At 62.2% G+C, this 57,083-nt stretch carries 51 protein-coding genes and 1 pseudogene (2 of these 52 cut by a window edge); 22 read left to right on the top strand and 30 right to left on the bottom strand.

Features of this window, described 5'->3' with window-relative positions:
• Window positions 1–300, top strand: partial view of a hypothetical protein gene (locus tag FIU66_RS16335; RefSeq protein ID WP_240544831.1) — the 3' portion only. Its footprint begins 96 nt before the window's first position; only the last 300 of its 396 coding nucleotides appear in the window; the start codon falls outside the window, past its left edge; it ends in the stop codon at window positions 298–300.
• A gap of 194 nt (window positions 301–494) precedes the next feature.
• Here FIU66_RS16335 and FIU66_RS16330 read toward each other — a convergent pair.
• The 7 genes and pseudogenes from FIU66_RS16330 to FIU66_RS16300 all read right to left on the bottom strand — a co-directional run.
• Window positions 495–1,283 (bottom strand): annotated as a pseudogene (locus FIU66_RS16330) (IS110 family transposase); the annotation flags it as partial.
• Window positions 1,284–1,772: 489 nt separating this feature from the next.
• On the bottom strand, window positions 1,773–2,756 hold the full coding sequence (locus FIU66_RS16325; protein ID WP_167623959.1) for an MDR family oxidoreductase: 984 nt from the start codon (window positions 2,754–2,756) through the stop codon (window positions 1,773–1,775).
• A gap of 14 nt (window positions 2,757–2,770) precedes the next feature.
• Window positions 2,771–3,865, bottom strand: a complete 1,095-nt coding sequence (locus tag FIU66_RS16320) for a CaiB/BaiF CoA-transferase family protein (protein WP_240544830.1) — start codon at window positions 3,863–3,865, stop codon at window positions 2,771–2,773.
• A 38-nt stretch (window positions 3,866–3,903) separates the two neighbouring features.
• Window positions 3,904–4,647, bottom strand: a complete 744-nt coding sequence (locus FIU66_RS16315) for an enoyl-CoA hydratase/isomerase family protein (protein ID WP_167623957.1) — start codon at window positions 4,645–4,647, stop codon at window positions 3,904–3,906.
• Between the two features lie 28 nt (window positions 4,648–4,675).
• Window positions 4,676–5,524 (bottom strand): amidohydrolase family protein, encoded by an 849-nt coding sequence (locus FIU66_RS16310; protein ID WP_167623956.1) that lies wholly within the window; start codon window positions 5,522–5,524, stop codon window positions 4,676–4,678.
• 36 nt (window positions 5,525–5,560) lie between these two features.
• Window positions 5,561–6,748, bottom strand: coding sequence for an acyl-CoA dehydrogenase family protein (locus tag FIU66_RS16305; protein WP_167623955.1), 1,188 nt, complete (start codon window positions 6,746–6,748; stop codon window positions 5,561–5,563).
• A gap of 23 nt (window positions 6,749–6,771) precedes the next feature.
• Window positions 6,772–7,503 carry an SDR family NAD(P)-dependent oxidoreductase gene (locus FIU66_RS16300; RefSeq protein ID WP_167623954.1) on the bottom strand — a complete coding sequence of 244 codons (732 nt, stop codon included), beginning with the start codon at window positions 7,501–7,503 and terminating at the stop codon, window positions 6,772–6,774.
• Window positions 7,504–7,812: 309 nt separating this feature from the next.
• Between FIU66_RS16300 and FIU66_RS16295 the strand changes: the two genes are divergently transcribed.
• Entirely contained in the window at window positions 7,813–9,081 is a 1,269-nt protein-coding gene (locus FIU66_RS16295; RefSeq protein ID WP_167623953.1) for an IS256 family transposase, read from the top strand.
• Between the two features lie 190 nt (window positions 9,082–9,271).
• On the opposite strand, the gene FIU66_RS16290 is transcribed toward FIU66_RS16295, so the two are convergent.
• The 10 genes from FIU66_RS16290 to treZ all read right to left on the bottom strand — a co-directional run bounded on the left by FIU66_RS16290 (window position 9,272) and on the right by treZ (window position 19,157).
• A complete protein-coding gene (locus FIU66_RS16290; RefSeq protein ID WP_167622666.1) occupies window positions 9,272–10,522 on the bottom strand; it encodes an IS256 family transposase in 1,251 nt (416 codons plus the stop codon).
• 197 nt (window positions 10,523–10,719) lie between these two features.
• Complete coding sequence (locus FIU66_RS18230) at window positions 10,720–11,007, bottom strand: hypothetical protein (RefSeq protein ID WP_240544829.1); 288 nt, start codon at window positions 11,005–11,007, stop codon at window positions 10,720–10,722.
• Window positions 11,008–11,113: 106 nt separating this feature from the next.
• On the bottom strand, window positions 11,114–11,671 hold the full coding sequence (locus FIU66_RS18225; RefSeq protein WP_240544828.1) for an alpha/beta fold hydrolase: 558 nt from the start codon (window positions 11,669–11,671) through the stop codon (window positions 11,114–11,116).
• 100 nt (window positions 11,672–11,771) lie between these two features.
• Window positions 11,772–12,956, bottom strand: coding sequence for an alpha/beta fold hydrolase (locus FIU66_RS16280; RefSeq protein ID WP_240544827.1), 1,185 nt, complete (start codon window positions 12,954–12,956; stop codon window positions 11,772–11,774).
• 555 nt (window positions 12,957–13,511) lie between these two features.
• Window positions 13,512–13,820 carry a response regulator gene (locus FIU66_RS16275; RefSeq protein WP_167623952.1) on the bottom strand — a complete coding sequence of 103 codons (309 nt, stop codon included), beginning with the start codon at window positions 13,818–13,820 and terminating at the stop codon, window positions 13,512–13,514.
• A 9-nt stretch (window positions 13,821–13,829) separates the two neighbouring features.
• Entirely contained in the window at window positions 13,830–14,483 is a 654-nt protein-coding gene (locus FIU66_RS16270) for an SAM-dependent methyltransferase (protein WP_167623951.1), read from the bottom strand.
• A complete protein-coding gene (locus FIU66_RS16265; protein WP_167623950.1) occupies window positions 14,401–15,027 on the bottom strand; it encodes a PIG-L deacetylase family protein in 627 nt (208 codons plus the stop codon). Before FIU66_RS16265 ends, FIU66_RS16270 begins: the two co-directional genes overlap by 83 nt.
• 29 nt (window positions 15,028–15,056) lie before the next feature.
• Window positions 15,057–15,986 carry an acyl-CoA dehydrogenase family protein gene (locus FIU66_RS16260; protein WP_167623949.1) on the bottom strand — a complete coding sequence of 310 codons (930 nt, stop codon included), beginning with the start codon at window positions 15,984–15,986 and terminating at the stop codon, window positions 15,057–15,059.
• Window positions 15,987–16,060: 74 nt separating this feature from the next.
• Window positions 16,061–17,068: a glycosyltransferase family 2 protein gene (locus FIU66_RS16255; RefSeq protein WP_167623948.1), complete on the bottom strand. Its 1,008-nt coding sequence runs from the start codon at window positions 17,066–17,068 to the stop codon at window positions 16,061–16,063.
• A gap of 211 nt (window positions 17,069–17,279) precedes the next feature.
• A complete protein-coding gene (gene treZ, locus FIU66_RS16250) occupies window positions 17,280–19,157 on the bottom strand; it encodes a malto-oligosyltrehalose trehalohydrolase (protein WP_167623947.1) in 1,878 nt (625 codons plus the stop codon).
• Between the two features lie 62 nt (window positions 19,158–19,219).
• On the opposite strand from treZ, the gene FIU66_RS16245 reads away from it, so the two are divergent.
• Window positions 19,220–20,869: an alpha-glucosidase gene (locus tag FIU66_RS16245; RefSeq protein ID WP_167623946.1), complete on the top strand. Its 1,650-nt coding sequence runs from the start codon at window positions 19,220–19,222 to the stop codon at window positions 20,867–20,869.
• A 19-nt stretch (window positions 20,870–20,888) separates the two neighbouring features.
• Window positions 20,889–21,374: a hypothetical protein gene (locus tag FIU66_RS16240; protein ID WP_167623945.1), complete on the top strand. Its 486-nt coding sequence runs from the start codon at window positions 20,889–20,891 to the stop codon at window positions 21,372–21,374.
• Window positions 21,375–21,410: 36 nt separating this feature from the next.
• Here FIU66_RS16240 and FIU66_RS16235 read toward each other — a convergent pair whose 3' ends face one another.
• A complete protein-coding gene (locus FIU66_RS16235; RefSeq protein ID WP_201281145.1) occupies window positions 21,411–23,504 on the bottom strand; it encodes a catalase in 2,094 nt (697 codons plus the stop codon).
• Between the two features lie 640 nt (window positions 23,505–24,144).
• On the opposite strand from FIU66_RS16235, the gene FIU66_RS16230 reads away from it, so the two are divergent.
• From FIU66_RS16230 to FIU66_RS16215, 4 genes are all read left to right on the top strand, one after another.
• Window positions 24,145–25,944 carry a YbhB/YbcL family Raf kinase inhibitor-like protein gene (locus FIU66_RS16230; protein WP_167623943.1) on the top strand — a complete coding sequence of 600 codons (1,800 nt, stop codon included), beginning with the start codon at window positions 24,145–24,147 and terminating at the stop codon, window positions 25,942–25,944.
• Between the two features lie 262 nt (window positions 25,945–26,206).
• Complete coding sequence (locus tag FIU66_RS16225; protein ID WP_167623942.1) at window positions 26,207–27,469, top strand: Gfo/Idh/MocA family protein; 1,263 nt, start codon at window positions 26,207–26,209, stop codon at window positions 27,467–27,469.
• 487 nt (window positions 27,470–27,956) lie between these two features.
• Window positions 27,957–28,124, top strand: coding sequence for a hypothetical protein (locus FIU66_RS16220; protein ID WP_167623941.1), 168 nt, complete (start codon window positions 27,957–27,959; stop codon window positions 28,122–28,124).
• 214 nt (window positions 28,125–28,338) lie between these two features.
• Window positions 28,339–30,627: an arginine/lysine/ornithine decarboxylase gene (locus tag FIU66_RS16215; RefSeq protein ID WP_167623940.1), complete on the top strand. Its 2,289-nt coding sequence runs from the start codon at window positions 28,339–28,341 to the stop codon at window positions 30,625–30,627.
• Window positions 30,628–30,739: 112 nt separating this feature from the next.
• On the opposite strand, the gene FIU66_RS16210 is transcribed toward FIU66_RS16215, so the two are convergent.
• From FIU66_RS16210 to FIU66_RS16175, 8 genes are all read right to left on the bottom strand, one after another.
• Window positions 30,740–32,728, bottom strand: coding sequence for a 3'-5' exonuclease (locus tag FIU66_RS16210; RefSeq protein ID WP_167623939.1), 1,989 nt, complete (start codon window positions 32,726–32,728; stop codon window positions 30,740–30,742).
• The gene (locus FIU66_RS16205) at window positions 32,722–33,093 is read right to left on the bottom strand and encodes a response regulator transcription factor (protein ID WP_103174593.1); all 372 of its coding nucleotides are present in this window, start codon (window positions 33,091–33,093) and stop codon (window positions 32,722–32,724) included. The genes FIU66_RS16210 and FIU66_RS16205 overlap by 7 nt, the downstream gene beginning before the upstream one ends.
• A complete protein-coding gene (locus FIU66_RS16200) occupies window positions 33,093–33,287 on the bottom strand; it encodes a hypothetical protein (RefSeq protein WP_146038710.1) in 195 nt (64 codons plus the stop codon). The genes FIU66_RS16205 and FIU66_RS16200 overlap by 1 nt, the downstream gene beginning before the upstream one ends.
• A 7-nt stretch (window positions 33,288–33,294) precedes the next feature.
• Window positions 33,295–35,106 carry a DUF294 nucleotidyltransferase-like domain-containing protein gene (locus FIU66_RS16195; RefSeq protein ID WP_167623938.1) on the bottom strand — a complete coding sequence of 604 codons (1,812 nt, stop codon included), beginning with the start codon at window positions 35,104–35,106 and terminating at the stop codon, window positions 33,295–33,297.
• A 61-nt stretch (window positions 35,107–35,167) separates the two neighbouring features.
• The gene (locus FIU66_RS16190; RefSeq protein ID WP_167623937.1) at window positions 35,168–36,883 is read right to left on the bottom strand and encodes a cation acetate symporter; all 1,716 of its coding nucleotides are present in this window, start codon (window positions 36,881–36,883) and stop codon (window positions 35,168–35,170) included.
• Between the two features lies 1 nt (window position 36,884).
• Window positions 36,885–37,187, bottom strand: a complete 303-nt coding sequence (locus tag FIU66_RS16185) for a DUF485 domain-containing protein (RefSeq protein ID WP_103174596.1) — start codon at window positions 37,185–37,187, stop codon at window positions 36,885–36,887.
• Between the two features lie 182 nt (window positions 37,188–37,369).
• A complete protein-coding gene (gene acs, locus FIU66_RS16180) occupies window positions 37,370–39,325 on the bottom strand; it encodes an acetate--CoA ligase (RefSeq protein ID WP_167623936.1) in 1,956 nt (651 codons plus the stop codon).
• 934 nt (window positions 39,326–40,259) lie between these two features.
• On the bottom strand, window positions 40,260–40,676 hold the full coding sequence (locus FIU66_RS16175) for an Rrf2 family transcriptional regulator (protein ID WP_167623935.1): 417 nt from the start codon (window positions 40,674–40,676) through the stop codon (window positions 40,260–40,262).
• 78 nt (window positions 40,677–40,754) lie between these two features.
• Between FIU66_RS16175 and hmpA the strand changes: the two genes are divergently transcribed.
• Together hmpA and FIU66_RS16165 are read left to right on the top strand one after the other, a co-directional pair.
• A complete protein-coding gene (hmpA, locus tag FIU66_RS16170) occupies window positions 40,755–41,945 on the top strand; it encodes an NO-inducible flavohemoprotein (RefSeq protein WP_167623934.1) in 1,191 nt (396 codons plus the stop codon).
• Window positions 41,946–41,980: 35 nt separating this feature from the next.
• The gene (locus FIU66_RS16165) at window positions 41,981–42,235 is read left to right on the top strand and encodes a DUF6522 family protein (RefSeq protein WP_167623933.1); all 255 of its coding nucleotides are present in this window, start codon (window positions 41,981–41,983) and stop codon (window positions 42,233–42,235) included.
• Window positions 42,236–42,643: 408 nt separating this feature from the next.
• On the opposite strand, the gene FIU66_RS16160 is transcribed toward FIU66_RS16165, so the two are convergent.
• Complete coding sequence (locus FIU66_RS16160) at window positions 42,644–42,889, bottom strand: hypothetical protein (RefSeq protein WP_167623932.1); 246 nt, start codon at window positions 42,887–42,889, stop codon at window positions 42,644–42,646.
• Between the two features lie 834 nt (window positions 42,890–43,723).
• On the opposite strand from FIU66_RS16160, the gene FIU66_RS16155 reads away from it, so the two are divergent.
• Complete coding sequence (locus FIU66_RS16155; protein WP_229849437.1) at window positions 43,724–44,008, top strand: HU family DNA-binding protein; 285 nt, start codon at window positions 43,724–43,726, stop codon at window positions 44,006–44,008.
• A 465-nt stretch (window positions 44,009–44,473) separates the two neighbouring features.
• Here FIU66_RS16155 and FIU66_RS16150 read toward each other — a convergent pair whose 3' ends face one another.
• The 3 genes from FIU66_RS16150 to FIU66_RS16140 form a co-directional block, all read right to left on the bottom strand.
• Window positions 44,474–44,986: a hypothetical protein gene (locus tag FIU66_RS16150; protein WP_167623931.1), complete on the bottom strand. Its 513-nt coding sequence runs from the start codon at window positions 44,984–44,986 to the stop codon at window positions 44,474–44,476.
• A gap of 129 nt (window positions 44,987–45,115) precedes the next feature.
• Complete coding sequence (locus FIU66_RS16145) at window positions 45,116–46,444, bottom strand: ATP-binding protein (protein WP_167623930.1); 1,329 nt, start codon at window positions 46,442–46,444, stop codon at window positions 45,116–45,118.
• On the bottom strand, window positions 46,441–47,100 hold the full coding sequence (locus FIU66_RS16140; protein ID WP_167623929.1) for a response regulator transcription factor: 660 nt from the start codon (window positions 47,098–47,100) through the stop codon (window positions 46,441–46,443). Before FIU66_RS16140 ends, FIU66_RS16145 begins: the two co-directional genes overlap by 4 nt.
• A 146-nt stretch (window positions 47,101–47,246) precedes the next feature.
• Between FIU66_RS16140 and FIU66_RS16135 the strand changes: the two genes are divergently transcribed.
• The 11 genes from FIU66_RS16135 to FIU66_RS16085 form a co-directional block, all read left to right on the top strand.
• Complete coding sequence (locus FIU66_RS16135; protein WP_167623928.1) at window positions 47,247–47,561, top strand: PepSY domain-containing protein; 315 nt, start codon at window positions 47,247–47,249, stop codon at window positions 47,559–47,561.
• Window positions 47,562–47,702: 141 nt separating this feature from the next.
• Window positions 47,703–48,056, top strand: a complete 354-nt coding sequence (locus FIU66_RS16130; RefSeq protein ID WP_167623927.1) for a hypothetical protein — start codon at window positions 47,703–47,705, stop codon at window positions 48,054–48,056.
• A gap of 64 nt (window positions 48,057–48,120) precedes the next feature.
• A complete protein-coding gene (locus FIU66_RS16125; RefSeq protein WP_167623926.1) occupies window positions 48,121–48,588 on the top strand; it encodes a DUF2271 domain-containing protein in 468 nt (155 codons plus the stop codon).
• 12 nt (window positions 48,589–48,600) lie between these two features.
• On the top strand, window positions 48,601–50,808 hold the full coding sequence (locus FIU66_RS16120) for a PepSY domain-containing protein (protein ID WP_167623925.1): 2,208 nt from the start codon (window positions 48,601–48,603) through the stop codon (window positions 50,806–50,808).
• A complete protein-coding gene (locus FIU66_RS16115; protein WP_167623924.1) occupies window positions 50,789–51,772 on the top strand; it encodes an FAD:protein FMN transferase in 984 nt (327 codons plus the stop codon). Before FIU66_RS16120 ends, FIU66_RS16115 begins: the two co-directional genes overlap by 20 nt.
• A 9-nt stretch (window positions 51,773–51,781) precedes the next feature.
• Window positions 51,782–53,671, top strand: a complete 1,890-nt coding sequence (locus FIU66_RS16110) for a heavy metal translocating P-type ATPase (RefSeq protein ID WP_167623923.1) — start codon at window positions 51,782–51,784, stop codon at window positions 53,669–53,671.
• Window positions 53,668–54,369: a VIT family protein gene (locus FIU66_RS16105; RefSeq protein ID WP_167623922.1), complete on the top strand. Its 702-nt coding sequence runs from the start codon at window positions 53,668–53,670 to the stop codon at window positions 54,367–54,369. Before FIU66_RS16110 ends, FIU66_RS16105 begins: the two co-directional genes overlap by 4 nt.
• Before the next feature lie 100 nt (window positions 54,370–54,469).
• The gene (locus FIU66_RS16100; protein ID WP_167623921.1) at window positions 54,470–54,745 is read left to right on the top strand and encodes a lipid-A-disaccharide synthase N-terminal domain-containing protein; all 276 of its coding nucleotides are present in this window, start codon (window positions 54,470–54,472) and stop codon (window positions 54,743–54,745) included.
• Complete coding sequence (locus tag FIU66_RS16095; RefSeq protein ID WP_167623920.1) at window positions 54,742–56,292, top strand: glycosyltransferase family 39 protein; 1,551 nt, start codon at window positions 54,742–54,744, stop codon at window positions 56,290–56,292. The genes FIU66_RS16100 and FIU66_RS16095 overlap by 4 nt, the downstream gene beginning before the upstream one ends.
• On the top strand, window positions 56,289–57,038 hold the full coding sequence (locus tag FIU66_RS16090; protein WP_167623919.1) for a glycosyltransferase family 2 protein: 750 nt from the start codon (window positions 56,289–56,291) through the stop codon (window positions 57,036–57,038). The genes FIU66_RS16095 and FIU66_RS16090 overlap by 4 nt, the downstream gene beginning before the upstream one ends.
• Window positions 57,035–57,083: the beginning of an NAD-dependent epimerase/dehydratase family protein gene (locus FIU66_RS16085; protein ID WP_167623918.1), read on the top strand. It continues 995 nt past the right edge of the window; 49 of the gene's 1,044 nt are visible here — the first part of the coding sequence; it begins with the start codon at window positions 57,035–57,037; its stop codon lies off the right edge, out of view. Before FIU66_RS16090 ends, FIU66_RS16085 begins: the two co-directional genes overlap by 4 nt.

The following is a 57,083-nucleotide window of genomic DNA, read 5'->3' as shown; positions in this document are numbered from 1 at the left end:
GAGACCGGGTTGTTGACGGCCAAGCGGCAAGGCAATGGCGGCGGATACGGGAAGCTGGCAGGCGTAACCGATTGGCTCAAGGCACGTGTCACCAAAAAGGGCGAGATCACGCTCAACGAATTGGTGGTCGAACTGGACAAAACCCACGGCATCGCCGTGCACCGTGCCACCGTTTGGCGCGTTCTGCGGGGGCTCGGACTGAGCCATAAAAAACGTATGGTCCGCCCCGTTTGCAAGAGGGTTGAAGCTGGCTCGTTCGGGTCTTACACAAACGTATCCGGCATAGCGGTCAACCAATGAATGGCGCCGTCGCCAAGATGGAGATCCGCACGCTCCGGTCCTCATAAAACTGCCGGCATCCCGAGCCTGAGGGCTGTTCGTGCCGTTTTTTGAACCAGGCTTCCGAAGCGCGGGGTCGACCCTTCAGCCATCTTCCTCCTTCCGCAAACCTCTTTCGCCGCGGCGCTTGAACAGTAGCGCCGGGAGCGATCCGTCTATGCGGTCACTGTCCTATGCCCAGGCTCGAAGCGCGCGCCACGGCGCAACGTTGCCCAGGCAATTCGGGCCAGCTTGGCGGCCAAGGCGACAACCGCAACATTGCGGTGCGCTCGGGCCAGCAGACCGCGCAGCCAGGCGCCGAGCGGCGTCTCGGTCTTCGCCAGCCCTGGCAGTGCCGCGCGAGCCCCATGGATGAACAGCATGCGCAAGTATTTGTTTCCCCGCTTGGTGATCCCCAGCAGCTTCGGTCGGCCGCCGGTTGTCATTTGCCGCGGAACAAGGCCGAGCCATGCGGCAAGATCGCGCGCTCGTCGGAAGGCGTCGCCTGAGCCCACTGCCGCCACCATGGCGGTGGCGCCCAGAACGCCGACACCGGGGATCGTCACCAGACGCCCGGCTTGGGGGTCTGCCCGGACAAGCTCGGCAAACTCCGCATTCAAGGCAGCGATACGGCCGTCGAGTTCGCGCCACTCGGCACGCATGTCGGCGACCAGCTCGTAGATGCGGGGGCTCAGCCCCTCGGGCCGCTGCGCGATCAAGGCATCGACCTCGCGTTCGAGCACGCGTCTTCCTTGCGGGAAGGTGATCCCGCGCTCCAGCAAGATCGCGCGCAGCTGGTTGAGCAATGTCTGCCTGACCCCAACCACCCGCGAGCGGGCCCGGTGCAGGGTCTGTAGATCGAGTTGATCCTGGCTCTTCAATTCAACGAACCGCATTGTCGGACGCGTGGCAGCCTCGGCGATGGCCTCCGCGTCCCGGTCGTCGTTCTTCTGCGCCTTCACGTAAGGCCGCATCTGTTACAGAGGAAATGATCTGGCGCATGCAATGTCATTATTTCTTTCCTTGTTGATAGCCGAGGAAGCAGCAATTTTTGACATGAACATTCTGCGCACAACACGACCCCTGCGCGTGTTGACATATTCCGATACTGCGACCTCGGCCGGGATCAGCCGCCAGGTTATCATCGCGCTCGAGCGGGATCTGAGCGCGACGGTGACGGCGCTGGTTACTGTTCTGCGCTGCGGGCGGCGCAAACTGGAACACAAATGGAAAAGGTCCCGGAACCGCAGATCGCTGGATCCGAGACCTTTATTATGTCAAAGGCCGCCTTCTTCCAATGCGCATCACAGAAGAGGCTGGCCTTACCCCTCGTCGGGATATAGCGCAACTTACGATGTCGCAGGGCACCGGCGTATTCCCGCGACCGGGCTTTAGTACGACGGGGCAAATCTATGCTCTGCCAGTTCATCGGCAAGCGCATAGATTGCAATCATTCAGTCGATTTTGACGACAACGCGACCACGAACCTTACCTTCGACAATCTGCTGGCCAACGTCGATTGCTTGCGACAGCGGAACGACCGTCGTCATCTCTGCCAGCAGATTACGCTCGAGTTTCTGGTCCAGCAGCGCCCAGGCGCGCAGTCGCAGATCGCGTGCCGCCATGACCGAGTCGATGCCAACCAGTTTGACGCCGCGCAGAATGAACGGCGCAACCGAGGCGGGCAAATCCATGCCGCCGGCAAGGCCACAGCAGGTCACCGTGCCGCCATAACGGGTCATCGACAGGACATTCGCCAAAGTCGTTGAGCCGACGGAATCCACCGCACCCGCCCAGCGTTCCTTGCCGAGGGCGCGCGGCTTGCCGGAAAGTTCGTCACGCGCGATGATTTCGGCGGCGCCAAGCTTTTTCAGATAGTCGCCCTCTTCCGGGCGACCGGTCGAAGCGATGACGTGATAGCCAAGCGAACCCAGCAGAGCGATGGCAACCGAGCCGACACCGCCAGCCGCGCCCGTCACCAGAACCGGACCCGACTCGGGCGTGACGCCCCCGTCCTGCAGGCCCAGAACGCAAAGCGCGGCGGTGTAGCCAGCCGTACCGATTGCCGCAGCCTGTTCCGCCGAGAGATCCTTGGGCAGCGGCACCAGCCATTCACCGGGAACACGCGACTTTTCGGCCCAGGCGCCCAGATGCGTCTCACCCGTGCCCCAGCCGTTCAGAATGACCGCATCGCCCACGGAAACGCCCGGCGCAGTGGTTTCTTCGACCACGCCCACCATGTCGATACCCGGCACCATCGGGAAACGGCGCACAACCGGCGCCCGGTTGGTCACGGCCAGACCGTCTTTGTAGTTCACCGAGGAGTGGCTGACGCAGACAACCGTATCGCCCTCCATCAGATCGGCCGTGTTCAACTCTCCGGGCTCAACCGAATAGACATCGTCTTGCTTGTTGATGATGACTGCTTTGAAGGTCATGTCTGCTCCTCGCTTTACTGGGTCATATGTCGTGCCCATCCGTCTGCCACAATGGCAGCGTCGGCGTTGGTAAAAGGTCGTCGTGCAGGCGGCGGCGTACCGTCCAGCCACGCAGGAAGCAGCGCATCCGGGGTTCCATCATGACCACGGGTCAAAACGGCGCGCGCCGCAATCTGTTCGTTCGCTTCCAGCTCTGTCAGCTCAAGAGCTGCGTGAAAGCAGGTGTCTGTTTGGTCCAGCATCGCGGTCCAGTCGGCACGGCTGCGCGTCGCGATCAGTTTTGCAACATCGGCGATCAGGCCCGACTGTGGCCGTGGCTCGTCCTGCCGTTCGATCCAGTCGGGTTGGCCGATGATATTGCAGAAATTTTCCCAGAACCGGGGTTCAAGCGCGCCAAGTGTGATGTATCTACCGCAAGCGCAACGATACTGATTATAGCAGGCCCAGCCGCCGGCATAGGGCCCCCGCCCCCGGCGCCGGTCAAACTCGGGCCGGGCAAGAGCCGCGACCTCGGGACCCATCAGCGCCAGCGCCGCGTCGGCCATGCCGATATCGATATAGGCTCCCTGCCCCGTCCGTTCGCGCCGGAAGAGGGCGGCTGAGACAAGCGCATAGGCATTCATCGCTCCTGCGTAATCCGCGATCGGCGGGTTGCCGGCGACCGGCTGCGTCATCGTGCCCGAGATATCCAGCACCCCGACAGAGGCCTGATAGTTGTTATCATGCCCCACGCGAAGGCGATTAGGGCCAGTTTGGCCCCAGCCTGACAGCGCACAATGAATCAGAGTGGGATTGAGCTGGGCCAATCGTTCAGAGTCAAAACCCAGCCGTGCGAGCACACCGGGCCGATAGGATTCGATAAGCACATCCGCCACGGCTAAAAGCCGGGAAAAAATCTCCCGACCTTCATCTTCCTTCAGGTTCAGGCGAACAATCCGCTTGTTGCGGTTTATGATCCTGTACCATAGCGAAACGCCATCGCCGTCCAGCGGCCCATCGATCGACTGCGGATCGCCGCGAGGAGGCTCGACCTTAACGACATCGGCGCCAAGGTCTGACAGAAGCATGCTGCAGTAGGGGCCCGGAATGAACTGGCTTAAATCCAGCACCCGAACTCCTTGCAACATGGGATCTGCCGCAGCGACCATTACTTGGATTGATCGGCGTTCAGGAAGTAAGGCGAGCGCGAAAGCGCCACATCACCCAGATAGGCCAGTGTGGCGCCGAGGCGGGGAGGAGCCCCGGCGCCGCTAACAAGCATCGCCTTCAGAAGCATCACCGCCTCACGGTGCGTCTGGCTTGCCAGAAGCTCGGCGCGCGCGCGGGCTTCTTCGCGGACATTGCCCGTCACAACCTTGCTGATCAAACCGATGGTCTGCGCTTCTTTCGCATCAACCGGCTCACCGAAAAGCATCATTTCACGTGCGCGGGCAAGACCGATGGCGCGGGGAGCGCGGATGGTACCGCCGCCCGTCGGCAGAACACCGACAGTGATTTCGGGAAACCCGAAACGGGCGCCCCGATCCGCAATGCGGCTGTCGCAGGCCAGCGCGATTTCGAGACCGCCGCCAAGGCAGGCGCCTTCGATGGCTGCAATGGTCGCGCAGGGCAACTCGTCGATGGTCTCTGTCAGAAGCTGGAAGAGGTGCGTGTGATGCGTCACCTCTTCTTCGTTATAACCGTTCAGCGCTTTCAGGTCAGACCCCGCGCAAAAGGAACGGTCACCGTCCGCCGTGATAACAAGAGCCACCACTTGCGACCGGCGCACCTTGTTCAAGGCTGCCAGAAAGGCGTCAATCGCATCGTTATCCAGCGAGTTGCGGCGTTCGTTGCGATCAATGGTAAGAACCGCAACTTTATCTTCCATTTCAAGACGGATAGGCGATTTCATGCGATGGATCCTTTCTGGCAGTGCTGCCTTACTTATACTTGAAGACCTTCTCGGCGTTCTTCCACAGCAACTTTTCGACGACCTGCGGCTTGAGGTTCAGCTCGGCGATTTGATCGAACGCTTCCTGGTGCTTCACCAGCGGGAAATCAGAGCCCCACAGAACCTTGTCCTGACCCCACGAGTTCAGGAACTTCACCATCTCGGGCTTCCAGTATTTCGGCGCATAGGCCGAGGTGCCGAGGTAGACGTTCGGGTGCTTCGAGGCCAGGGCGATGGCTTCTTCGACCCACGGCCAGCCGGTGTGCGTGCACACGATGGTCAGTTCGGGGAAATACAGCGCGATCTTGTCCAGACGGGCCGGACGGCCGTTTTCGATCGGCATGAAGTCCAGCGTGTGGCCCATCGAGAAGACGGCCGGAACGCCCAGTTCGACGCATTTCGCGTAATAAGGGAAGTAATAGGCGTGGTCGGGCCCCAGATCGAAACCGTGCGGGTGCACGTGGATGCCGACGAAGCCGTATTCCTTGACCGATTTCTCGAAGTGCTTGACGCCTTTGAGCGCATCGAACGGGTTAACGCCATACAGGCCGTAGGCGATACCCGGCAGTTGCTTGGTGACTTCGTAGACCTCTTCCGGCGTCACATGCAGGTAGGGGCGCTGGAAGCGGTAGCTCCAGCCATAGAAGGACGCGATATTGGTGCGACCAAGGCCAACTTCTTCGACGTATTTCTTGAAGTCTGCGACCGACATGCCCTTCAGCGTCTTGGCACGACCAAGGCTTTCAAAGACGGCCAGTTCCTCTTCGTCACCCAGAAAGTGCTTCTCGATCGATTCCGGGGTGAACAGATGCCCCAGGATGTCTACAGGCTTACCCATGTTTTCAGTCCTCTTGTTGAGATCGTGATCCGCCGGTCAGGCCAGCAGATCGTCCATTTCCAACAGATCCAGCCCATTGCGGGCCAGTTCGCGCGAGATGATCCATTTCTGGATTTCATTCGTACCCTCAAAGATCTGCAGCGCCTTGCAGTCGCGCATCAACCGTGCGGTGGGATAGCTGCGGGTCAGGCCGTATCCGCCCAGAACCTGCGTTGCGGTGACAGCAGCCTCCATCGCGAAATCGGACGCAACCTTTTTGGCCATCGCAGCGTAGACGCCCGGAAGGCGGCCTTTGCCCTCGGCCATTGCCTGCACAGCGTTGCCGACGATGGCCCGGGCGGTCGCAAGCCCTGTCACCAGATCCGCAACCTCGAAACCCAGACCCTGATGGTCGATGATCGGGACCCCGAACTGCTTGCGCTCACGCGAATATTCCACGGCCGTCTCGACTGCGGTTGCCGCTGCACCAAGAGCACAACAGGCGATATTCACCCGAGCCTCGTCCATGGTGATCATGGCCAGCCGGAAGCCGGTGCCCTCTTCGCCCAGCCGATTGCCCACCGGGACGCGGACATTGGTAAAAGAGACCTCTGCAGTCGGGCTGGAATGCAACCCAAGCAGCCTTTCGGGCGCGCCGACGCTTAGCCCTTCGGCATCGCGCGGCACCACGAAAGCAGTGATCCCCTTGTGTCCCGCAGCCGGATCGGTCTTGGCGAAGACCACGAACACCCCGGCAACCGGCGCGCTCGTGATCCACATCTTGCGACCGTTCAGGATATAGTCGTCACCGTCGCGCACGGCGGTGCTGGTCATGGCAGCGACGTCCGATCCGCCTGCCGGTTCCGACAGACAGAATGCCGGGACCATCTCGCCAGACAGAATCTGCGGAAGGTAAAGCGCCTTCACCTCTTCGCTGCCATTGGCAACGATGGGTGCAATGCAGTCTCCGCAATTCGAGACCGAGATCGCGAAAGCCACATTGTGACGCGCAAGGCGCTCCGAGATTTTCAGAGGCGCGATCAGATCCAGACCGACACCCCCGTCCTCTTCGGGAACCCAAAGCCCAAAGATCCCCAGATCCGCGAACTGATGGTAGAGCTCCATGGGAAACACGCCGTCGTCGTCGATCTGCTGAGCGCGCGGACCAAGCTGCTCGCGGCAGAAGCGGTCAACGCTCTCCATGATCGCCTTGCGGACGTCGGGGTCGATACCGGTATGTGACATCTTTTTCTTCACATATCCGTGGGTTATTGCATCGTCAGACCGCCGCTGATGCTCAGCACCTGACCGGTGATATAGTTGGCATCATCGGACACGAAGAAGGCGATAGCCGAGGCCTGCTCTTCCGGTTTCGCCATGCGGCGGAACGGGATGACCTTCATGCGGCGGGCAACCAATTCCGGATCCTGATCTGCTTCCAGCGGGGTGTCGGTCGGCCCGGGCGCGGTGCAGTTCACGTTGATGTTGTAGCGGGCCCATTCGCGTGCGACGCTTTTCGCGAATGCAATCACGCCGCCTTTCAGGCCTGCATAGACCGCCTCGCCCGAAGTCCCGACCTTGCCGGCATCCGACGTGACAAACAGCATCTTGCCGCCGCCCTGCTCGATCATGATCGGCGCGATGGCGTGGCTCATGTAGACCACCGGCATGAAGTTGATCGCGACCAGTTTCTGCCAGTAGCCGCTCTGCTCTTCGACAAAGCGCGAGCTGGCAGTCCAACCGATCATGTTGACGAATACATCGATCCGCCCAAAATCTTTCTTCACCTGCGCCACGATACCGCGGCAACGCTCTTCCGAGGTGGCGTCAAACTGATAGGCGACGGCATCAAGACCCTCGTCGCTGATCATTTTCTGAAGCTCTTCGGTGTTCAGATCAAGCGCCGCAACGCGGAAGCCATCAGCGACCAGACGGCGAACAGTCGGCATGCCCATGCCACCGCCCGCACCAGTAACCAGCGCAACCTTCTTCTCAGCCATCAAAAATTCCTTTCGCGATACTTGCGTCCCGAGTTGCAGCAACGCTATGGGCGCGCTTCGCGGTTGGCACATGATTATTCTTATCGTCGCCATTAGTTGGGCCGGATGCTTTGACGGACTTTGGCTGCCGCTGCCAAGTCCGCCCCCGACGAACAGCGCATCCAGTTGCAGCCGTAGAATCGACCAGCCCTAATGGCGCACCCCAGAACCGAAAGGGCTATGGCTGAAAATGGGTGATGGAGCCTGAGAAGGCGGCGTATCGTGGCGGGTGCTGAAGCCTGCCAGAACCTCCCGAAGGAGCGATACGCCATGAACGACAATACCACGATCAGCCCGCTTCACCAGCCTGGTTCGATCGTTGACCCGCTAACCGAGATTGCCCGTGAGGGCGCACGCCAGATGCTGGCCGCCGCACTGAAGGCCGAGGCGGCCAACTTTGTTGCCCGCTTTGCGGACAAGCGGCTGTCCGATGGCCGTCAGCGCGTTGTTCATCACGGGACCGGGCCGGAGCGGACGATCCAGACGGGGATCGGGCCGCTCGCCGTGAAACGGCACAAGGTCCGCGACCGCGCTGCCGTGGGAGCGGAGAAGAGGATCCGCTTCACCTCCAACATCCTGCCACGGTGGGCGCGGCGCTCCCGCAGTCTCGATGCGCTGCTGCCGGTGCTTTACCTGCGTGGCGTGTCCATGGGCGACTTTCAGGAGGCGCTGACGGCGCTGCTGGGACCGGATGCCCCGAACCTGTCACCTGGTGTGATCTCGCGGCTGACGGCAGGTTGGCAGCAGGATTACGACCGCTGGCAGCGCCGCGACCTTTCGGCACGCCGCTATGTCTACATCTGGGCCGACGGCGTCTACCTTCAGGCCCGTATGGAGCCGCAAGCCGAGTGCATGCTGGTGGTCCTCGGGGCTACACCCGAAGGAAAGAAGGAACTCGTCGGTTTCCAGGTCGGGGTGCGCGAGAGCGCGCAAAGCTGGCGCGAGCTGCTGGTCGATCTCAAGGCCCGCGGCCTTGCCGTGCCGCCGGAACTGGCTGTCGGCGATGGCGCCTTGGGCTTCTGGAAGGCCATGGATGAGGTCTTTCCTGGCACCCGCCATCAACGCTGCTGGTTTCACAAGATGGCGAATGTGCTCAATTGCTTCCCCAAATCCATGCAGCCCGCTGTCACCGCCGATCTGCGCGAGATCTCCCATGCCGCAACCCGCGCCTCGGCATTGGCGGCCATCGAGATCTTCAAGGAAAAATACGCCGCCAAATACCAGCGTGGCGTCTCCTGCCTGACCAAGGACAACGAGGCCTTGCTAGCATTCTACGACTTCCCGGCCGAACACTGGGAGCATCTGCGCACCTCGAACCCCACTGAAAGTGTCTTTGCCACCGTCCGACATCGCACTGTCCGCACCAAGGGCGCACTGTCCCAGAAAACCGCAAAGCTGATGGTCTTCACCCTGGTCCGGGCCGCATCGAAGAAGTGGCGCAAGCTCAACGGCACAAACCAGTTGCCACACGTCATCGAAGGCGTCAGATTTACCGACGGGGTCGTCGCTGACGATGCCAACCAAAGCCGCGCCGCCTGATCAAGTCGCGTCACCCAAATTTATCCATAGCTCACTTACAGCCTCGCGCACCCATCCATGCAAAAACCGTGTGCGCGAGGGGCGAGATTAGCTGCATGAACGCCCTTGACCAACACGGATACTCGACCGCTAATCGAAGTGATGGTTGGCTGTATCGATGGAGATATGGGCAAAAGTTGGTGACGCGTGATCAGGCGGCGGCTTGAAGTTGGCGGAGGCCGTCGCGGAACTCAATCCCCTGAATGATTTCCGGGAGGCGGTTCTGGCCGTCGAGTTTGCGCCATTTCCCCTGCGCCGACATCATCAGCTTGAAGGCCATGGCCAGCCCGGTCCTGCGGCTGAGGCATCCTTTGGTGCGTTTCGTTCGGTGCCGGACGGTCGCGAAGGTGCTTTCAATTGGATTGGATGTCCGGATGTGTTTCCAGTGCTCGGCCGGGTAGTCGTAAAAGGTCAGCAGCGCCTCGCGATCCTTGACCAGCTTGGCAACGGCCTTGTCGTATTTGACCCCGTAGGTTTCGACGAAGAAGTCGAAGGCGGCGCCGGCCTCGGCCTTGGTTTCCGCCTGCCAGATGTCATGCAGATGGCTCTTGGCCTTGTCCTGCAGCGACTTTGGCAGCGCATTCAGCACATTCATTGTCTTATGGACCCAACAGCGTTGTTCACGGGTGGTGGCGAAGACCTCGCGCAGCGCGGTCCAGAACCCGAGCGCGCCATCGCCGATGGCCAGGTTGGGATCCTGCTTCAGGCCCCGGCGCCGGAGATCTAGCAAGAGCTCACGCCAGCTCTCAGCGCTTTCGCGAAAGCCGTCGATCATCGCCAGAAGCTCCTTGCGGCCATATTCATCGGCCCCGACGATCACCAGAACGCATTGCTTCTCCTCAGCCATGCGCGGTTTGAAATACACGCCATCGGCCCAGATGTAGAGAAAGCGCCGATGGCTTAGGTCGCGCTTTTGCCAGGCCTCATAGTCGGTCCACCAGTCTGCCTTCAGCCGCGTGATCGTCTTGGCCGAAAGCCCAGGGGCGTTCTGGCCGAGAAGCGCTGCCAGCGCTTCGCTGAAGTCCCCTGTGCTGACGCCCTTGAGGTAAAGCCAGGGCAGCAGTTCCTCGACCGATTTCGCCTTGCGCAGGTATCGCGGCAGGATGCTGGGTGTGAAGGTGATCTTGTCCTCACCGGGCTTGCGATCGCGCACCCGCGGCACTTTCACCGGCACGGGGCCAATCCCGGTCATCACCTCCCGTTCCGGCAGGTAACCATGGCGCACCAGCCGTGATGTGCCATTCTCCAGCTTCTCGGCGGAAAAGGCGGCCATCAGCGCTGCCAACTCCGCGTGGATTGCCTGTTCGATCAACTTGCGCGCGCCGTCACGGATAATATCGGTGAAGGGATCGGTGCTGAATCCGGATGGATCGGACAGCTGGGTGATGGTAGTCTCTGGCATGTGGCATATCCCTTTCTCGGTTGAGAATTGACGGCGTTCTGAACACCGCCATGATATGCCGCCCCCTCAGGGCATCACCAACTTTCGCTCATTACTCGTATCGATGATCATGGTGTTGAACATGTTGCCGAGCAGATCTGCAAAGTTCTGCCGATCACCCTTTTCACCTACTGCGATCACCTGGATAATCGCGCCGATCAGGCGCGGTTATCCGAGATGAAAGACAGCGCAGAGCGAGAGAGAGCCGCTGCGACTTCAGGGTTCAGATGGAAATGGTGATCCCCCGGCAGTTCCAGAACCGTGTAATCCCTCACCCACTCCTTGCATAGCGCAAGCATTGCCTGACGATGGGCAAGAGTGCGGTCGGTACTGTCTTTCGCCCAGATATCCAGCACAGGGCATTCTAGCGAGCGCAACACTGTCTCTATCTGGGAAAGGGTCAACCGGACGGCTGAGCTTGCGAACAACCTCAGATCGGCGCGCATGCGAAATCCGTCGGGCAGCGGCTCTAGTGCACGGTCGGCCAATGCATCCGCAACCGCAAGCGAGTTCCCTTGCGTCCTACGGCGTTCAAGATAGTCATGCCTTGTGTCAAATACCCGGGCCCGGCCGGGATTTCTGCCGGCGGCTTCCTTCCACGAAGGCGCGAAGCGTTTTGACAAAACTGTCAGGTGCTGCCGGTTCGGGAAGAAGCGAATCCAGCGCGATCAAGCCGCGAACCTTTTCTGGCAGGATTGCTGCGAACAGGGTCGCGATGATCGCGCCGCGCGAATGGCCCAATAACACACAGCTGTCCCAGCCCAGCTGATCCAGAACTTCGGCAATCTGCGGCAGATCGTCCCAGATATTGTATGTCGCATGCCCCGCACGATGTGCGCTCAGTCCATGACCACTCAGATCCAGCGCTACGACATGACATCCCGTGAGCCGGGGGCCAGCTCCTGAAAGCTGCCTGAATGATCCATCCAGCCGTGCAGGGCGAGAACCGGGATTCCATCCTGCGGTCCCCAAGCCAACCCAGAGATGCGAAGTCCGTCGACGTCCCATTGGCAATCTCGCGGAGATGCTGTGACATCTGTTGCAGAGTGCATTCTTTCTCCTTTCGACAGTCAGCCGTGAGCGGGCCAGCCCGCGAAACAGGCAGAACATTCGCATTGCCGTGGATTTTAACGCGGCTCGGGCAGGCCAATCTACTAGCCCGCCCAAGACGATTTTCAAAGTCCCTTGCTGCCGCACAAGCGGCCCTGTGTCAGTTCGGGATGGTTTCCAGGAACTTGTCGAGCGCAGCGTTGAATTGGTCGCTACGTTCCCAGAACATGAGATGCTTGCCCATCACCGCCACCGTCGTGGACGGAGCGTTTTGCTTTACCCAGTTCTGGACGATATCGCGCCACTCGTCGCGGGCGACGATCATGAAGGGCAGCTTACCCTCCAGAGCCTTCACATCTGCCTCATAGTTTGCGTAAGCGCCCGCTTCATTGGTCAGCGCAGCGACCGTATCCGTCGTCTGGTTGGAAATATTCGACACCCATGAGATGTTCTCTTCCGAGGGATCTTCAAGCATCCACTTCGCGAAATCCTCGTTCGCCTTCTGCCGGTCCAGCAGCACTGGCATGGTAAAGAATTCGCGGAACTGGTCGGAATCCGTTCTGTTATACCAGACCCATTCCTTGCTGTTGTCGTCCCCGACCGGACGCGGCGACCCATCGATCAGGATGAACGCGCTAAGATTCTCGGTTCCAGCCAGATGCAGATAAGAGGAAACGTCCAGCGCTCCGTACGACCAGCCTGCAAGAACGACTTTTTTCAAACCAAGCGCATCGAAGAACCCCTTCAAGTCCCTTCCGCGCTGCTCGTAGAAATGCCCGCCCTCGGTATGTGAGCTCAGACCCTGACCACGCGGATCGATCGCGTAAAACGTATACTTGTCAGAGTCGGAAAAATGCGCGAGCTGCTTGGAATAGACCTCGCTCGACATCGTCCAGCCCGGAACGAAGACGATCGGCAGCGGCCCGTGTCCTGACTTTTGATAGTAAATGGACAGGTCGTCCGAGACCTTTGCATATTCGGCATAACCCGGCGCAGCAGAGCTCAAAGCCGCAGCGAACGCCGCCACGGCCACTCCAGAGCGCGCCAAAGCGGATCCTCCGACGGAAAATAATCTGCTGGTAGCGAATTTTATGATGGCAGTGCTTTTTGTGACGCCTGCCGATGCTTTGTTCAGCATCTTTTCCCAAACGTTCATGCGATCCTCCCGTTGAAGCTGCATATCCGGAAAGGCTATGGGCGTGATGATATCCTTGCATGTGATATTTTTTGCCAGAAAGGTTATCTGCGCTAATGCGTCGATGCGATTAGTCGGGACGACAGTTGAAAGCCCTGCTCGCAAAAAAAAATACAGGTCACTGAATAGAATAGGCAATAGATAGCCCATTGCCCGCCCATGGCCGGACATGAATCTGCGATCACGCAAACACATCCTCAGATGAAGAGTTACGGCTCATTCTGGATGCGTGCACAGCGGTTCAGCAAACAACGAAACACCTGCATGATCAGGGCGACGACCGTGCTGGGCGTCAGGTTGGTACTGCGTGCGGCTGCGAACAATATCCGGGCCAATGGTAAAGCTTGCATATGATAAGCACACTTTGTTTGGGGCAGGCGATCAGGCCAGCACGTTGCCTCGCTCAGCCGGACTAATCCTGCATGGGTGGACGGCCACTGCATCACAGTGCGATGGTGCAGTACGCTGGAAAGCGCGATGTCTTTGGCCGTGTTGTTTGAGGGGGGAGTGGGAATGTCTAGTTTGGCGTCTGTACGGCTGAATCCCTGAGAGGAAATTAAAATGAGCATCTGAGCTCAGGTAGATTACGGTCGTTGCCTGTCCAGGAAATCAACGATATTCAGAGACGCCGCAGACCTTCTCGGTAAACACAAGACGGGGATCCGGGTTCCAGGCACCACCGCTTCGGCGCCCTCATCGTGGCGCTTAGTCGGCGCTGTTTGTCAGCGACTCGGGACGGCGGCCTTCGGGAAGAATCTTCAGCAGGTGGTCACGAACCACATTGTCGGTGAAGGGCTTGCTGATGAACTCGGCGCCGTCGGGCAGAGCCCCTGGTCCAGCCGCCACATCCCCTGAGGCCACAATTATGGCGATCTCGGGCCAGTCCTGCGCGCAGAGCCGTGCCAGGTGGAAACCCGTCAGTTCGCCCGGTGGCATGTTCACATCTGTAAAGAGCAGCTGCACGTTCTGGCCGAACTCATCGAGAAGCACAGAGCCTTCACCATGGACCAGCACAAACCCCAGTCAGGGCGCTTGGACACTCTCCTGCTTCGCTGTCGCCAAGACATCGATCCGAAAGCCCTCGAAGTGCTGCACTTGCCGGGTGAGAAGGCCTTGCGCAAGCAAGCCGACGGCCTCAGGTCCTGTCAGCAGCTCATCGGTCGGTCCCGTCCAGTTGACTGCCACAATGGGACCAGCCGCGTTCCTGTTCAGCCAAAGGGCCAGTACCCCGATCTCCGCAGGCGTCATGAAGTAAAGCACCTCTGACAGAAGGACGAGATCGGGTTGTATCCGGGGAAGGTCCTGGGGCGCGCAACCGTCCAGAACCTCCGCTTGGGAAAACCCAGCGAGTCTGCGGCGGGCGCTTTGCGCGGCGGCGGGGATGCACTCCATGGCAGTCAGGCGACGGCAGCGTGGGGCCAGACGGCTCGCCAGTTCACCGTTGCCGCAGCCGATCTCCAAAGCCTCGCGAAACGGACCAGGTCCGATCGCCGAAAGTGTTGCTTCGTATTTGGCAGCCTCATAGGAACTGGAGCGATGGTCCCAGGGATCCTCGCTTGCGCCGTAAAGGCGGGCAAGATGGGCAAGGGTGTCGCTATGGGGCAATAATGATCTCAGGGTGGTCAAGAAAATGCTCTTGCCGCCACGCCTCCATGACAAAGCCGTCCGGATCATCATCGATCAGCCGCGTCATTTGGCTGAAATGGCAGGCCAGAGCCTGCCGCTTGGCAAGCCGCGCCGGTTCTGAAGCCGTAATGGTTCTTGCCGAGGCAGTGCGCTCTGTGAAGCGACCCCAGATCGGGTAAAAGGCAAGCGCCACATCCGGACGGGCCATCCTGCGCCCCAAGCGCGCCACGCTCTGATGATCGACATGCGGATCGCCCTCCCACGTTGCCAGGAGCAAGGAGCCCTTCGGGATCAGATCAGAGATATCCGCGTCTGTCTGCACCTCGCAGTCCCGATGGCCAAGCCAGTGCATGGGCACGCCCAGAACAGCAACAGCCGCTTCAAGTTCGGCGCGTCGTTGGCGTGCCAGCCGATCGGGCGGCCATGTCCGCGACTTCGGGTGCGACCGGCTGCCGTCCGTCACACAGATCACGCTGCAGCAAACGCCGGCAGCAGCGGCATCAAACAGCAATGCCCCGCAGCCCAGCGTCTCGTCATCGGGATGTGGAGCAAGCACCACCAGGGAGCGGCCATCCAGAAGGTCCGCAACGGTCACGGACGGACCAAGGTTGTCAAGAAACCTGCTCATCCGATCCACCGTTCACGCAAGGCAGGCGTATCCAGGATGCGCGCCATGGCTCCCAAGGCCAGGCCATCGGGATTGGCTTGGCGGATATAAAAGCTCAGGTCGCGGCGGATGCGGTCGGCAGGATGAGCTGTCGCAAAGGAAGCTGCACCCAAGGCCTCGTCCATGGCATTCATCAGCGCAACTGCCTCGCGCGCGGTCAGAAGCCGGGCAAGGATCGAGGCTTCGGCATCATCGGCAGTTGCCTCAGGACGCTCGACCGCCTGCGCGGCTTGCCTCAGCCAGAGCCGAGCTGTTTCACAGGCCGTCACCATGCGGTGGAGGCGCATTGCTTGCAAGGGCGCCTTTTCCTGCTGCCGTTGCTGCAACTGCTCGGCGGTGATGGCTGTCAGGGCCTGCATTCCACCCAACTGAACAGCGCCGTAGCGCCACACGCCGCCCTGGAAGTGCGGTTCAATCAGGTAATCGCCGACGCCCCCGATGCAGACCGCGTGATCGGGGGAAAGGCCGTCCAGGTTGCAGCGCCCCGACGCAGTCGCCTGCATTCCCGAGACCTGCCATTCCTCCGGAAACAGTCGCCCCGCGAGTTGCGGGCGGCTGAACAACAGGAGCTGCACCTGGTCTTCGTTCCTTGCGGTCACGACGACATGGTCCAGCACATCCGCACCGCTGGCGAACAGCTTCTGCCCCCGCAGAACAGTGCCTTCTATCCTGACCGGATCGGGGCCGTCGGCGCCCCAGATGCCCAGCAGGCCATCGGGTCTTTGCTCCGGGGCATAAAGGTTCAACAGCTTGACTGCATTCACATGACCTTCGAAGAGACGGCCTGCCGACAGGCTTGCCCTGCCGATCGCGACCAGGGCCTGGAAAAGCTCTTCGAGCGTGAGGGAGGCCTCAAGAAGGCCCCCGTGTCGCAGCGCGGCTGCCAAGGCACTTCCCGAGGGACCATCGGGCCCATCGCATGGCGCCTCGGCCACAAGTCGCGCAGCATGCGCGATATCGGTCATGCCGCCCTCTCCTGTTGCATCAGCAGCTGCGGACGCACCGTCTGCTCGACCAATCTCCCAAGTTCCGGCAGTCCTGCCTCCAGATCCGAAGCGCGCAGCCTGACGCCAACAGGATGGGCACGACTCGGATAAGGCAGGCTACGGCGGGCGATTGCTTGGGACCACAGGTCTGCCAGCACAGGCACCGGTAGCATCGACTGATCAGCCACGGGATCCTCTTCCTGCATACGATAGAGCAGGGTTTCCGCCATGCCGCCTTCCGCGCGACCGTGTAGTCTTCCCGACACAATGGCGAGCATGTCCTCTGCATATCGGACGATCAGGCCCTGTGCCTCGGCGTGATGGACCAAGGCCCGGTCTTCGCTGGATCGAACCTTGGGCAAGCCGCCGATCAGGCGATAGCGATCAGCGCGGATCGCCATGGAGGCCCCAGACTCGATGTAATGTGGTCGAGATGAACCCTGCCGGCCATCCAAGAGGTCCATCGCATGGCGGATCTCGTGCTGCAGCTTGCCATAGGCTGTCTCTGCCTCTGCCACGCGGCGTCCGGAGGGCGTGGCCAGGACATGGCGGCAATCGGCCTCGATCCTGCCACAGATCAGGTCAGCCCCTGCAGTCGCCGCGTGTATCGCCGCCGCGATCCAGTGGGGATCGGGCGCGGCATCTCCGTCCGTGGTCAACATCAGCGCACCCGTCCGCGCGGCGAGATCCATGGCCAAGCGCCGGGCAAGGCCCGCATTGGGGTCCGAAAGAGTGATCTCATGCACCTCCAGACGCAGCAAGGGATGAGCGAAAGAACGGAGAATGTCGGCGCTGTGGTCGGTGCAATTGTTGGCCAAGACCACAACGGTTACCGGCAAGGCGGACTGCAAGGCCGCCGCTGCCAGGGCACGCAACAATTGTGGAAGTCGCTCGGCTTCGTTTCTGACAGGAATGGCGATGACGATCTGCGTCAGGACAGGGCAACGGTGAGCAGAAACAGTTGTCCCAAGCGATACGTCCATGATGTGCCCTGTGTCATGCCGAGGCCAACTTCCACCAGCCGCAAGGGTTCCGCCGCTGCCCTAGGGCAGCGGCGACATCGTTATGCGAGCCAGAGGCACCAAGCGTCTCTTCAGCAGGCCTGAACGCATGAAAAAGGGCAACGCGCACTCCGCTCCGGGCTGGCTTCGCATGTTGGCGAAGCGGCTGCACGAGGCCTTGAATGCCGCTCGGTTACGGAAGTCCTGAGGCCCGTCGCTCCTCTTTGACCATCGGTGCCATCAGGACGGCTGCTTCGGCAGGCAAGGTCCAAGCGCCATCGATTTCGGGTTCAGGCGTGCCGCTGCCGCCATACGACGGGTCCTCGCTCGACCAAGCCAGCTGCCAGCGACATCCGAGGGGCGGCGCAAGAAGCGGTTCGGGAAGTGATGCCTTGTGCAGGTCACGCCCGAGGTTCACCAGCAGCAGCCGCACCTCGCGGCCCCGCCCGAAGCGGAGCAGGAACGACCCTTGCTCCAGTACAGCGCCGTCCAAGCCCTGCGCACCTTGCGCCGCAAGCACCGGATCGGTCCGGCGCAGGGCGAGAAGATCGCGATGAAGGGCCACGGCCTCGACGTGCTTGTCCCATTCGGCCCAGTTCAGCCGGCTGTTCACGAAGGTGTCGGGCTCGTCCGGCGGGGCCAGACGGTCTTGCATCTGCACGGTTGCCAGCGCGGGAAACTGCTTCAGGAACTCGGCCCGGCCATTGGCAATGGGGCCGCGCAATTCCTTTCCCATGTCGGCGAAGTAGAAGAAGGGCGTCGAGGCCGCGAATTCCTGACCTTGGAACAGCATGGGTGTGCCGGGCATCAGCAGCATCAGGCCGGTCAAGGCACGAAGCCGCGCCGGGCTTGTTCGCCGATCAATCCGCCGTCCGCTGCCGGTGTTGGCCACCTGATCATGGTTCTGCAGATAGGTGACAAAGGCTTCCGGTGGCTGGTTGAGTACGGGCTCACCCCGGCGTTTTCCTTGGTGGGCATAGTTCTGGCCCTGGTAAAGCCAGCCGTGCTTGGCGGCCGAGATGAATTCCTGCGCGGTGCCGCGATGATCGGAATAATAGGCCGGGTTGCGTCCCGTGGCCGCGACCATGGCAGAATGGTGGAAGTCATCGTTCCAAACTGCATCGATCCCCTGCCCGCCCTCTGCAGGATCGGCCAGCAGGGCCGCGTCCTGCGGTTCGTTCTCGGCCACGATAAGGCATTGGCGTGGGTGGGCAGCATCGCGCGCGGCCTGGACGATCTCGGCAATGACATGGGGTGTGCGGGCGCAGAAGATGCTTTGCGTGGCATCCAACCGCAGCCCGTCGAAATGGAATTCGCGAATCCAGTAGGCGGCGTTCTGAATAAAGTATTCGCGCACCGGGGCGGCATCAGGGCCGTCGAAGTTGATCGCCTCGCCCCATTCGCATTCGTAGCGATCGGTGAAATAGCGCTGCGTGAAGGCTGGCAGCGGGTTTCCACGCGGCCCGATGTGGTTGTAGACCACGTCAAGGATCACGCCCATGCCAAGCCTATGGGCGCGGTCAATGAAGCGGCGCAGGTCGTCGGGCCGCCCGTAAAGCCGCGTCGGCGCGAACAGGTTCACGCCGTCATAGCCCCAGCCGAAGCGGCCAAAGAAATCCGCCACCGGCATCATCTCGATCACGGTGATGCCAAGATCTGCCAGCCGGGGCAGATGCTCGGCCGCAGCCGCCCAGGTGCCTTCCGGCGTGAAGGTGCCGACATGCATCTCATAGACGACCTGCCCGCGCCTCGACAAGCCCAGCCAATCCGCATCTGTCCAGGGAAAGGCCGGGTCCGAGACTTCGGACGGTCCCTCCGGCCCTTCGGGCTGGAAGCGCGAGGCGGGATCGGCCCATTGGCCGTCCTCATCATCCAACTGAAAGGCATAACGTGTTCCGGCCACTACGCCGGGAACAAGGGCCGAGAAATAGCCGTTGCCTTCGGGTTCCAGGGCAACGGGTTCGTCAAGTAGGACCTTCACATGCCGCCGGTCGGGGGCCCAGACACGGAAAAAGGTTCCTTCCTCGGTCAGCGAGGCACCGATCGGCATGGGAAGGACAGACTTAAGCATGGGACGCTCCTGAAAGACCGTGATGAACGTCAGGGACGCAAGCTTGTTCCGAAGGAGACAGGATGACACGACGCACAGAATGGTGGATGAACCGCACCGCCTATCAAATCTATCCGCGCAGCTTTGCCGATGCGAATGGCGACGGTGTGGGCGATATCCCAGGCATCATCGACCGGTTGCATCATCTGGCGGACCTAGGCATCGGGCTGATCTGGCTCTCGCCCGTTTACCGCTCGCCCATGGCCGACAACGGCTATGACATCTCGGATTACCAGGACATCGCGCCGGAATACGGCACGCTTGCAGATTTCGACCGGCTGGTGGCCGAGGCTGATCGGCGCGACATCGGCATCATCATGGACCTGGTGGTAAACCACAGCTCCGACCGGCACCCCTGGTTTCTGGAGGCCAAGCAGGACCGCGCCTCGCCGTTCCACGACTTCTACTACTGGCGCGATCCTGCGCCGGACGGCGGCCCGCCTGACGACCGGAAGGCCTATTTCGGCGGCCCGGTCTGGACCTTCTATCCCGAGGTCGGCCGTTATGTCTTCAACCTGTTCTCGCCGCAGCAGCCGGATCTGAACTGGCAGAACCCCGCGCTGCGTCAGGCAGTCTATGATATGATGCGTTGGTGGCTGGATCGGGGCGTGCGTGGCTTCCGCATGGACGTGATCGACCTGATCGGCAAAGACATCGACCGCGACCTGATCACCGAAGGCCCATATCTGCACGACTTCTTGCAAGAGATGCACCGTGAAGTCTTGGCAGGCCGCGATGTCGTCACCGTGGGTGAAAGCTGGAATGTCACAAAGGAAACAGCGCTGCTTTACTGCGGGCGCGACAGAGGCGAACTCGACATGGTGTTCCAGTTCCAGCACATCGTCGCTGGCTGGGACAGGGTGCACGGCAAGTGGCGCCCGCATCCACTGGACTTGGTGGCTTTCAAGAAGGTGTGGACTGACTGGCAGGAAGCGCTGGAGGTGGACGGCTGGAATTCACTGTTCCTGAACAACCACGACCTGCCGCGGTCTGTTTCGCGCTATGGCGATGCGGGCCAGTGGCGGGATCGGTCAGCCAAGGCGCTGGCCACGGCCATTCACTTGATGCGCGGCACGCCCTTCGTGTTCCAAGGCGAGGAGATCGGCATGACCAATGCGGGCTTCACTGAGATCACCCATTATCGCGACATCGAACTGATCAACATGCACCGCGAGATGCTGATGCAGGGTCTGCCCGAGCATCAGTTCCTTGAAGGTGCCGGCATCACCGCACGGGACAACGCGCGCACGCCGATGCAGTGGGACACAGGACCCGGCGCGGGCTTTACGACGGGCGAGCCGTGGATTGCCGTCAACCCGAACAGCGCGGACATCAACGTCGCGGCACAACGCAACGACCCGAACTCAGTTCTCGCGCATTACCGCCACCTCGTTGCCTTGCGCAAGCAGCATGAGGTAATCGTCCAAGGCCGCTTCGTCTCCTGGCTGGAGGATCATCCACAGATCTGGGCCTATACCCGCGAGTGGAACAACCAGCGGCTGTCGGTTTTGTGTAACATCTCGTCCGAGCCCGCCCGAACCGAGGTGCCCCCCGGCCTTGCCAGCAACGGCACATGCCTGATCTGCACGGCGCATCCACGTCACTCGGTGCCGGCCGGTCCCATCACGCTTGAGCCTTGGGAAGCGGTGGTCGTCCTGGGCAATCTTGGCTGACAATCCAGCGATGGTTCCCATGGAAGACACCGACATCCGCAACGAGAACATCAAGCGACTGACTGCCTTTCGTAACGAAATTCAGTTCGAAAGCCAGATGCTGTCGGGCAGGCTAGGCGCCTATTTGTCATCTCAATCCTTTCTGGTCATCGCCTATGCCTCAACCATGAATGCGGGATGGACCAAGCCGGGGATCTTCGTGCTGTTGGTCTCGCTGCCCCTGGCACTGCTGGGCTTCGTCCTGTCGCTGGATGCGCTGCGGTCCATTCGGACATCTTACGGGGTGATCCAGCGGTGGCACGACCGGCAGAACGCCCTGCTGGAACAGCACGGCGACCTGGCGGATTACTGGCCGACCGAACATGGAAAGGACGAGCCGCCGCGTGATCCGACGCTGAGCCGACGGTTCCACGAAGGGACGTTGCTTGCCATCCATTCCCCCTGGATTTTCGGGATTGCCTGGATCTATCTGGCAGGCGTGGCAGTATGGCTGTATCTGCGCTGATAAGGGAATGGGCGCCGTGTGGCGCCCACCGTTGGTTCAGGCGGCATTCTGCCGTTCCCAGAAACGCAGGTTGCGACAAGCGGCGATGAAGCCTGCCGCATCCGACGCGGGCAGGAAGCCTCCATCCAGATCCTCCGGCAGGCCCGCCTTCATGAACAGCATTTTTGCCGCATCATTATAGGCGGCGAACTTGTAGTGGGCCCAGGTTGTCGCGGCGAAGTCGCGCGCCGCGGGCATAGCGGCCAGCATCTCCACTTGGTTCGCCGAGGGCAGGATCGCCACCGAGTCGAAGATAGCAGAGGGGGCGCCTTCGACCATTTCGTCAAGCTCCAGCTCGGTGCCGTCGGACAGCGTCACGCTGCCGGCCAATGGACCGATGAACTGCACCATCGCGCCCTCGGCCTTGGCAGCATCGACGATAGCCTTGACTGAAACCGCGTCTGCGCCTTCGGTCAGCAGCATGCCAATCTTGCGGCCCGCGAAACTGTCGGGACCGTTATTCAGGATCGACAGGGCCGGGCTCTCGGGCAGGTCGGTGCGCGGCGGGACGGCGGGCGTCGCGGGGGCAGGCATCTCCTTGATGCCCAGGCCTTGCGCCACCGCCTCTGCCAGATCGTCATGGATGTTCAGTAGATGCGAGAGCATCCGCAGCCGGATGGCCTTGGTCTTGACCTTGGAGAGTTCGAAAGTCAGGGCATCCGCCATATGCTTTTGCTCGATGCCTGTCTGGCTGATATAGAACTGCCGGGCTTGCGAATAGTGATCCGCAAAAGTTTCGGAACGCACACGGGCCTTCTCTCCGCTGTATGACACTGGCACTGCCCGGATGCCGCCCTGCGCCACCTCTCGCGGGCCGCCTTGCGCACCGCCCCAGCTGTTCGGTTCATAGTTCGCCCGGCCGCGCCGATTGTGCGTGGCCATGTGCCCGTCCTGCTGGAAGTGGTGGAACGGGCAGCGCGGCGCATTGATGGGAAGGTGGTTGAAGTTCGGGCTTCCGAGCCGCTTCAGCTGCGTGTCCAGATAGCTGAAGTTGCGGCCCTGCAGCAGCGGGTCTTCAGAGAAGTCGATGCCCGGCACGATGTTTCCGGTCTGAAAGGCCACCTGTTCGGTTTCCGCGAAGAAGTTGTCCGGCATCCGGTTCAGGACCATCCGGCCGATCGGGCGGACAGGGAGGATCTCTTCGGGAATGATCTTGGTGGCATCCAGAACGTCGAACTCGAACTGCTCGGCGAAGGCGTCATCGAAGACCTGCACACCCAGTTCCCATTCCGGGTAGTCACCGGACTGGATTGCGGTCCACAGGTCGCGTCGGTGGAAGTCGGGATCTGCGCCGTTGATCCGAAGCGCCTCGTCCCAGATCACCGATTGCATTCCCTGCTTCGGCTTCCAGTGGAACTTGACAAAGCGGGCCTCGCCCTGAGCATTCACAAAGCGGAAGGAATGGACCCCGAAGCCCTGCATGAAGCGAAAGGACCGCGGGATGGCGCGGTCCGACATGATCCACATGATCATGTGCATGGACTCTGGCATAAGCGAGATGAAGTCCCAGAAGTTGTCATGCGCTGTCTGGGCCTGAGGGAAGTCGCTGTCGGGTTCCTGCTTGGCGGCATGGACGAGGTCGGGAAACTTGATCGCGTCCTGGATGAAGAACACCGGAATATTGTTGCCGACCAGATCCCAGTTCCCCTCGTTGGTATAGAACTTGACCGCAAAGCCGCGCACATCGCGCGCTAGGTCCATTGAGCCCTTGTTGCCCGCAACGGTCGAAAAGCGCACGAAGACCTCTGTTTTCTCACCCGCGCGCTGGAAGATGTCGGCTGCCGTAATGTCGCTGAGGCTTTCATAGGTTTCAAAATATCCATGGGCGCCATAGCCGCGTGCATGGACGACCCGTTCCGGAATGCGTTCGTGATCGAAGTGAAAGAGCTTCTCGCGGAAAGCCTGGTCCTCGATCAGGGTAGGGCCGCGTCGTCCGATCCGAAGGCTGTTTTGATCGTCGGAAAGAGGGGCACCAACCTGTGTCGTGAGCGGAGGCACGCTGCCTCCGGCCTGTTGGTGAAGTTCTCCGCCATTACCAGTTTGCGTCGTGTAGTCCTTGGCTGACATCGTCTCACTCGCTTGAATTCTCATATTCCGACTTCGGTAACGCCTCAAAAGCGGCATCGTTCTTTAGATGCGGTGATTTCTGGTCAACCGTCACGTTCTTGGCTGCATGGAAGGCACCAGCGGAGCAGGCCGGACAGAGGTCCAACTGCACTGTTCCCCGGCTGCCTGGACCGGAGGGCCGCTGCGATGGCCTCCCGTGCAGGAAGCGATATCCGTTACGCTTCTTTGCGGTGCAAAAGGGCAATCCTGCCGGGGCCGGCTTGGGGATCTCACCCAACCATTTGCGAGAGTTTGGTAAAACCGGGTGCCTTTTGAAGCGTCTTTGTTTCCAGAGCCGACGCCAGGCTGCGGTCGCTCGCCTGTTCCGAACTGGCTGCTTCTTAAGTTGCGGGATGCTTGTCCGCCGCTGCACTCACCGGCTCCGACACAGCTTTCGCTTTCCGATCTTGCGCTGCCTTCGGCGCCGGGAGGCGGGCGAGTTGCTGGACCCGTTAAGACGAGACCGTTGAGCAGACTGACATTTTGCCGTCCGGCTGACGCAAGGCGTGTCACACCCTGCCGACATGAGGCTCAGAGAGGCTTTAATCAGTGTCCCTAGCGAAAATGGCGGGAACTTGAGGCGATCAGACTGGTTAGCCGAGATGCCTTGCAGACAGGAACAACCATGCTGCATTTCTATTCTCTCTTCATGATCTCGGCGGCAGCGATCAGTGCACCCTTTGCCCTGTCTGCCCAACCCCAAGGTACTGTCGGAGAGTATTCCGATACGATCATTACGGGGGCCATTCTGGAGCCGTCACCGAAAAGACCCGACAGCGATTCGGCGTTGCTGGACAGATTTCAACTGCCCGAAGGGGTGACCGCGAGTGTCTTTGCCAGGGATCTGGTCAACCCCCGCATGCTGGCAGTGTCAGAGGACGGCACGCTTTACGCAACACGACGTAGCGTAGGCGATGTGGTCGTGCTCCGTGATGACGATGGAGATGGCATGGCCGATGAGCCTGTGACGGTGGCCAGTCGGCCCGGCATGCACGGCATCGCTTTCCATGGAGACCAAGTCTACCTGGCGACAGTAAACGACGTCTACAGGGCCGACGTGGCGGAGGACGGCAGTTTTGGCGCCCTGCAGCGGATCATCAATGATCTGCCCGATGGCGGACAGCATCCGAACCGCACATTGTTGGTCGGACCTGATGACAAACTGTATGTCTCCGTGGGGAGTACCTGCAATGCTTGTTCCGAGACCAACCCGGAGAGCGCCACCATGCTCCGGGCCGAACTCGATGGGAGCAGCCGCACAATCTTTGCCAGTGGTCTGCGCAACACCATCGGCTTCGATTGGCAGCCTGAGACTGGCCAGCTCTGGGGCATGGATCATGGCATCGACTGGCTGGGCAATGATGCGCAGATCGAAGAACTGAACCACATCCAGCAAGGCAAGCAGTACGGATGGCCGTATGTCTATGGCATGGACGAGTTCAACCCACAGGATAACCCGCCGCCGGGCACCAGTCTGGAAACATGGGCTTCAATATCCGAAGAACCAGCGTTGGGCCATACGGCCCATGCCGCTCCGATGCAGATGATCTTTTACAAAGGCTCTATGTTTCCGGAATGGACCGGCGATGCTCTGGTGGCCATGCGGGGCTCCTGGAACCGCCGCCCTCCCTCTGGCTATGAACTGGTCCGGATCGATTTCGAACAAGGTCAGCCTGTCGGGATCGAGCCTGTCATGACCGGCTTTCTCGCCGACGATGATGGTGCCTGGACCTATGCGGGCCGACCGGTCGGCGTTGCTGTTGGAAACGATGGCGCAATCTTTGTCTCCGATGACAGTGAAGGGGTCATCTATCGGATTGCATCCGGTGATGCTCCTCCAAACGGGCAGCAGGCAGGCCCTGTCCCGAACGTCTTGTCACCGCCGCCCGCGTCCTCCCCTGCAATCGAAACGCTGAAACCCGAAGCGGCTCTTACGGTTAAAGGTCCGTTCTCAGCACATGCAGCGATTGACCTTGAATATACAGCCGATGGCGAAAACGCCTCTCCGGCACTCTCATGGGAAGGGGTACCGGAGGGCACGCAATCCTTTGTGGTTATTTCTGAAGATCCGGATGCACGAGAGCCCAAGCCATTCGTGCATTGGTTGGCTTATGATATCCCCGCTGAAGTCACTGCGCTGCGCGAAGGCTTTCCGACCGAACTATCCTTGCCCGACCCCGAGGGCGTCAAGCAGGGCAGGAACTCGATGGGCTCGACTGGCTACACCGGGCCCAAACCGCCGGTCGAGGATGGTGCTCATCGCTATCATTTCCAGGTGTTTGCTCTGGATATTCCATCCTTGGACCTCCCCCTGCCGCCGACCGTGCTACGGTCCTCAAGACAATGGAAGGACATGTTCTCGCAGGCGGTGAGATTGTCGGCACCTTTGATCGGAACTAGAAATTGTGGCGAGGTGCCGCTGTAAGCTTGCCCAGGTTCAGCAACTTCCAGGAAGGCATTCGCGATGGTAATGAGCCACCTGGGGGTTGCAGAAATGACCAGCTTGGGCGGCGTGGGCGAGCGCATGACACGATGCTCGTCCTCCTCCCACGCGCATGTTGTGGCCGCAACTCACACAGCGTCCATGAGTGGGGGCCAGCATCAGGTAGAAGGGGCATGAGCAAGCCGGAACAATCGGCGGCACGGCAGGTTGCACGTTTGATCTCAAACCAGAAGCAGATGTCCCGATGAAAGAACTGCCCGATTATTCGCGCCGCGGCTTCATGCGGACGTCCGCGCTTGGCTTAGGTGCGGGCATGGGACTGGGCCTAGGAAGCTTCGAGGCTCTCGCCCAGACTGCCGGACGCGACATCGGCACGGGACAGACCCCGCCCGCTGATCCGCTGGAACGCCGGGCCGCTGGTCGGCCTGAGCCAGAACTGAATGGAACACTCCGCCCTACCCCGCCGGAGCAACGCTTGGGCTGGGCCGTCTGCGGGTTGGGCCATTTCGCGCAAAACTATGCCATTCCTGCCATTGCTCGCGCGAGTGAGGCGAAGCTGACAGGACTGATCTCAGGCAACCGCGACAAGGCTTTGGGTGTAGCATCGGCCTGGGGGGTGCCAGAGGGGTCGGTTTACGATTACAGAATGCAGGCACTGGCCGACAACGATGCTGTCCATATCGTCTATGTCATCACCCCTAACGCCATTCACGAAGAGAACGTGATCGCCGCGCTTGAGGCCGGCAAGCATGTCTTCTGCGAAAAACCATTCGCGCATAACTCGGCCGCGGCTCAACGGATGATGGACGCGGCAAAGGCCGCCGACCGCAAGATCATGATCGCCTACCGCGCCCATTTCGAGCCGAACAACGTCGCGCTGAAAGAGATGGTGCGGAAGGGCGAGTTGGGGGACGTCTGGTACGCGACGTCTGATCACCACCGCCCGCTGGACCCCTTGGTCGAGCGCGACCAGTGGCGGATGGTGCGGGACCTCGCGGGCGGCGGGTCGTTGATGGACATCGGGATCTATTCGCTGAACGGCCTGATCTGGCTTCTGGACGAGGTGCCCGAGCGGCTGGTCGCGACCACCTTCTCGCCCCAGACCGAAGACGGCCGCTTCGGCGAGATCGAGGCCATTGGACAGGTGCAGCTGGTCTTTCCGTCCGGGCGCCGTGCCAGCATCTCGTCGGGCTATGTGGCCGACAAGAAGCGGATCGACCTCTGGGGCTCTCGGGGGGTCGCGGTGCTGGACCCCGCGACCGCCTATTCCGGCAACAAGTTGACGCTGAGCAATGCAGACGGCCAGGAGATGCCGACGCCCTCCAAGGCAAGCGAGCAGCAGTTCGTGGGTGAGATCGACCATTTCAGCAAGGGGGTCCGTGACGGCGACGAGATCCTGACCCCTGCCGAGATGGGCCTGCGCGACATGCGCCTGCTCGAGGCCATCAACGTCTCGGCCGAACGGGGGGAATGGGTCGAGGTTAACCCGGACGGCACCATGCGATGACGAGTGATCGAGTAGACCTCTCCAATTACCCACTATTTAGCACTGCCAGATTCTAACGGGTATTATGGAGCACAAGCTTGTAGCCTTCTTACAGGCTCCCGTGGGGTGGGACTTGCTCGCGGGATCGGCGCTCGTGGCCAGCAGTGTCATGTTCACGGTGGCATGCAGGTGCCGTGTCTCTGCCCCAAGCTGTGGGCTACTCCTTCAAGCGGCAACAGCCGCTCTTCCTCAGCTTTCACGCCCTTCTTCTTGAGCGACGCTGTCTAGTCGGCAGCGAAACAGCAGAAGAGGCCGTCCCCACCCGTGCCCTGCAACGCAAGGATATCGCAGCCGTGGGAGGTATGGGGGAATTTCGCGACTTCGCCGCTATAAATTCGTCCCGCCTCAATTGGTCATGGTGGCCTACCAAGGCCGAACCTTCGCTTCCGCCGGGAGGAACGATGCTTTGTTGCGACAGTTGCTTCTCGAAATGGGAAAGGAGCTGAAGATGTCCGATAAAGACAAAAGCATGGAAGAGGATCTGGAGAAGGATCAGACCACGCGTCCTTCGCTGAAAAAGGGCGACCAACCCATCAAGCCATCTGGCACCGCACGCCAGCCTACGTTCGACCGCAACACCGGCCGTGGTTCCGCCAGCGACGATCCAACCGAGTAGCGCCGCAGCATCACCTTCTGCTGCCGCGAGATGTTCATCAAAGCTGGGCACAGGTGACGCGGAGCGGGAAGATGCGCCTTTGAGGCACTCGATATGGATAGTGCGCTGCCAACGAAGGTTATCGCTGAGGTGTTCAGCTATGCGCCTGGGCTTGACGGTCAGAGCGGTACTGGAAAGAACAGGGCAGCAGAGATGATGCCAAAAAGGAAGCCCTATGAAATTCCGTTTCCCCGTTGTCATCATCGATGAAGACTTTCGGTCCGAAAACACGTCGGGGCTAGGCATTCGCGGCTTGGCCGAGGCCATTGAGGCTGAGGGTTTCGAGGTGTTGGGTGCGACCAGCTATGGCGACCTGTCAAAATTTGCCCAGCAGCAAAGCCGTGCAAGCGCCTTCGTATTGTCAATCGACGATGAGGAATTCAGCCCCGGCCCCGACCTTGACCCAGCCGTGGTGAACCTGCGGTCGTTTATTGAGGAAGTACGGTGGAAGAACGCTGACGTGCCGATCTTCCTGCATGGCGAAACAAAAACCAGCCGGCATCTACCCAATGACATCCTGCGCGAGTTGCACGGCTTCATCCACATGTTCGAAGATACGCCGGAATTCGTGGCCAAGCACATCATTCGCGAAGCCAAGAGCTATTTGGAAGGCATTCAGCCGCCCTTCTTCAAGGCGCTTTTGGATTATGCCGAGGACGGTTCCTATTCGTGGCACTGTCCGGGCCATTCAGGCGGTGTGGCCTTCCTGAAATCTCCCATCGGACAAATGTATCACCAGTTCTATGGTGAGAACATGCTGCGGGCCGACGTCTGCAACGCGGTTGAGGAACTGGGCCAGCTTCTGGACCACAACGGCGCCATTGGCGCATCCGAACGCAATGCCGCGCGGATCTTCAATGCGGACCACTGCTTCTTCGTGACCAACGGCACCTCGACTTCGAACAAGATGGTCTGGCACCATACGGTCGCACCCGGCGATGTTGTCGTGGTGGACCGCAACTGCCACAAGTCCATCTTGCACGCGATCATCATGACCGGGGCGATCCCTGTCTTTCTGCGGCCTACCCGCAACCATTGGGGCATCATCGGCCCCATCGCCCATGCCGAATTCGAACCCGATTCCATCCGCGCCAAGATCCGTGCGAACCCGTTGCTTGAGGGTGTCGATGCCGATGCCGTCAGGCCTCGCATGATGACGCTCACGCAATCGACCTACGATGGCGTCCTCTACAATACCGAGGAGATCAAGCGGATGCTTGATGGCTATGTCGAGAACCTGCATTTCGATGAAGCTTGGATCCCGCATGCGGCATTCCATCCTTTCTACGGCACCTATCATGCCATGGGTCGTAAGCGCGACCGCACCAAGCACGCCTTGACCTATGCGACGCAGTCGATCCACAAGCTCCTGGCAGGGATAAGCCAGGCAAGCCACGTCCTGGTTCAGGATTCTGAAGAAACGAAACTGGATCGGCACCTCTTCAATGAATCCTACCTGATGCACACGTCGACCAGTCCGCAGTATTCGATCATCGCGAGCTGCGACGTGGCCGCCGCAATGATGGAACCGCCGGGCGGCACCGCGCTTGTCGAGGAGTCGATCCTGGAAGCCCTGGATTTCCGCCGGGCCATGCGCAAGGTCGATACCGAATTTGGCGAGGACGACTGGTGGTTCGAGGTCTGGGGACCGGAAGCGCTCGAGGAAGAAGGCATTGGCCGTACCAAAGATTGGGTGCTGCGTCGCACCGACAGCGAAGGCGTGCAACGCGACGGTGAAGAGAGCTGGCACGGATTTGGCGACATGGCGCCGGGCTTCAACATGCTGGACCCGATCAAGGCGACCATCATTACCCCCGGCCTGGACATCGAAGGGCGCTTCGATACCACCGGCATTCCGGCCTCGATCGTATCGAAATACCTGGCTGAGCATGGCGTCGTAGTCGAGAAGACCGGCCTCTACAGCTTTTTTATCCTGTTCACCATCGGCATCACGAAGGGGCGTTGGAACACGCTGGTCGCGGCCCTTCAGCAGTTCAAGGATGATTACGACCGCAACCAGCCCTTGTGGCGCGTGATGCCGGAATTCTGCGCCAAGCATCCGCGCTACGACGGCATGGGTCTGCGCGATCTCAGCCAGCACGTTCACGCGCTCTATGCGAAATACGATGTGGCGCGCTTGTCGACGGAAATCTATCTGTCGGACCATCATCCGGCAATGACCCCGTCCGAGGCGTTCTCGCACATTGCGCGGCGCAAGACGCAGCGAGTGGCAATCGACGACCTGCAAGGACGGATCACGACCAGCCTCGTGACCCCTTATCCGCCCGGGATCCCGCTCTTGATCCCCGGCGAGACGTTCAATGCCAAGATCGTGGACTACTTGCGCTTCAACCGTGAATTCGCGCGCGAATGCCCCGGCTTCGAAACCGACATCCATGGCCTGGTTATGGAAACCAATTCGGAAGGCACGGTCTGTTATTATGCAGATTGTGTTGCCTCATGATAGCAAAAGCTATGCACCCTGACCCTTTCCGCCCTTCTAAACGACGCCAGGTGGGGGCGCGCCGATAGTTGGTCTGCAGTTGGCCAATGGGCATCATGCCGAGTAGGCCCGATCAGCCCTTCCCAGAGCAGGACCTAGCAGGGTCGTCGTCCTTGGGCATTTCTGCGGTCACTGCTGGGTCATTGACATCCTCGATGAGGCGGCGATGGCGGTGGGCTTCCGCGAGAACATCCTCGAGGCGTTCCAAACCTTTGGCTTTCAGAGCCGCAATTAGCCGCAGGTAGGCTTCTGCCGTTGCGCGGGCATCCCCTATGGCGGTGTGGCGTTCCTCCAGCGGAATGACAATGCCCAGTCGCATTGCAAGCATGTCAAGAGAATGCGGGGCCGACTGACCCCAGACTAGGGCCGACAGCAGGATCGTGTCCACCACCCTGTTGTCAAAATGCACCCTGGTCTCAAGCGATGCGCGCCGCAGCATCCCCATATCGAAGGGCGCATTATGGGCGACCAAGACAGCGTCCTCGACAAAGTGGTGAAAGGCAGCAAGCGCGGTGGTCATGTCTGGGGCATCAGCGACCATTTCATCCGTGATGCCATGGATCTTGGTCGAGCCAGAAGGGATGGGTCGGCCAGGATTGACAAGTGTCTCGAACCGCTCACCCGTGAGCCGGCCACGTGCAAGGCGCAGCCCGGCGATCTGCACAATACGGTCGGATGCGATGTCCAGCCCGGTCGTTTCGGTGTCAAAGACCACACATGTCAGATCGGACAACCGCGTCGAGACCTTGCTACCCTCCGACAGGGAGAAATCATAGGTCAGTCCCGCCACCTCTTCGCCTTCGGCGGCAAGAGGCAGCGGCAGCATCAGCCTAGCCTCTCCATTCCGCGCCTCGGACCAGATGCCGGTGACATGCGCCGCCAGGATTTGATGGCCTGTCAGTTCGGGCTGCATCGGATCGGGTGGCTCGGACAGCCAAGCTTCCAACCTGTCCATGGGTATCGGTGAACCGGGCCAGACAAGCGACAACCAAGCCTCGCCATTCTCTGCTTCGGCAGTCATGCAAGGCGTGATACCCGCTGCTCGCAAATTGCGGTCCAGATGGCGCAGCAACCCATTCATCCCCGGTGTATCGGCAAGCACAGCGAAGCGGGGCTGGTCAGGCAACAGTTCCAGTCCTGCTGCGAGCTCACTTAGGCTTGTCCGACCCTGCGGGGCATCGCCGGTCATCTTGTTGCTCAGTTCACGCACCGAATTGGCCAATCCCTGTCCTTCGGATCGGATCGACAGGGCAAGCTCGGGCGGGATCGGGCCGCCGAGCGCATCTAGCATTGGAACCAGCGTCGCGGCGTGGCGGCGCAACTGCTCCAATGCCTCGTAGGGCGCGGGGCGCTGTGCGGGGCGGTCGCGAAGCATCAACAACGTGCCTTCATCGATTGCCCGCATCCGGCCCCACAGCCGCTGCCCGCCCGATGTCAGGCAGGTCAGATCGGTCGAGGCCGCCCCCGCTGCCAGCCGCGCCGATGCAGATTCCAGTGCACCGCCGGCGATATAGCGCTCAAAGGGACGATCCAACCCGATGCCAGGGAATAGCCGCGAGGCCGAGGCGTTGTAGAAGACAATCCGTCCGGCCTTGTTGGTCATCACCGCGCCGGCCCCAATGTCGGCAAGGATGGACTCCAGCGTTTCTTTCTCGCGCTGCACGACAGCGTTATGTTCCGCCATGGCTTTGGACAGCGCATCAGTTGACCGCGCCCGCGCCTCGGCCGCATCTTTTGCAGCAGGGCCGAGATCGGCCAGATAGGGGGCTTCGGGGACCTCATGTATCTGGCCGGTGCGCAGGCCACCCGCCAGAAGTTCAATCGGGCGTACCACATTGCGGTCGAACAGGAACCAGACACCAGCGATAATCGCAACGGCCCCCATCCCCACGATCAAGGCCACCGATGCCAGGCCGTCCAAAATCGCCTCAGTATCAACTTCTCTGGTCGACAAGCTTTGCCCAGAAACCCATAGGCCCACGGTCAGCAAGCCCAGCACACCGCCCGCAAGCCCGGCGAAAATGAGGAAGACGCGCAGCCGCAGGGACAGTTTGGTCAGCATGGCCCTGCCAGGAGGCGCGCCAGTTCCTCGCGCAATTCCGAGAGTTCGAACGGCTTGGCGATGAAGCCGTCCGCGCCAAGCGCAAGCCCCTTGCGCCGTTCAGCCGCCGAACCGCGCGCGGTCATCATCAGCACCCGCACATCCTTGAGCGCCGGATCGGCACGCACGTCCTGTACGATCTGATAGCCCGATACATCGGGCAGCATTACGTCCAGAAGAACCACATCGGGACGGCTGGCACGGATCTCGCTGACCGCGCCCGAGCCGGTGGCAATGCGCCTGTGGCTGTGGCCGTCGCGGGATAGCAGAAAATCCAGCGCGATTGCGATATTGTCTTCGTCCTCGACCACAAGAATGTCTGCCATCAGCCTTCTCTTTCACAGAGGATGAACCAAGCCGGGTTTGAAGCGCCGGACAGCGCGCTACCGAGCGGAGAGCAGATGTCGACCGGGGCCAGACTGAATCGAGGTCGCCAAGGCTGATTGTGTTGGCCGATCGACAGGAACTGCGCGTCATCAAACATCCGTCGGACCGCACGACCATCAATGGCGGGGATCATGATGACCTCATCCCAATATGCCTTTTTCGCGGCCAAGCTCCGATTGCATCCCTCGCACCACTACGAAGGCATCGCGCAGATGGCTGCGCTCAAACTTCGGCAAGGCAGCGGGAGCCAAGTGATTGTCGGGCCTTCCGCCGGCGCGGATCTGCGAAGCCTGGTTTTCCAGCCGCGCGTTCTGGATCACGTCGTATGCCGCAATCAGATCTCCTGCACCCGGTCCCGAGATGATTCCCGCTGCCTGTGCCTCGATCAGACGGGCACGGGTATTGACGGGGGTCAGACGCCCCTGCAGTGCATGGACGCGCGCGAGGTCGATCACCGGCACGACGCCATTATGCTTCATGTCGATCTTGTTGCGATGCTCTCCCGAGCGATGAGTGGCGATGCCGCCCATCAGGCTCAGCGGGGGGCGGTGCTTCAGCGCGTTGCCGATCATGTTGTAAAGAAAGATCGGCTTGTCTGCCGCCATTGCCAGCGTGTTGTGCTGCAATCCCGCCAGAAGCGCGGCATCCCCACCGATCGCCCGCAGGTCGAACATGACCGAGGCGAGCATCTGCGCCTCGGGATTTGGATGGTCTATCCAGTCGCGGAAATAGCCGCGCCAGACCGGACGCGGCTGCCGCCATCGCGGATTGGTGGCCATCATGTCGCCCGGGCAGAAGGCATAGCCGCATTGGTTCAGCCCGTCGCTGACGAAGCGCGCCAGCCTGGCGAACCACGGATCGTCCGAATCGCAGTCGTCGCCAAGGATCAGGCAGTTGTCCTGGTCCGACAGGCCGGTCTGCTCCTGCCGCCCCTGGCTGCCGCAAGCCGCCCATAGCCACGGGCCGGGCGCAGGGCCCAGTCTGTCCCCTGCCATGTCCAGCAGGCGCCGGGTCACGGCGTCAGCGATGTCGGAAATCGTTCGCGTGATGGTCGTGTGACGATAGTTGCCATTGACCATCTGCACCAGCAATTCGGGAATCCGGTTGGCCGTCCGGGCAATGTCGTCAATATCGGAAGCCCGCGCGATGTCGCGGATCAGGGCCAAGGCCGACAGCGCCTGCACGCGCGTCAGATCGGTCTGGCTGACCATGCCGACAAAGCGGCCGTTTTCGACCACAGGCAGATGACCGACACGGCGTTCCAGCATGACGTTCAGCACGTCGTAGCCCAGATCCGAAGCCGACAAGGTGATCGGATCGGGTGTCATCACCTGCGCGATCGGGGTGTCGATATCGCGCCTTTCGGCGAGGACGCGGTTCGACATGTCGCGGATCGTGACAAGGCCGACAACCCTTTCCCCATCCAGCACGGCGATGCTGCCGACACCGGCGTCGCGCATGGCGCGTGCGGCCTCGGCCACCGGCGTCTCAGGGGCACAGCTCAGGGGCGCGCGCCCTGCCATCAGATCCCCGACCTTCAAGACAGCCAGATCGTTCCAGCCAAGGCCTCCTTGGGCTGACCGGTTAAAGAAACGCGCGACCGAAGGATAGCTGCCGATCAGTCGCCTCAGTTCGGCCTGCGGCAGCATCAGGATCCTGGCATCTTTGGTTGCCGTCGCGGTGGTGACTGCCCTGCCGTCGCGCAGCAGCCCGCGTTCGCCAAAGGAATTGCCGCGGCCCAGTTTCGACACGCTGTCGCCGGTGGCGTCGGAAATGCAGACAGCTCCGCTTTCGATCAGAAATAGCCCGTGAAGCGCGTCCCCGTGGCGATAGATCACGCTACCTGCAGGCCAGATCCTGCAGCCGAAGGAACGGGCGACACGCGCCAGTTCGTCCTGCGGCAGGCTGTCATAAGGGTGGATCGTTGCGAGGAAGTCTTCGATCCGTGACATCAGGCAAAACCATCCAGGATGGGGAAGGCCGCGCCCCCGGTGCGGGGACGCGGCGGTCTCGTCAATGGGCCGAGGCTTCCGCCGCGCCGATCCCGGTTTCCGAACGCACCTGCTGCGCCAGGAAGCCGGCCCGGTCGATTCGGGCACGCCGGCTGTTTTCCAGCTTGGAAACGACCCAGATCGTAAGGAAGGCCGCCGTCATCGAGAACAGCGCCGGCGAGGTATAGGGGAAGGGTGCGGAACCCACCGGATTGCCCAGGGTCGTCTCCCAGACCGACGGCGAAACCACCGTCAGACCCACCGACAGCGCCAGCCCGACGAAGCCGCCGATCACCGCGCCCCAGGTCGTGCAATCCTTCCAAAGCACCGACATGAACAGCACCGGGAAGTTGGCCGATGCGGCCACCGCGAAGGCCAGCGACACCATGAATGCGATGTTCTGGTTCTGGAAGGCGATGCCCAGGATGACGGCCAGGGCACCCAGGCACAGCGTCGTGATGCGCGACACGCGCAGTTCCGAGGCGCTGTCGGCCTGGCCTTTCTTGAACACCGTGGAATACAGGTCATGGCTGACCGCCGAGGCGCCCGACAGCGTCAGGCCCGCGACGACCGCCAGGATGGTCGCGAAGGCCACGGCCGAGATGAAGCCCAGGAAGATGTTGCCACCCACGGCCTGCGCCAGATGCACGGCGGCCATGTTGTTGCCGCCCACCAGCTTGCCCTCGGCATCCAGGAAATCGGGATTGGTCAGCACGAAGGTGATGGCCCCGAAGCCGATGACGAAGGTCAACAGGTAGAAGTATCCGATCCAGCCGGTCGCCCACATCACCGACTTGCGCGCTTCCTTGGCACTGGGCACGGTGAAGAAGCGCATCAGGATATGCGGCAGACCCGCAGTGCCGAACATCAGCGCCATGCCAAAGCTGATGGCCGAGATCGGATCCTTGATGAAAGTGCCGGGTCCCATGATGGATTGGCCTGCAGCCGCAGCGGCTTCGGGTGTGGTGTCGGACACGGCGGCGGCCAAGTCGGTCTTGACGCGCACCGCATCGGCAAACATCGCCCCGGGCGAGAAGCCGTATCTCCACAACACCATGAAGGACATGAACGACGCGCCGCCCAGCAACAGGCAAGCCTTGATGATCTGCACCCAGGTCGTCGCGGTCATGCCGCCGAACAACACATAGACCATCATCAGTACGCCCACGATGACCACGGCGATCCAGTAGTCCAGACCGAACAGAAGCTGGATGAGCGACCCCGCGCCTACCATCTGCGCGATCAGGTAGAAGGCAACCACGACAAGCGTACCCGAGGCGGCGAAGACGCGCACCGGCGTTTGGGCAAAGCGGAAGGCTGCCACGTCGGCAAAGGTGAACTTGCCAAGGTTGCGCAGTCGCTCGGCCATCAGGAAGGTCAGGATCGGCCAGCCGACAAGAAAGCCGATCGAATAGATCAGCCCGTCGTAGCCCGAGGTCATCACCGCCGCCGAAATCCCCAGGAACGAGGCCGCCGACATGTAATCGCCTGCGATGGCCAGGCCGTTCTGGAAGCCCGTGATGCCACCGCCCGCCGTGTAGAAGTCAGATGCCGACTTGGTCTTGGACGCCGCCCATTTGGTGATATACAGCGTGCCCGCCACGAAGACCGCAAACATCAGGATCGCTGTCCAGTTCGTGGGCTGCTTCTGCGCCCCCTGGATCACGTCGGCGGCCATCGCCGCGCCGGGCGGCATCAGCAGCGCCAAGGCGCAGAAGGCTGAAAGTTTCCGCATCATGTCAGCGCCCTCTCTTGATTTGCTCTGTCAGCGTGTCGAATTCGCTGTTCGCGCGCCGGACATAGACAGCCGTGATGATGATGGTGAAAATGATCACACCGAAACCGATGGGGATCCCCCAGGTCATCACGCCATCGCCGATCCTGGCGGACAGCAGTTCCTTGTTGAAGGCGATCAGCAGGATATAGCCGTAATAGACCACCAGCATGGCGATGGTCAGGATCCAGCCGAAACGCGATCTCCTTGCCTTCAAGGTCTGATAGCTCGGACTCTCGGCAATCCGATCAGCCACTGTCTGTTCCATGGGTCTGGCACCTCCATTGCCATTTCAAGTGGTCCGTCCGTGTGCGCAAAAAGGCCAGCGAACGGCGCGCGCGTAGGAAGCGGTCCCCGGCGGACCTGTGACAGGATAAGCCGAGACCGGTCTGCGGACGGGGCGCCCGCAGAGATGATCTTGGGAAATGAGGGGCGCTTGCCCCCCTTATCTCACCCCCTGTTCATCCGATTGGCGATCAGGTCGTCCACCACCTCGGGTTCGGCCAGGGTCGAGATGTCGCCCAGGCTGCCATAGTCGTTCTCGGCGATCTTGCGCAGGATGCGGCGCATGATCTTGCCGGACCGGGTCTTGGGCATGCCGGGCGCCCATTGGATCACGTCGGGCTTGGCGATGGGGCCGATTTCCGTGCGGACCCATTTCTCAAGCTCGCCGCGCAATTCGTCGGAGGGCTGCACGCCGTTCATCAGCGTGACATAGGCATAGATGCCCTGCCCCTTCAGCGGATGCGGGTAACCGACCACGGCGGCCTCCGCGACCTTCTCATGCGCGACCAGGGCCGATTCGACCTCGGCCGTGCCCATGCGGTGGCCGCTGACATTGATGACGTCGTCCACGCGGCCGGTGATCCAGTAATAGCCGTCCTCGTCCCGGCGGCAGCCGTCGCCGGTGAAGTAGTAGCCGGGATATTGCTGGAAATAGGCCTCCTGGAAGCGCTGGTGATCGCCCCACAGGGTGCGCATCTGGCCGGGCCAGCTGTCAGCGATGCACAAGACGCCTTCGGCCGGGTTGCCCTCGACCACCTTGGCGGATTCGGCTTCCAGGATCACGGGCTTGATGCCGAAGAAGGGCAGCGTGGCCGAACCCGGCTTGGTTTCCGTGGCGCCGGGCAAGGGCGTGATCAGGTGCCCGCCGGTCTCCGTCTGCCACCAGGTATCGACGATGGGGCAGCGGCCCTTGCCGATGTTGTCGTTGTACCAGTTCCAGGCCTCGGGGTTGATCGGCTCGCCCACCGTGCCCAGGATGCGCAAGGACGACAGGTCGTGGCCCTGGATCGGATCGGTGCCCTTGGCCATCAGCGACCGGATCGCGGTCGGCGCAGTATAGAATTGCGTCACCTTGTGCTTGGCGCAGACCTCCCAGAAGCGGCCCGCGTCGGGATAGGTCGGCACGCCTTCGAACATCACCGTGGTCGCGCCATTGGCCAGCGGGCCATAGACGATATAGCTGTGGCCCGTGACCCAGCCCACATCCGCCGTGCACCAGAAGACGTCGCCGTCCTTGTAGTCGAAGGTGTACTGATGCGTCATCGCGGCATACACCAGATAGCCGCCGGTCGTATGCACGACCCCCTTGGGCTTGCCGGTGGACCCCGAGGTGTAGAGGATGAACAACGGATCCTCGGCCCCCATGGGACGCGGCGGGCAGTCGGGGCTTGCGGTCTCCATCAGCGCCTTGACGTCCACGTCGCGGCCGTCGATCCAGGTGGTCTGGTCGCCCGTGTGCTTGACCACCAGGCAGCGCACCCGGTCGGAACAATGCAGCAGGGCGGCGTCGGTGTTCGATTTCAGGTTCGTCCTGCGTCCCCCGCGGGGCGCGGTGTCGGCGGTGATGACCACCTTGGCGCCGCAGTCGTTGATGCGGTTCGCCAGCGCATCGGGCGAGAAGCCCGCGAAGACGATGGAATGGATCGCCCCGATCCGCGCGCAGGCCAGCATCGCATAAGCCGCCTCGGGGATCATCGGCAGATAGATCACCACCCGGTCGCCGCGCATGATACCCTGGGACAGCAGGACATTGGCGAAGCGGTTCACCTTTTCCGACAGTTCCGCATAGGTGATGTGCTGGGCGGGCGTCGCGGGATCGTCGGGTTCGAAGATGATCGCCGTCTGGTTGGCGCGCTTGGGCAGGTGGCGGTCGATGCAGTTGACCGAGGCGTTCAGGATGCCGTCCTCGTACCACTTGATCGACACCTTGCCGAAGGTGAAGTCGGTGTTCTTGACGATGCTGAATGGGTGGATCCAGTCCAGGCGCCGTCCTTCGCGGCCCCAGAACGATTCGGGGTCTTCGATTGATTCGGCATACAGGCGGGCATAGTCCGCCGGTCCCACATGGGCCTTTTCGAAACCCGCCGGAATTGGATGCTTTTCAATCGCTTCGGTCGTCATGGTCCCCTCCTCGCTGTTGCGCCGGTTCATCTGCCCGCGGCTTCCATTCCGGAAATAACAGTCGGCGCGTAATTCACATGCGAATGTAAATAGCAAATAGACGTCTTGATTAACATACTACCATCAAACGATTTTTTTGTTAATTAGTTACGAAGCATCATTCGTGTTTGTTAACGAATTTACTCCGGCTTGCATTACAACCGCTGCCCAGGGCTATTCCCATGCTGTGCCTTCTTGAAAATATGAAGGTGAAAAAATAATGATTTCAGCGGCGCGAAGGGGTTGATGAAGAAATCTCTCCGCCTCCTTCACGAGCTATCTTTTCTGCTCCACCAACGTCGGAGGACATCTATTGGCTAGCTTGAGCCCTTTGGGAAAGTTGGTTAGCTGCGGCAATACACCGCACCACTCGCCTGTCAGTTCCACCTCAACCTGATCGCAGCAATCGAACAAGCTTTGACCAGAGTGAATGGGGAACGGTGCAACCAAGCGCCTCCAGACCGTTGCGCAGGTGCTACTCAGTAAGCCTGTTCAGGCAATCCTGCTTGGGCTGTATGTTGTTAACGCGAGTTCGGGCAGCGACGGACTCTATGAACATTTATCCAAGGCCAAGCGTAAGGCCCGTACCCGACAATGTCCTATGTTGGGACCAAATTGCCAGTTGAGGCATCAGATCACAGCCCCCCCAACGACCTCCTGATGTTGACCGTTGTGTGAATATCCGCGATCTGGCTGTCATAACTGGAAGCCGTTCCATTCAGCCACGGGAGTTCTGGCCAATTCCTTGAGCACGGCAAAAGTGAAGCCATGGCGGCAGATCACCCATGCCAGAGCAAGGCTGGGCTGCTTCAGCTGGACGAGCGCTGATCAGGTTGCTGGAGCGGGAGGCCAAGTGAAAGGCTCCCGGACCAGCACGGGTGCCGAGGCTGCTTCCTCAAGCCACGAACAGATGCCGGAAGGCATCCGGCGTCCGGGCTGCATCTGACAGGCGACACTTGTCCAGCACCGCCAGAAAGGCTTCTCTGGCTTCGGAAAAGACGTCCGGCAGGCTGCATCCTTCGGCGATCCGGCAGGTGCTGCAATCGACAATCCTGCTGTCTCCTTCCGTATGCCGGACGACCTGACCAATGGTGATGTCCGCAGCCGGCCGGGCCAGTGACAATCCCCCATAGCGGCCTCTGGTCGTCTTGACGAAGCCAGCAGCACCCAGGTCCTGAATGATCTTCATCAGGTTGTTTTGTGAGATGCCGTGGGCTTCCGCAATCTGCCGGATCGACACCCGCCCACCCTCATGGCCGGCAAGGTAGATCAGCGCGCGAAGCGCATAGTCGGTGTAGCGGGTCAACTTCATCTTTTTACATTAGGTGCATTCCATTTGCATGTATAGGGATCTATAGATGCATCTATACTGCATGTTTAGGAGAGACTCATGCCGCGTCCCCTGTCGCAACAGACCATTGCCGTCGTGAAGGCGACGGTGCCCGCGCTGGAACAGCATGGTCCCCTGATTACTGAGACGATGTACCGCCGCCTGTTCCGCAACGCAGACATCGCTGCGCTGTTCAACCAGGCCAATCAGAAGAAGGGCACACAGCGCCTTGCCCTGGCGCAGGCCGTACTGGCCTATGCCCAGAACATCGAAAACCTGTCCGCTCTCGGCGCGGCGGTGGAACGGATTGCCCAGAAGCACATCGGCTATGCGATCCTGCCAGTGCATTATCCCTTTGTGGCGGAAGCTCTTCTTGGTGCCATGGAAGAGGTTCTGGGCGATGCCGCGACACCGGACATTCTGCAGGCATGGGGCGAGGCCTATTGGTTCCTGGCTGACCTTCTGATCGAACGCGAAGCCGCCATCCGCACAGAGATCGAAGCAAAGCCCGGAGGCTGGACCGACTGGCGCCGCTTCGTGGTGGCGGAACGGCAGGTGGAGGCAGAGGGGATCGTCTCATTCATCTTGCGGCCCGAGGATGGCGGCCTTGTTGTCCCACACCGGCCGGGACAGTATCTGACCCTGCGCTTTGACGAGGCCGGCCTCCCAGGCGTGAAGCGGAACTACTCCATCTCCAGCATTCCAGGCGACGAGGGCTACCGGATCACCGTGAAGCGAGAGCCGAACGGAGAAGCATCCTGTTTTCTGCATGATCACGCGCCGGTGGGCACCATCCTTGAGGCCACGCCACCCGCTGGGGACTTCCATCTTGCCAAGGACCCGCAGCGTCCCCTGATCCTGCTGTCGGGCGGCGTCGGCCTGACGCCCGTCGTCAGCATGCTGGAAGTTCTGGCAGAACAGCATCGCGACGTGCCCGTCTTTTATGTGCATGGCACCAGCAGTCCTGCCCATCATGCCCTTGACGCTCAGGTACGGCTTGCGGCCGCCCGGCACGGTAATGTTCTGGTCGAGACCTTCTACGAGAGTGGCGGCGACGACAGGGCCAATTCGGGCCGGATCACCATCAACTGGCTCCGGGCCAACACGCCCCTCGATGACGCAGAAGTCTATCTCTGCGGCCCCCGTCCTTTCCTGCGGCACTTCGTTGTCGGCCTGAAGGATGTGGGCATCCCCGCCGATCGCATCCACTACGAGTTCTTCGGCCCGGCCGACGAACACCTTGCCACGTAGAGCAAAGGAGCGGGATCAGGGATCGGGGCTTTGCCATGAAGATCGTGTTCGACCAGGATCGTCCCATCGTTGACGCGGCCGAGATCGCAGCGCTGCTGGAACTCGATGTGTCTGGCTTTCAGGATCTCATGCATTCCGGAAAGATCAGGAGCATTGTGGAACGAGGTGAAGGCGAGGACGAAGGGAAGGTTCGCCTGACCTTCCAATCGCCTCAATGGCGGGTTCGCCTGACCTGCGCGCCCGACGGCGAGGTCTTAACCGTGACGCGTGCGGCTTGCTCTTTTCCTTGAGACGCGGGGCAATCGGCTTCAGGGTTGGACTATGGGATGCGGCAAGGAGTGCGGCTTGGAAAAGCGCATGTTGCAGCGCTTGTTGTCCTCCCGCGACCATGCCGCAACTGCGCATCGCGTCGCTGTCATGGGGGACGGGTGAAACACCGGCCATTGAGGCTGCCTAACACGCCGTCATGCGGCCGAGTTCCGGCATCTCCGAAAGCAACGTGGTCGCACAAACCGGACCGATCCCCGGAAGGGGTGGAGCAGCTTCACCTGAGCGGCCGGGGCATTCTCTCGCACGCAAGGACGCCTGCGATCCCCGACTCCAACTTCCGGAACTGGGCCCCGAGCATGGTCCTGAGCTCCTCGTCCATGAGGTCCGGTTCTGCTGCAACATCCTGTCTCCTCTGAACGCCGAGCTGTTCAAGCAGATGGCGCGAAGCGGCGCAGGGTCAACTCGATGGTGTATCCGTCCCGTCGCGTGGATTGAGCACTTTCCAGCAGAACTCGCTCACTCTTGCCGTCCATCTCGATTTGTCCGTCAGTGAGCCGGCGGAGTTCCTCTGGGGTCATGTCAGTTCGGGTGTGAAAGCGCAGGTAGTCACCTCCGGTTTCAACACCACCGATAAGCTGAGGACTGCCTTCCAGCTTCAGGATCGCATTTTTCATAGTCTCCTCCCTTATTGCTTTACCCGCAGCAGGTAAGGACAAAACGCGCCTCTGGCGGTGCGGGTCCAACGAAGAAGAGGGAGTGCACAACTCTGACGGCGGGCCTGACCGGCCACTCCCATGGATAAACCCCCGACAGGGTCAGCTTCGCCAGGAGCGCCCCTGCGCTTTCCACGCATGCTATCGGTGCCTTCTCGCCAGTGTATTCCGTTGCCAGGAAAGCTTGAGCAGACAATGCTTCATTCATCATGAAGCGTGCTGTCCTTGCTGGTTCTCGGACAAAGGCCATCTATCTCCTTGAGAACCCGCCTTGGCGGCTCGGACGGATCACTCCCATGCACGATGGTTCATGCAGTGTTCTGATGATCCACCAAAGTGCTGACAAACTGACCGTGAACGTGGTGGCTAATCCGGCCTCGCTGACCAGGCGATTTGAAGGCTGGTGAACGCCTGCCCTTGCAGGCCCTACTTGGGGGCAGACGATAGCTCTCACCAGAAAAATGCAGTTAGTGCCGGCAGTGAAACCGGCGCACCGTCAGCTTTTGGGGGACTGAGGAGGCTCGTTCGATAAAGTCATATTGGCCAAGCCAGGCTCATGGAGCCGTGTATCCTGAGCAGTCACGTTCGCTGAACTGATCTCCAGGATACTGCTCCATCCTTCAGCCCGGCGCGCGTTTCAAGCAGTATTTCCTTTGAAGATTTCGCAATTGCTCTTGGCGATGAGGTCGAACCCCGGTTCACCCCTCAATGACCTTGGCCTAATCGCATTCAGATGGCAAAACCAGCCGACACGGGCTACCCCTATTCCAGATGTTCAAACGACAAGGAAAGAACATGAAGCCGATGACCAAGACTGAGCTGCTTGCCACTCTGGCCGAAAAGTCTGGCATTGAGAAAAAGGATGTCTCTTCTGTCCTTGATGCGCTCTCCGAAGTTGCGACCTCGATCGTGGCCGAGGGTGGTGCCCTCACCCTTCCTGGCTTGGGCAAGCTCTCCTGCCGTGATCGTCCCGAACGACAGGTCCGCAATCCGTCCACAGGCGAGGCCATGACAAAGCCTGCCGATCGCGTGGTAAAGTTCACGGTGGCCAAGGCTCTGAAGGACAGTGTCAACTCTTGACCGCTCTCGACTGGGGACATGGCTTGCTCTCGCATGCAGTGGGGGCAAGCCGAAAAAGACAACGGGTCCATTCGAGCCCGCTCGCGCAGCCCCAGATGATCTCCAATCGGCATCGGTGACTATTCGGGTGTGATGGCTCCGCTTTCCCAGTGGCTGTCAAGGTGGGATGCCGCGTCTCCTTCGTCACAACCTCTGGGGTCATAATCCGAATACGTTTTCAATCGGGATCATTGAAAACCCTTGCGTCGGAGTCTCGTCCCGTGCCGCCGACACGCGACTTTCCGCATCAATGTTCAGATGATAGGCGAAGCCTAAAATCGTGTAGTACGCAGGCCAGCCGCGCGATCATACTCGATTGAACGCGAACGGGCTCAAAGGGTGTGTGCAGCACGGAGGTTGCCAAGCTGGTCACAAGCGGCGGAACTGACCGCGCTTCATTTGAGGCAGGAGGGACTGACCCCATCGTCAGCCGCGGCAGCCTTGCATCAATCTGCCATAGGCCCGGGTGGTCCCCTTGCCGGAGACGGCGATCGTTCCGATGCTTTGGCCCTGCTCGTTATTGATCGTGACAGTGCCGACGTCATCGGAGGTCATGGCACTGAAGGAGCGAAGTGCGTCCCGAACCCTCTCGTGTGTCTCCGCACCCGAGGACGTGACCACGAGACCTTCGCTTGGCCTGCTGGTGGCAGGGACTTCAACAGTTCCGCCACGGGAGGCAAAGACAACTGTAACCCCTTGGTCTTGACTTGGTGTGTTCTGCAGGGAGAGTGCCCCATACCGGATTTCAAGGTCGAGCGTGCCATTGGGACAACTCACAGCCAAAGTGTTGTTCGATTGCGGATCGGTGACCCGGGCGACAGTTATGCCCCGCTCGTCATTCACGGTAATATGCCCTGGCTGAACATCGTTCTCCTGAGCGAAGCCAGGCTCGGATATGGCTAGGGTGGAGCATAGGACAACAAGGATCGAATGTCTCATCGCGGACTTCCTCGTGTTGCTGGAAGTTCTACTGTTCCGGAGATTGCCTCGATTGCCAACACTTACTTGTGCGATATCTGCTGGGGGCTCCTATTACCCAGGTCGCTTCGAAACTGTCAGGGTGCGTGGTCATGGTCCTGGCAAAGTGAACCGCGCCTCGAACCCACCGGGTTGTCCCGAACGCGGTGACCGGAGGTCCAGCCGCGATCCCGTTCTCTCGGCGGTGGCCGCGACGATGGCCAATCCCAGCCCGCTGCCATCTCCGCGCGCAGTTGCCCGTTCGAACCGGTTCTGGATACGATCTAGGATATCCTGGGAAACCACCGGCCCGTCATTGGCGACGATGAGCACGCCGTCGTCCGTCAGCGAGACATCGACAAGTGTTCCTGCGGCCCCATAGCGCAGGGCATTGTCCACAAGATTGCGCAGAAGGATCGCGAAGATGTCGGGATCCAAGTCGGACCAGACCGGTATGTCAGGCAGCATCAGGGCAATACGGCCGTCGTCCGTCGCCCGCGACAGATCATCCACGACGATGCGGGCCACGGGGCGCAGGTCCGCAACCTCGTTGCGCCGCAATCGTCCGCCTTCCGCGCGGGCCAGTTGCATCAGGCGTTCGGACAGGCGCGTCAAGCGCTTCAGGGTTGCCTCGATCTCGGCAGCACGCGCCTTGGCTTGGGGATCATCCGTCTCTGCCTGCAGACGCTGCGCCTGAGCGATGGCGCCGGAAAGAGGGGTGCGCAATTCATGTGCGGCATTGGCGGCGAAGCTGCGCTCGGCTTCAAAGGCGTCCGACAGCCGTGACAAAAGCCCGTTCAGGGTGTCCGCGACCGGGACCATCTCGCTCGGCAGGCCGTCGGTGGCAACCTGGGCGAGGTCGCGGGCCCCAAGGGTGGCCAGCTTGCCCCGATACCGTCGCAGCGGCGCGAGGTTGGTCCTGACCGCAAGAAAGATCACCAGAAGCGCCACCGGGACCACGAACAGAAGCGGCAGGCCCAGCCCAAGCTGGATTTCCCATGCCACGGCGTCGCGATGGGCCAGCGGCTCGGCCACGGTGATCCTGATCGTGCCCTGCACGGCATCGTCATTGTAGAACCTGTGGGTTTCGGACCGGCTGAACCCGATGCCGCTCCAGGGCGGAAAGATCGACGGATCGGCGGCATGGGATTGCAGCAGCAGGCGATCCTGATTGTCGCGGACGACGTAGGTAAACAGTTCATCGTGGTCGCGGATTGCAGCCAGGCGCTGATTGATGCCCTCGTCCTCGCGCTCCAGGATATCCATCACGGCCAGCGGAAGGATCCGCTGTGCCGCTTCCTGAAGGGCTGCATCGAAGACCTCGTCCAGTTCGTGACCGGCAATCAGCGCGGTGATGCTGGCTGCGGCAATCCAGACCAGCGTCAAGGCGAGGCCGAGCCAGAGAGCAAGACGCCCCTGAAGACTGCGCGGCCTTCTCATCCCCGTCCCAGCCGATAGCCCAGACCACGTTCCGTCTGGATGATGTCTGCGCCGAGCTTTTTGCGCAACCGGCTGACATGGACCTCGATCGTATTGCTCTCGATCTCGGCACCGAAGGCATACAGCTTGTCCTCGAGCTGCGCCTTGGACAGAAGTTGGCCGGGTCGGGCAAGAAAGGCTTCGAAGAGCGCCCATTCGCGGGCCGTCAGGGCCACGGGCCGGCCATCGCGATGAACACTACGGGCGGCCAAGTCAATGTCGAGGAGGCCGTGGCTAAGGATGGGATTGGGGTTGCCGCTGTAGCGCCGCGCGACCGATCCGATCCGGGCCGAGAGTTCGGCCAGATCGAAGGGCTTCACCAGATAATCGTCCGCGCCCGCATTCAGCCCTTCGATGCGGTCGCTGATCTGATCGAGCGCCGTCAGGATGATGACTGGGATCACGTCGCCCCGCGCCCTGGCCTTGCGCAGGAAGGGGATGCCGCGTCCGTCGGGCAGCATCAGATCCAGCAGAACAAGGTCGAAGGACGCACCCGCCAGGGCGTCATTCGCCCCGTCAAGCCGCTGCACCCAGTCGACCGAATGGCCGTCGGCCGCAACCTGGTCGCGCACGGCGGCGCCCAGGACCGTGTCATCCTCGATCAGCAGGATTCGCATGATCTGCGTCCCTTTCTTGTCATGCCTGCCGTTCTGACCCCTTTTCCTGACAGCAGGCTGACGCGCCGCCACACCCGCCTTCAGGCTGCTGTCAGCTTGTGCGCCTATTGAAAGGGTCAGACAGGCCGTGACCGGGAGTGTGGCCCATGCCAAAGACCCTGACAATTCTTGCTGTTCTTGCCATTCTTCCTGCTGGTGCGGCAGTCGCGGACGACGACTGTTTCGTTCCGATGGCCAACTGGCAGCCGCGCGGAGCGGTGGAGGATCTGGCCGCGGCAAACAGCTGGACGGTGCGCCGCATCAAGATCGACGACGGCTGCTACGAGATCGACGGCCGCGACAGCGCCAACCGCGCGATCGAGGTGAAGGTCCATCCCGGCACGCTCCAGATCATCGACATCGAATACGAGGATGAAGATGACAGGGACGGCCCCCGGGGTTCGGGTCGGAAGGACAACTGAGATCGCGTGCGCCCAGTTGCCGATCGGCTCCGATGACCCGGCCTTCTTCCTGACAGCAGCCTGAAGCAGATTTTCGGTCTCTGTCAGCAAGGGATCAGGCCACAGGTGCAAAATCCCGCCATCACAGGAAAGGAACATCCCATGAAGTCCGCTCTTGCCCTTCTCCTTGCCGGGTCCGCCCTTGTTGCGGCATTCGGGGTTCCGTCCCTGGCCGCGATGCGCGGAACCAGCAACGCGATGGCACCAGGCTTTGCAGGTGCCGACGTCGCCAATCATGACATCCGCCTGACCAAGGTCAGTGACGATGACGATGACGACGATGATGACCGGCGCGCCGGGCACGAGCGCGATGATCACGACGACGATGACGATGACGACGACGATGAAGACCGCGATACCCGCGCGCGGATCAGCCCCGCGCCTGCCGGGACCGTTGCGCCGCCCGCAAACGGCTTGTTCGGCAACGGCGCCACACCCGTCGCGGTGACCAACTGATCCCGATCAGCCCTCAAGGGCCAAGCGCCAGGTGGCGCCGGCCCCTCCAGCACAGGAGTTCCCCATGAAATCCCTCCTCGCCACCCTTGCGCTCAGCACGGCCCTGACCTTGCCTGGGCTGGCCCTCGCGCGCCCCGTCACGCTGACCACGACGATGAACAGCTATGGAGGCGACGGCGCCTATCTGGCGCTTTATGTCACTGACCCCTCGGGCGCCTATGTCGGCAGCCTGTGGATGGCGGGCGGCAAGTCCAAATACTATGAACACCTCAGTGGCTGGTATGCCGCCACCGGCGGCGACGCAGCGCAGATCAATGGCATCACGGGCGCCAGCGTCGGCGCAGGCCGGACGCTGGAGATCACGCTTGACCTGGCGGATGCGCTGTTAGATGCAGGCTATACGCTGCACATCGACGCCGCGGTCGAGGACATGCGCGACAGTCCCAACGAGATTGCCGTGCCGCTGACCGCAGCGGGTGTAGGCACGTCCGTTCCCGGCCGCCGCTATATCGCCAGCTTCACCTATCAATAAGGCTTCTCGGCCATGATCCGCGCGCTCCATCGTTGGCCCGGGCTTCTGGCTCTGGTCCTTGTCACAGTGCTGGCCCTCAGCGGCGCAGCCCTGTCGGTGTTTCCGGCTGCTGAGCGATTGTCAGCGCCGCAAGCCGTGGCGGGGCAAAGCGTGGCGGACCTGGCGGCACGGGTGGCGGCACGCCATCCCGGCCTTGAAGAGATCGGCCGCGCGCCGTCCGGCCGGATCACCGCGTGGTGGTTTGACGGCGGCACGCCGGGCGCGGCCGTGATCAACCCTGCGACGGGTGCGGATGCCGGATCGGCCGATCCCGACCCGGTGGAACGCTGGCTGACCACGCTGCACAGGTCGCTGTTTCTGGACGATACCGGGCGGCTGGTCATGGCTGCCGGTGCGGCGGCAATGCTGGTGCTGGCGCTGTCGGGGACCGTGCTGGCCGCACGCCGCGTGGGCGGCTGGCGTCGTTGGTTCGCGCCGCTGCGCGGACCGCTTGCCGGACGGCTGCATACCGAGGTCGCGCGGATCGCGGTCCTTGGCCTGTCCCTGTCGGCGGCAACGGCACTGTGGATGACGGCATCGACCTTCGACCTGCTGCCGGACGGCGGCGTGCAGACCGCACAGCCTTCATTGGTCAGTGGCCAGACCGGCTTTCCGCTGGACCGCATGGCGGCGCTGCGGGATGTTCCTGTGGGCGATCTGCGGAAACTGAGCTTTCCCTATGCGGATGACCCGCAGGATGTCTTTACCCTGCAGACCGACAGCGGCACGGGGCTAATCGACCCGGGCACCGGCACACTGCTGTCCTGGGCCGATCTGACTGCATGGCAGCAGGTCTCGGAAACGATCTTCATGCTTCATACCGGGCAAGGCGCGGCAGTCTGGGGTCTACTGGTCGGCCTGATCGCGCTGAGCGTGCCATTTATGGGCATCACTGGCGTTCTGGTCTGGCTCGCCGGCCGACGCGGGCGCCCCCGGCTGACGGGCAATGCCCCCGCAGGACGCGCGCAAACGGTCATCCTCGTGGGCTCCGAGGGCGGCAGCACCTGGGGGTTTGCCGCGACGCTGGCCGACGGGCTGCGCGCGGCGGGTCAGTCGGTGCATGTGACGTCCATGGGTGGCTTCGACCCCACCCGCCATGCTGCAGCCAAGCAGTTCCTGATCCTTGCAGCGACCTATGGTGAAGGCGATGCCCCGGCCTCGGCAAAGGGGTTCCTTGATCGGCTGGCGCAACTGCCCGCAGCCCCCGCCGCACCTGTCGCCGTGCTGGGGTTTGGCGACCGCAGCTTTCCCGCTTTCTGCGCGTTCGCCCTTCAGGTCGAAGCATCCGCGCATGCGAAGGGCTGGGCCACGCTGCTGCCGCTCGACACGGTTGACCGGCAATCCCCGCAGGATTTTGCCCGCTGGGGCCGAGCGCTTGGCACGGCCATCGGCATTCCGCTCGAGCTTCCGCACCAGCCTGTGACACCTGTCACACAGACGCTGACCCTGCTGTCGCGCCGCGACTATGGGGCAGAGGTGCAGGCCCCAACAGCCATCTTGCGCTTTGCCCTGCCCGGGACCACTCTTTGGCAGCGGCTGACGGGCAAAGGGCTGGCGCGGTTCCAGGCGGGCGATCTGCTGGGTATCCTGCCCGAGGGATCGGCGGTGCCGCGCCTTTATTCGCTGGCATCCGGCGCAAGGGACGGCTTCGTGGAAATCGTGGTCAGGAAACACCCCGGCGGTTTGTGTTCGGGGCAGCTTTTGGCGCTTGAACCCGGTGACAGCGTGCAGGCCTTCTTGCGCCGCAACGACCGCTTTCATGCGGGCAACGGCAGGACGCCGCTAGTCCTGATCGGCGCGGGCACCGGCATCGGGCCGCTGGCAGGCTTCATCCGCGCCAATGCCCGCCGACGCCCGGTGCATCTGTTCTTCGGCCTGCGCCATCCCTACAGCGATTTCCTTTATTGCGACGATCTGGCCCTCTGGCAGGCTGAAGGGCGGCTGCTGCGCCTGTCCACCGCCACCTCGCGCGGAGAGAAGCCGCGTTATGTCCAGGATTCCCTGCGGGATGAAGCTGAGCAGGTGGCCGAGGCGGTGCGCAGGGGCGCGCGCATCATGGTCTGCGGCGGCCGCGCGATGGCCGAAGGGGTGTCCCGCGCGCTTGACGACATTCTCGCGCCGGCGGGCCTGACGCCCGCCATGCTGAAAGCCGAGGGACGCTATGTCGAAGATGTCTTCTGATCCGGTCCGCCATGCCCTGAACGGTCCGACCATGGGAACCCGGTGGTCGGCCCTGTTCCATGCCCCATCGGGGCTTGATCCCACGCCCCTGCGGATGGCATTTCAGCAGGCGGTGGACACGGTCGATGCCCAGATGTCGATCTGGAAACCGGACAGCGACCTGATGCGTCTGAACCGGGCGCCGACGGGACAATGGCTGAGGGTGCCGCCCGACCTCGCCCGCGTTCTGACGCTCGGGCTTCGGATCGGCCGCGCCTCGGGGGGTGCCTTCGATATCGGAATGGGCGATGCGGTGCGCGCCTGGGGCTTTGGGCCCGATGCCGCCGATCCCGATGCGATCCGCGCAGCCCTCGGCTTCCGCAGGCCTGCCCACGAAGTGCTGGAGATCGACGGCGACTCGGTGCGGAAGACGGCCCCCATTGCCCTGGACCTGAACGGCATTGCCAAGGGATATGGGGTGGACTGTCTGGCCCAAGTGCTGGTTGACCACGGGATTGCCGCTGGCCTCGTGGGTATCGACGGAGAGATGCGTGCCCTTGGCCTGCGGCCGGACGGAACGGCATGGACCATTGCGGTAGAGACGCCCGATCCCGACCGCCGCACCCCGCACTCCGTCCTTATGCTGCAGGACGCGGCGGTGGCGACCTCGGGCGATTATCGCCACTGGGTCACGGTGCAGGGACGCCGACTGTCGCACACGATGGACCCGTGGAAGGGCGCGCCGCTTGCCGCATCGCCCGCTTCGGTCACCGTGGTGGAACCGACCTGCGCCGAGGCCGATGCCTGGGCGACCGCGCTGATGGTGGCGGGCCCTTCGGCGGGGGCTGAGCTTGCGGCCAGACATGACCTCGATGCACTGTTTCTTCTGCGTGGTGATGACGGGGGCTTGCAGACGCGGGCCGTCGGGTGCCTCTTTGGCGGCAACGCCACGGCAACGCCACGGCAACGCCACGGCAGCGGGTGAGGGACAGGCGTGACCTACAAGCGAACGGATTTTTTGAATACGGGCTTGCTGGCGGTTGCCCTTGGAGGGCTGTTGGCGGGGCTGGCGCTGTATATGGGAGGCCATCTCGATCTTGCAGGACTGGCCTGGACTGCGGGCGTGCTGCCGGTCCTGGCCGCTTTGCTGTCCGAGATCCTGCGCAGCCTGTCGCGGGGCGAGGTCGGCCTCGACATCGTGGCGGCGCTGTCGATGTCGGCGGCCCTGGTCTTTGGCGAAACGCTGGCTGCTGCCGTTGTCGCGGTGATGTATTCCGGCGGCACTTTCCTGGAAAGCTTTGCCGAGGGCCGCGCCCGGCGCGAGATGCGCGACCTGCTGGCCCGCGTGCCCCGTACCGCCACCCGCCACCGCAATGGCGGGCTGGAGGACGTGGCCCTGGACGACATCCGCCCCGGCGACCGCCTGCTGATCCGCCAGGGTGACGTGGTGCCGGTGGACGGGCATGTCGCCTCGGCCACGGCCTTTCTCGACACCTCGGCGCTGACGGGCGAGTCCCTGCCCGTCCGGCTTGGGGAGGGTGCCGCGGCGATGAGCGGGTCCACCAATGCAGGCGATGCCTTCGACCTGACGGCCACGCAAGAGGCCCGCGACAGCACCTATGCCGGGATCGTCCGCCTGGTCGAGGAAGCGCAGCGGTCCCGCGCCCCCATGGCCCGGCTGGCCGATCGCTGGTCGCTGGGCTTTCTGGCCGTGACGCTTCTGATCGCCGGGGCGGCCTGGTGGTTCACCGGCGATCCGATCCGCGCAGTCGCCGTGCTGGTGGTGGCCACCCCCTGCCCGCTCATCCTGGCCGTGCCCGTGGCCCTGGTTGCGGGTCTGTCGCGGGCTGCCCATTTCGGCGTGCTGGTCAAGGGCGCCAAGCCGCTGGAGGCGATGGCCCGCATCCGCACGCTGATCCTCGACAAGACCGGCACGCTGACCGACGGTCGCCCCCGGATCGTAAGCATCGACAGCGCCGAAGGCATGGCCAAGGACGAGATCCTGCGCCTTGCCGCAGCAGCCGACCAGGCGACGAAACACCCCGTCGCCCAGGCGATCGTCGCGGCCGCGAAAGCCCGCGGCATGACCCTGCCCCTTCCCCGCGACACGGTCGAAATCCCAGGCGAAGGCGTCATCGCCATCGTCGAGGGGCGGCAGGTCGTCGTGGGGGGATACGGCTTTGTCGCCGAGCGCGTGGGTCACATGGGCGATCACCCGGACCTGGACGCCGGATCAGTCATGGTGGCGGTTGCGGCCGATGGTCGGATGGCGGGGCATCTGGTCATGTCGGACCCGCTGCGGGACGGCGCGGCTGGCATGCTGGCCGACCTGCGCCGCCAGGGGATCGAACGGATCCTGCTCGCCACCGGCGACCGGGCCGAGGTTGCCCGCCGCGTGACCGAGGGCCTGGGCCTCGACGGCATCCGCGCCGGCCTTACGCCGGACGAGAAGGTCCTTCTGGTCCTGACCGAGCACAAGCACGGCCTGGTAATGATGGTGGGCGACGGCGTCAACGACGCCCCGGCCCTGGCCGCGGCCGACGTGGGCGTGGCCATGGGCGCGCGCGGCGCCGCCGCCAGTGCCGAGGCCGCCGACGTGGTGCTGCTGGTGGACCGACTTGATCGCATCGGAACGGGGATCGAGATCGCCCGCCGCTCGCGGCGCATTGCGCTTGAAAGCGTGGTGGCGGGCATCGGCCTGTCGGTCTTGGGCATGATCGCCGCTGCCTTGGGCTACCTCACCCCCGTGCAAGGCGCCCTGATCCAGGAGGTGATCGACGTGGCCGTCATCCTCAACGCCCTGCGCGCCCTGCGTATCCAACCCGCCCAGGCCCGCACGGCCCCGTCGGCCGATGAACCGCACCAGGAAGGAGCCTTGGCATGAGCCGCCTGTCCCATTCGGAAATCCACATGGTTCATCGCATCGGCTGGCTGCGTGCGGCGGTGCTGGGGGCCAATGACGGGATCCTGTCGACCTCCAGCCTGGTCGTGGGCGTGGCCGCTGCGGGGACCGGACGGACCGAGGTGCTGGTTGCAGCACTGGCGGGACTCGTCGCGGGCGCCATGTCGATGGCCGCAGGGGAGTATGTCTCGGTCAGTTCGCAGACCGATGCCGAGAACGCCGATCTCGCCAAGGAGCGCAAGGAACTGGCCGAAATACCCGAGGCGGAACTTGAGGAGCTGACCCGGATCTATCAGGAGCGCGGTCTGACGCACGACCTGGCGGAGCAGGTGGCGGTGCAACTGACAGCAAACGATGCGCTCGGCGCTCATGCCCGTGACGAGTTGGGGATTTCCGAAACGGTGACCTCGCATCCCGTGCAGGCGGCGGTTGTCTCGGCCCTGACCTTCGCGGCAGGCGCGGTCGTGCCGCTGATCGTGGCGATGCTTGCGCCGCCCGCGCAGATCGTCGTGTTCGTGGTTGTCGCGACGCTGCTGGCCCTAGCCGTGCTGGGGAGTCTCGGCGCCTCCGCAGGCGGCGCCGGTATCCTGCGCGGCGCATTGCGGGTGGTGCTGTGGGGCGTTCTTGCCATGGGCGCGACAGCGATCGTAGGAACGCTGTTCGGCGTCACGGTCGGATAGCGAACCGCCTCCATTAACCTGACGACAGTGCTCAACCTGTAAGCTGGGCGCAAGGTTGCCATGCCAATCCCGCCAAAAGAGACAACGAACGGCATGGCACATGACGGCGCAGACGGTCTGGATTGGCATCGGCTTCCTGGGGCAGGCGCTGTTCAGCGCGCGCTTCATCATTCAGTGGCTGGCCAGCGAGCGGTCGCGCCAAAGCGTCGTGCCATTGGCTTTCTGGTGGTTCTCGCTGGCAGGTGGAGCGACCCTTCTCAGCTATGCGCTTTGGCGGGGTGATCCGGTCTTCGTGCTGGGACAGGGGCTGGGCCTTGTCGTCTATCTGCGCAATCTGATGTTGATCCGGCAGCACCGCCAGGCTGCTGCCGCATGAGGTCCGTCCTTTCGTCCACGCTGCTGTTCGCGCTGACGGCCCTGACCCTGATTTTGCTGCGGCCCCTGATGCCTGTCGACGAGACCCGTTATATGGCTGCTGCGTGGGAGATGCGGATCGGCGGCTCGGCCTGGGTGCCGCATCTGAACGGCGCCCTTTATGGGCACAAGCCGCCATTGCTGTTCTGGCTGATCAATCTGGTCTGGGCCCTGGGCGGCATTGCCGAGTTTCCGGCCCGGCTGATCGGACCGGCCTTTGCTGCTGCCTCGGTCGCGCTGACGGGGCTGCTGGCGCGACAGCTTTGGCCGAACCAGCCGGACCGTGCCGGGGCAGCGGCGCTGATCCTTGCCGTCTCGCCCGTCTGGCTGTTGTTCGGCTCGACCACGATGTTCGATGCGGTGCTGACATGCGCCACCCTGCTGGCCATGTTGTCCCTGTGGTCGGCGGCGCAACAGCCCCGGCGCGCGGCTTGGGCGGCGCTTGGCGCAGCGGTGGCCTTTGGCGTTTATGCCAAGGGACCGGTGATCCTGCTGCACGTGATGCCCGCGGCCTTCACCATGGCGCTTTGGGCCGGTCCTGCGCGGCCCTCCGGGCGCGTCTGGGCGAAGGGCCTTGGGCTGGCGCTGCTGGCGGCGCTTTTGCTGGTGGGGCTGTGGCTTGTCCCTGCGCTGATCCTGGGAGGCGAGGAATACCGGACCGAGGTCCTTTGGCGCCAGAGCGGCGGGCGCATGGTCGCTTCGTTCGCCCACCAGAAACCGTGGTGGTTCTTTCTGGCACTGCTGCCGCTGATGATCTGGCCCTTCGGCTGGACTCGGCCGGGCCTCGCCATGCTGCGCCCGCGCCGTCTACTTGCCGATCCGGGAACGCGGCTTCTCGCCTTGTGGGCGGGCGGCGCCCTGACGGCCTTCTCGCTCATCAGCGGCAAGCAGGCGCATTATCTGCTGCCCGAGATGCCCGCCTTGGCGCTGATGCTGGCGGGCGGGCTTCCCACGCGCAAATGGCGACGCCGCGACTTCTGGCTGGCGCTGCCGCTGCTTGCCGCGCTTGCGGCCTTCAGTGCCGCCGCAACCGGGCTGATCCCTGCGTTGAGGAAGCTGCACGACCCTCTGCCCTTGTGGTCCCTGGCCCTGGGCACCGCTTGCCTGCTTATTGGCATTGTGGGCTTCCTGCGGCTGCGGTCGGCGCCCGTCGCCCTGGCCGCGCTGCCCCTGACGCTGATGATCGGGCTTCACCTGGCGCTGAGCCCGCTTCTGTTCGCGCGCTATGACATGACGGCGCTAGGCCGGGCGGTTGGACCCTTTGACAGTGCGGGGATCGCCGTCACCGACGGCACCTATCACGCCCAACTGAACTTCGCGGGCCGGCTGCTGCACCCCGTCGCCCGGCTGGCAAGTCCCGAGGCTGTCGCAGCCTGGCGGCAGGCCCATCCCGATGGGCTGCTTCTGGATCAGAACGGCCTGTCGATCCCCGGCATGACACCCTTTGCTGCGCTGCCCTATCGCGGCGGCACATACACCCTTTACCGTTCAGAAGAGGTCGCGCCGTGACGCCCGACGTTTCCGTTGTCCTTCCCGCCAAGGACGAAGCTGGCAACATTGCCACCTTATTGCGCAGCATTGGGTCTGTTCTGCAGGACTATCCTCACGAGATCATCGTGGTTGATGACGCCTCGACGGATGGGACAAGACAGGAACTGGCAGCGTTGCAGATCACGCTGCCGCAGCTGCGGGTGATCTGCCACGATCGCTCCTGCGGGCAATCCGCCGCGATCCGCAGCGGCGTTCTGGCTGCCCGCGGGTCGCTGATCGCCACGCTGGACGCGGACGGCCAGAACCCGCCCGAGAACCTGCCTTCGCTTCTGGCCCCCTTCCGGCACGGGGGCCCGACGCTGGGCCTTGTGCAGGGACAGCGGGTCGGGCGGCGCGACCTCTGGACGCGGCGGCTGGCCTCACGCCTGGCAAACCGGATCCGCGCAGGGCTGCTGCGCGACGGGGTGCAGGACAGCGGCTGCGGGCTGAAGGCCTTCCCGCGCGAGGCTTATCTGTCCCTGCCCTTCTTCGACCACATCCACCGCTTCATGCCCGCCATGATCGCGCGCGAGGGGCTGGAGGTCATCACCATCCCGGTCACCCACGCCCCTCGCGCCTTCGGCCGGTCAAAATATAGCAACCTGCAGCGTGCCCTTGTGGGGATCGTCGATCTCCTGGGCGCAGCCTGGCTGATCCGCCGCCGTCGCCTGCCGCAAGTGCAAGAGCTTCCACGGGCGGCCCGGGACATGCGGGGTGCGGCATGACCGTCCTGATCACCGGGGCCGCCGGTTTCATCGGCTTTCACCTGG

The sequence above is a fragment of the Paracoccus sp. AK26 genome (assembly GCF_011801365.1).
Lineage (GTDB): Bacteria > Pseudomonadota > Alphaproteobacteria > Rhodobacterales > Rhodobacteraceae > Paracoccus > Paracoccus aerius.
Note: the sequence above shows the minus strand (reverse complement) of the source record. Positions and strands in the feature narration are given on the sequence as shown.

What these genes read in the sequence shown, in the direction of transcription:
- FIU66_RS16310 (WP_167623956.1), bottom strand. Translation starts at nt 5,524, where the DNA reads ATGGGTAAGCCTGTAGACATCCTGGGGCATCTGTTCACCCCGGAATCG.
- FIU66_RS18230 (WP_240544829.1), bottom strand. Translation starts at nt 11,007, where the DNA reads ATGCGCGCCGATCTGAGGTTGTTCGCAAGCTCAGCCGTCCGGTTGACC.
- FIU66_RS16210 (WP_167623939.1), bottom strand. Translation starts at nt 32,728, where the DNA reads ATGCTGACCAAACTGTCCCTGCGGCTGCGCGTCTTCCTCATTTTCGCC.
- FIU66_RS16225 (WP_167623942.1), top strand. Translation starts at nt 26,207, where the DNA reads ATGAAAGAACTGCCCGATTATTCGCGCCGCGGCTTCATGCGGACGTCC.
- FIU66_RS16120 (WP_167623925.1), top strand. Translation starts at nt 48,601, where the DNA reads ATGATCCGCGCGCTCCATCGTTGGCCCGGGCTTCTGGCTCTGGTCCTT.
- hmpA (WP_167623934.1), top strand. Translation starts at nt 40,755, where the DNA reads ATGCCGCGTCCCCTGTCGCAACAGACCATTGCCGTCGTGAAGGCGACG.
- FIU66_RS16205 (WP_103174593.1), bottom strand. Translation starts at nt 33,093, where the DNA reads ATGGCAGACATTCTTGTGGTCGAGGACGAAGACAATATCGCAATCGCG.
- FIU66_RS16155 (WP_229849437.1), top strand. Translation starts at nt 43,724, where the DNA reads ATGAAGCCGATGACCAAGACTGAGCTGCTTGCCACTCTGGCCGAAAAG.
- FIU66_RS16190 (WP_167623937.1), bottom strand. Translation starts at nt 36,883, where the DNA reads ATGATGCGGAAACTTTCAGCCTTCTGCGCCTTGGCGCTGCTGATGCCG.
- FIU66_RS16245 (WP_167623946.1), top strand. Translation starts at nt 19,220, where the DNA reads ATGACACGACGCACAGAATGGTGGATGAACCGCACCGCCTATCAAATC.
- treZ (WP_167623947.1), bottom strand. Translation starts at nt 19,157, where the DNA reads ATGCTTAAGTCTGTCCTTCCCATGCCGATCGGTGCCTCGCTGACCGAG.
- FIU66_RS16215 (WP_167623940.1), top strand. Translation starts at nt 28,339, where the DNA reads ATGAAATTCCGTTTCCCCGTTGTCATCATCGATGAAGACTTTCGGTCC.
- FIU66_RS16305 (WP_167623955.1), bottom strand. Translation starts at nt 6,748, where the DNA reads ATGTCACATACCGGTATCGACCCCGACGTCCGCAAGGCGATCATGGAG.
- FIU66_RS16140 (WP_167623929.1), bottom strand. Translation starts at nt 47,100, where the DNA reads ATGCGAATCCTGCTGATCGAGGATGACACGGTCCTGGGCGCCGCCGTG.
- acs (WP_167623936.1), bottom strand. Translation starts at nt 39,325, where the DNA reads ATGACGACCGAAGCGATTGAAAAGCATCCAATTCCGGCGGGTTTCGAA.
- FIU66_RS18225 (WP_240544828.1), bottom strand. Translation starts at nt 11,671, where the DNA reads ATGTTCTGCCTGTTTCGCGGGCTGGCCCGCTCACGGCTGACTGTCGAA.
- FIU66_RS16300 (WP_167623954.1), bottom strand. Translation starts at nt 7,503, where the DNA reads ATGGCTGAGAAGAAGGTTGCGCTGGTTACTGGTGCGGGCGGTGGCATG.
- FIU66_RS16290 (WP_167622666.1), bottom strand. Translation starts at nt 10,522, where the DNA reads ATGCCAGAGACTACCATCACCCAGCTGTCCGATCCATCCGGATTCAGC.
- FIU66_RS16220 (WP_167623941.1), top strand. Translation starts at nt 27,957, where the DNA reads ATGTCCGATAAAGACAAAAGCATGGAAGAGGATCTGGAGAAGGATCAG.
- FIU66_RS16130 (WP_167623927.1), top strand. Translation starts at nt 47,703, where the DNA reads ATGAAGTCCGCTCTTGCCCTTCTCCTTGCCGGGTCCGCCCTTGTTGCG.
- FIU66_RS16235 (WP_201281145.1), bottom strand. Translation starts at nt 23,504, where the DNA reads ATGAGAATTCAAGCGAGTGAGACGATGTCAGCCAAGGACTACACGACG.
- FIU66_RS16115 (WP_167623924.1), top strand. Translation starts at nt 50,789, where the DNA reads ATGTCGAAGATGTCTTCTGATCCGGTCCGCCATGCCCTGAACGGTCCG.
- FIU66_RS16125 (WP_167623926.1), top strand. Translation starts at nt 48,121, where the DNA reads ATGAAATCCCTCCTCGCCACCCTTGCGCTCAGCACGGCCCTGACCTTG.
- FIU66_RS16095 (WP_167623920.1), top strand. Translation starts at nt 54,742, where the DNA reads ATGAGGTCCGTCCTTTCGTCCACGCTGCTGTTCGCGCTGACGGCCCTG.
- FIU66_RS16160 (WP_167623932.1), bottom strand. Translation starts at nt 42,889, where the DNA reads ATGAAAAATGCGATCCTGAAGCTGGAAGGCAGTCCTCAGCTTATCGGT.
- FIU66_RS16315 (WP_167623957.1), bottom strand. Translation starts at nt 4,647, where the DNA reads ATGAAATCGCCTATCCGTCTTGAAATGGAAGATAAAGTTGCGGTTCTT.
- FIU66_RS16200 (WP_146038710.1), bottom strand. Translation starts at nt 33,287, where the DNA reads ATGATCCCCGCCATTGATGGTCGTGCGGTCCGACGGATGTTTGATGAC.
- FIU66_RS16295 (WP_167623953.1), top strand. Translation starts at nt 7,813, where the DNA reads ATGAACGACAATACCACGATCAGCCCGCTTCACCAGCCTGGTTCGATC.
- FIU66_RS16280 (WP_240544827.1), bottom strand. Translation starts at nt 12,956, where the DNA reads ATGGGCTATCTATTGCCTATTCTATTCAGTGACCTGTATTTTTTTTTG.
- FIU66_RS16105 (WP_167623922.1), top strand. Translation starts at nt 53,668, where the DNA reads ATGAGCCGCCTGTCCCATTCGGAAATCCACATGGTTCATCGCATCGGC.
- FIU66_RS16175 (WP_167623935.1), bottom strand. Translation starts at nt 40,676, where the DNA reads ATGAAGTTGACCCGCTACACCGACTATGCGCTTCGCGCGCTGATCTAC.
- FIU66_RS16240 (WP_167623945.1), top strand. Translation starts at nt 20,889, where the DNA reads ATGGAAGACACCGACATCCGCAACGAGAACATCAAGCGACTGACTGCC.
- FIU66_RS16185 (WP_103174596.1), bottom strand. Translation starts at nt 37,187, where the DNA reads ATGGAACAGACAGTGGCTGATCGGATTGCCGAGAGTCCGAGCTATCAG.
- FIU66_RS16150 (WP_167623931.1), bottom strand. Translation starts at nt 44,986, where the DNA reads ATGAGACATTCGATCCTTGTTGTCCTATGCTCCACCCTAGCCATATCC.
- FIU66_RS16230 (WP_167623943.1), top strand. Translation starts at nt 24,145, where the DNA reads ATGCTGCATTTCTATTCTCTCTTCATGATCTCGGCGGCAGCGATCAGT.
- FIU66_RS16270 (WP_167623951.1), bottom strand. Translation starts at nt 14,483, where the DNA reads ATGATGATCCGGACGGCTTTGTCATGGAGGCGTGGCGGCAAGAGCATT.
- FIU66_RS16165 (WP_167623933.1), top strand. Translation starts at nt 41,981, where the DNA reads ATGAAGATCGTGTTCGACCAGGATCGTCCCATCGTTGACGCGGCCGAG.
- FIU66_RS16135 (WP_167623928.1), top strand. Translation starts at nt 47,247, where the DNA reads ATGCCAAAGACCCTGACAATTCTTGCTGTTCTTGCCATTCTTCCTGCT.
- FIU66_RS16325 (WP_167623959.1), bottom strand. Translation starts at nt 2,756, where the DNA reads ATGACCTTCAAAGCAGTCATCATCAACAAGCAAGACGATGTCTATTCG.
- FIU66_RS16100 (WP_167623921.1), top strand. Translation starts at nt 54,470, where the DNA reads ATGACGGCGCAGACGGTCTGGATTGGCATCGGCTTCCTGGGGCAGGCG.
- FIU66_RS16145 (WP_167623930.1), bottom strand. Translation starts at nt 46,444, where the DNA reads ATGAGAAGGCCGCGCAGTCTTCAGGGGCGTCTTGCTCTCTGGCTCGGC.
- FIU66_RS16195 (WP_167623938.1), bottom strand. Translation starts at nt 35,106, where the DNA reads ATGTCACGGATCGAAGACTTCCTCGCAACGATCCACCCTTATGACAGC.
- FIU66_RS16255 (WP_167623948.1), bottom strand. Translation starts at nt 17,068, where the DNA reads ATGGACGTATCGCTTGGGACAACTGTTTCTGCTCACCGTTGCCCTGTC.